Genomic DNA, 57,671 nt, shown 5'->3' on the forward strand with positions numbered 1-57,671 from the left:
AAACAGGTGCCTCGATTGGCCGATTCCAGGAGTCCTTTTTTGAGGGTGATGGCTCCCGTGAAGGCCCCGCGTTCGTGACCGAATAATTCACTTTCCAAAAGATTTTCTGTGAGGGTGCCGCAATCCACGGCGATGAACGGCCCGTCGCTTCGGAGACTGTTGGCATGCATGGCACGGGCAATGAGTTCTTTTCCTGTTCCTGTTTCACCATGGATGAGGACGGTGGATTCCGTCGGGGCGACCCGGGCGATGAGTTTGTACACGGCCACCATCGGCGGACTGTTGCCTTGTATCTGGTTGATGCCATTTCCTTTTGGCAGGAGTGGCTGAATCGATACCCGGGCCTCTTCCAGGGTGTGTTTATGGTCACAGGCCCGGCGGACGACGGAACGAATTTCTTCCAATGCGAACGGTTTGGAGAGGTAATCGAAGGCTCCGGCTTTGATGCCTTCCACAGCCGTGGACAACGACCCATAGGCGGTGAGGAGAATGACCTGGGTGAGGGGGCTGCGTTTTCGTGTTTCGGCCAGGAGGGCCAAACCGTCCATGTGTGGCATTTGAATATCCGATAACACCACATCCGGCGTTTGATCGAGGAAGGTGTGTAAGGCGGCTTGCCCACTCGTTGCGGTGTGCACCTGATAGCCTTCTTTTTCCATGATTTCCCGAAGCAGAGTCAGCGTGTCCGGTTCATCATCGACGATGAGAATGGTGACTTTATGCATGATCTGAGATTCTCCAGGCGGGTAACCGAATGAGAAAGCGGGTGCCCTGGCCCTTTTCGCTCTGCACGGTGATGTGGCCCTTATGTAATTGAATAATTTCGGTGGTAATGGCTAACCCCAATCCCGTTCCTGATCCCACACTTTTGGTGGTAAAGAAGGGGTCAAAGATTTTTTCGATGTGTTCCCGCGGAATCCCCGGTCCCGAATCGTGAATGTCGACGATTACCTCCGGTCCCGCGTGAGGGGTATCTTCGGCGTTTAGGGCTTGAATGGTCAAATGCCCGCCGTCCGGCATGGCATCGATGGCGTTATCGATGAGGTTGTTGATGGCCTCCTGAAGATGAAAGGCATCTCCCTGAATTGGCCACAGATCCGGCGAAAAGTGGGTGAGCCCTTGAATGCCGTGCTCTTGGAGAAGCGGGCGAAATAATAACAGTGATTGGTCGATCAGGGTCGGGAGGGAGACCTGTTCGACGGAGATGGTGGGTGTTCGGGTGAAGGTGAGTAAGTCCTGGATGCTGTGGGTGAGGCGATCGGTTTGTTTGAGCATGGTTCGCACTCGTTCCAGGACTTCCTGGGGAAGATGTGGATCTTCCTGGAGAAGTTGGAGGTGTCCGAAGATGGCTGTTAAAGGTGTGCCGATCTTGTGGGCAATGGTGGCAACCAGTTGACCCAGGACGGCTAACCGTTGTTGCCGGAGAATGTCACGTTGCGCAATGGAGAGGCGCTCGTTGACGGCGGCCAACTCTTCGTTCCGTTGCCGGAGTTCTGCTGTTGCATCCTCCACTCTGGTTTGTAGGACATCCCGTGCCTGGGCTAACGCCTGATTCAATGAGGCATTTTCCCTCATGACCTCTTGGATCTGTTGTGCCATTGAATTGAACTGGCGGGCTAAATCGCCTATTTCGTCTGTTTTTTCGATCGACACCAAAGTGGCCCATTTGCCCTTTTCGACTTCAGCCAGTCCGGTTTTGAGCCGCCCAAGGGGACGGATCACATGTCGATAGAGAAAGAAGTTTAACGCCACCACGATGCCGAATCCCATGATCAGACTGATGATGAGTGACCAATTGAGGAAAAATCGCGTGATGGTGGTGAGTTGCCCGGTCCAGTATTCGGCATAGATGACCCCGGTGGTTTTCCCCTGTATGGCAAGAGGCGTGGATAATTTGAGCCGATCATCGCCAGGTTGATTGTGAAAGCGGCCTTGGGGTTCTTCAAATTGGAAGGTGTGGGTGACCATCAACGGAATTTCGGATGAAGTGTCCTCGGTGTTCCCAACTTGCGTGAGCAGGATCGGCGGATCATCGGCCTTGGTGCCTTTCCCATAGACGCGGAGGAAGATGAGATCGGGATTCCGGCTCATCAAATCGTTTAAGTATTTCTCTCGCAATGTCGCATTGTGAAAATGCTTTTCTGATTGAAAGCGTGCGCCGATTTGGCGAAGGAGGACGAGAGACTTGGAGTGAATGACATCTTTGGCCAATTCCGCCACATAATATTGATGCAAGAGTTCTGTGACCAGAATGGCCCCGCCCACAATGAGGATGATGATGAGGGAGGCCTTGGCTTGGAGTTTCCAGGGATGGTGCCAGGAAATCATGTTTTGAATATTCGAGTTATCGTTTTTATACCGGAAAGAATCGTCTGAATTCCAATTGCCACATGGCTGATTGGATGTGGTGAAGACGTGTGTCCCATGGTTCTATCCAGCAACGTTCTTGTCATATATGGACTCCCCCTTGTTTGCAAGCAGGATTTCTTTCTGGATGAGAGAAGGGTCTGCGGTCATATATCCGGCTTCGTGATGGAACCTTGTTTGTTCCGAGCCTTGATGTTTGTCGCGCGGCAACTCCTCTGCATCCTGACGGCTTGATGGTTCAGCCGATGACAAATCTCAGGGTTTGCTCCCGCGAGGGGGGACCACTTTCGCCCATCAGTTGGTGTCTCCTGTTACGCACTCCTTGGAAGGGCTTCTCCATCTTCCTTACACGGCCTCGCATAGTTTGGCGACATCATACGGCTGGTTTTTGGATATGAGGGCGAACGCCATTCGCGCATTCTTGTTTGCTAAGGCCACAATCGCCTTATTCATCCCCCGTCGGGCCACCAAGCGTCGGAGCCAACAGCTGAGGCGATCGGATTTCTCCCCCACTTGGCGCACCACCGCCCGGGCCCCATGAATCAGCAACTGTCGGAGATACCGATCCCCTCGTTTACTGATCCCGCCGAGTCGGACCTTGCCCCCGGTGCCGGTGTGCTTGGGCACCAACCCCAAGGTGGCCGCGACATGGCGGCCATTCCGATAGGCCTGGCCCGCCAGTTTGGCCCAGAGGGCCGAGGCGCCTAAGGGCCCAATCCCCCGAGCCTGCTCGAGATGCTGACAGATCGGCTGCCGCGCATTCTCCCGTTTGATCTGGGCTGTCACCGCCTCAATCTTGGTGTCCCACTCCTTGAGCTCGGCCTGTTGGTCGGCCAAGAACTGCCGGACCAAGCCCGACCAGCGATCTTCGGTCAGGAGAAGAGCCAGCGTTTTCCGAACCGAGGCGACCCCCATGGGAATGGCCACGCCGTATTCCAGCAAGATGCCACGGGTCTGATTCACCAGGGCGGTGCGATTGTTCAGGTAGCGACTCCGGACCCGATAGAGGGCTTGCACGGTCTGCTGCGCTTCGCTGGCCATCCCGACAAACCGCATGCCCGGCTCTTGCACCGCCCGGCAAATCGCCCGGGCATCGGCCGCATCACTCTTATTGGTCTGCACCCACGGTTTGACATACTGCGGAGCGATCAGGCGCACCTCATGCCCCAACTTCGTCAGCTCCCGCGCCCAGTAATGCGCCCCGCCACACGCTTCCATGCCGATGAGCGTAGGCGGGCGAGTGGCCAACCACGGGAGTAGCTTCTTCCGCGAGAGCCGTTTCCGTTCCACGCTCGGCGTGGCTCCCTCTTCCACATAAAGCTCGAAGACCTGTTTGGCAATGTCGATCCCAATTGTTGTACGCTTCATGCTGACACCTCCTTTTCGTTGAACGCTGGGTACATGGTGATCCAGCTTGGCACACTCGATGCCGTCCTTAAAGGGGGGAGTCCATACCATTATCCTGAGTGAATCGAAGGATCTCGCTGAGGGGTGGGACAAATCGACTTGGGCACAGATTCTTTGCCTCCGGCTCGGAATGACCATGTAGCACGGGCTTATCGGATCACCTTACCAATGTTTCATGTCGGGTTGGTGCCTCTTAGATTACCACGCGATAGCGTTTGACACTCTTTCCCATCTTATTTCGGGCTCATTGTCTGTTGTATTGTAGAATCTGTGTGTTTGACGATTGGTGATGAACCTGGCCGATTACGGGTTTCTTGTTCGTTGGTAGTGTTGGCAGGATCGGACGAACGCCCGCAGGAGCTTTTGTGTGGTTTGGCTTCGTAGTTGTCGTTCGGGATGCCATTGCACGGTAAAAATATGGGGGTACCTGGGATGTTCCATCGCTTCAATCAGTCCGTCGCTGGCGATGGCGGCAGGAATGAAATCGGGGGCGAGGGTCCTGACGCCCTGATGATGTTCGGTGGCGACCACCTTTCGACCCTTTCCGAGGATTGTCGCCAATCGGGTGCCCTGAATGACCTTGATGGGATGCAGCCCGTTTTTCTTGCCTTCATGATCCACATGATAGCCCTGTTTAGGTGGATGAATATGTTGATGAAGGGTTCCTCCTTCCAGGACATTGATCAACTGCATCCCATAGCAGATTCCTAAAATGGGCAACCGCCGTGTTTTTCCAGCCTTGTAGAGCCAAGCTTCAAACTTTGACCGGTTTTTGAACGCCACTTTTGTGCGTTTTTTAGGGCGTTCTCCATACCAGCTTGGGTCAAGATCGTCGCCTCCGACAATGACCAACCCGTCAATGCCTTCCAGATAACGGTTGCGAAGGGTTTCCCTGTGATTAATCGGGAGCAACACCGGATGACCGCCCGCTTCGGTCACTGCGGCGGCATAGCGGTGGTCACATAATAAATCGTAGTTGGCGAAGTCCTTGCGGTTGGATACGGCTTCACAGGTGATGCCGATTAACGGGGCGGGAAAACGTTTACTCATCGATGGAGGCTCGCTTCCGGCCCAGCCACACCCGATCGGTACTGGGAAAGGGGACTCCTAATTCGGTGGCAAAATCCTGCAAGGTGTTGCCACTGAGCAAATGGCCTAATCCTGAGCGATAGCGTTTGGCAAACCGGCGTTGCCATGTTTGCGGGTGCTCACGAATGGCCAGGGCGACTGCATCATGAATGAGTCGAGTGCCGTTATATCTGCGTTTGAACAGCCGGAGAACCTCATAGATTTCTTCAGGAATATCCATGTCATCGATTTCTTCCCGGTGTTCCCAGAGGAATCGGTCCAAATATTCCGGAGCTGGTACCCATTCCCGTTTCCAGGGGAGGTTGGCTTTCATGCCTTTGGTCGCGGCTTCTGTTCTGGCAAGGAGGTAATCGGCATGGCTCATTCGATTGGCAGCCGCCTTCCCCCTGAGCCATCGCAAACACACGGCTTTCACCAGACATAAATTCGCCACGACAAATTCCGGAATATTGGAATCGAAGACCCGAATTTCCAAAGTGGGCGGTTTGGTTTTTCGTCCTTTGCTATAGACCAGCTCCCTGGTATCGACCGAAGTGAGATCCCCTCGTTTCGTGGGCGTGAAGTAGGTGGCATTTCCCCGAAGAAACCGGTTGGAGGCTTTCCCTGTGACTTTTTTGTCCCATATGGGAGAATTGGCCCCGGTGGCGATGAGCAGGGGGAGTTGATCATGGAGATGCCAACTGAGGGCTGTGGCTTCTTGTTTGGTGAGTTTGCGATTGGCAACAGAAATGTGCAAGTGGGTGCCCGCAAACCGGTTCGTCCAGCCTCCCACAAATAACGGCACACGATAGTCTTGTTCGTCTTCCCGACTGCGATACAGTCCGCGCAGGTATTTTCGCAAACCGGCCCTGAGTAAAAACAAGCTCTCTCTGACCGTGCTAAAGGGACGACTGTTATATTCGCTGCCGATGGAGGCATCCCGGGTAAAACGTTCTCCGGATTCGGAAAGACCGGGCCGGGGTTTGGACAGGCGTCTGCCGATTTTGTGATCGGTGACATTAATACTGTACGCTTCGATTTCGACGCCAATGACGATTCGTTGATGAAACGGGATGCGTATTATGCCTGCCATAGCAAGATAGGATGTCCTTATCTGTTGGGGTGGTCGGGGAACAGAATGGGTTTCGTGTCTGATGTCCTATCGGATTCGTGGATCCTTCCATTGGAGGAACCATCCGTTAGCGAAGAGCCATTCCTGCGAATTAAATAAGCTTGGGCCTGGTGACTGTACGGCAGATCACTGCGGGGTATCACGCTCAAAATTTCTCGAATAACTTTTAATGTGGAAATACGTTCACAAGAGATCAGAATCTCGGAAGGTCAATGGGATAGACTCCTGAGATCCAATTGTAGTCGTCTGGGTAGAAAGAGTCTAGAAGGGGCAAATTGTTCCTTGACTTTTTCTCATTTTTTCTGGTGTCCTCGGATTCAAATTTCAAAGCGTCTTCTGGGTTTCGTGTCCAAACAAAGTTATCCTCACTCAGGTCGGGAACACACATGCTCATTGGCAACTCTTTCACCCATTTGTCATCCCAGGCCTTTGAGGAAGGCTCTGTGCCCATATTGAGAATGGCATAGATAAGCGAGGTCCTTCGTGGATCATGGCCTGAGCCAATCCGACTGCATCCGGGACAGGCTTGTCGGGCGACTCGGGCCGACAAAGTTTTCCACCGGGTGTTCTCTCCATTCATGGTTTGCTATACCCGGAACAGCTTCTGAACCCTTGAGTGCTTTGTACCTATTAGGCGCCCATGACGGCCGCTTTACCTCTTTTGACAAAATTGTCAACTGTGTCTTTGGTATTGTCTATCCAGTCCTCGGCATGATCCAACGTATCGGAGGCAAGATCATGGAGGTCTTCTCTGGTTCGTTTCCCGGACTGTGGAGCCCACAACAGGCCTGCTGCGATTCCCAAGGTAATTCCGGACACAAAGGCCATGGTCCCGATTGCGCACCCTGAAGACATCAATTTCATTTCGACCTCCCTCTTTTAAACGTAGCCTGGTGAATGTTGGCCGTTCTGTACGGCTTACGGACTCTCACTCAATTTTTATATCAGAAGCAACTGATGTGCCAGTGATGGTTGTGTCTGTTCATGGTGAACCATAGTCTGATTGTGGGCGTTATGTGGATTTTACTGTTCGTTCATTTTTTCAAAATGGAGCAATTTGTCTTTGTGTGGGACGGGTTGTTTTTGCTAAAGGTTAGCGGTCCTGTTTTTCGGGGAAGAGGATGTGGTGGGATATGCCGTGTCCTACCCATGAGGTGAAATCTGTTGATTCGTTGGAGACCGTCATGTGTCTTGGTGGTCTGTGAGCCTTGGTCGATTGTTTCCGTGGCAGGAGGGTGTGGATGGCGGAGGACATGATGAGTGCGAAAATATCCCCTTTCATTCAGATTCACCATGCGACGGTGTATCGGGGAACTCAGCCTGTCCTCCATGATCTGTCCCTGGAAATTGGTCAGGGGAGTTCGACCGTCATCCTGGGTCCCAATGGGTCAGGGAAATCGACATTTATGAAGTTGCTTTCGAGGGAACTGTATCCGGTCGTCGGGCCGGATCGATTTGTCCGGCTGATGGGGAAGGAGCATTGGAACGTGTGGGAATTACGCTCCCAGATTGGGATAATTTCCTCGGATATGCAACAGGCCTATCCGGGCCACACCACAGGGTTGGAAATTATTCTTTCGGGGTTTTTCTCTAGTATGGCTGTGTATGACCACCAAACCATCAGTCTCCGACACCGTAACGAGAGCGCTGAGATGATGCGCAGGCTTGGGATTGCCCATCTTCGAGATCGCCCATTTGGGGAGATGTCTACCGGAGAACAACGGCGAGCTTTGTTGGGTCGGGCGTTGGTGCACGAACCTCAGATCCTTGTGTTAGATGAGCCAACCACCGGGCTGGATGTGCAGGCGTGTTTTCAATACCTTCAGATCATTCAAGATTTTATTCACCGTGGAGGTACGGTGATTTTAGTAACGCACCATGTCCATGAAATTCCTCCGGAGATTGATCGGGTTGTGTTGTTGAAACAGGGCCGGATCATGGAAGATGGTCTTAAGGGGGATGTGCTGAATGATCACCGGCTATCCGTCCTTTTTGAGACTCCTGTTCACCTTCTTCATAACCGGGGATGGCTCCAGATTGTCCAGGCCTCGCCCGACTAAGGTCGGGTTTTGAAGACCGTTTGAAGGGATGAGGATGACTTTCCCTTACAGGACGTGTTCTATTCCCTAGCAGGGTGTTAAAAAAGTCCGTAGCGGCGTTCTCGCCCCTTGGCCGTGCTCACGTACTTCTCTGTACGCTTCGCCCGTTCAAGCGGAAGCAGCCTTTTCTTCGATAAGCCTCAGGCCAATTCTGGACGGGTCTTTTTGAACATCCTGCTTCGCTCATGGGAGATCACAAAATTTTGGATTGCGAACGCTCTCAGCGAAATTTTGAATTTTTCAACAGCCTGCTAGAGTATCCTTGTTTATCCGGCATGGCCTAATTTTTTAATTTTTTTCTCATCATGTGTTAAGAAAAGAGAACGGATATGGTTGACGGGTTCCTGCTGTTTGCGGTCTTGGATGTGTGGCGGATGGTGTTGCCGTTAGGATTGACGCTTCTGTTGCTCGTGACGGAGTTGCTGTGTCGCTGGCAAGGCGATTCCTATCAAAGAGGGCTCCGGGAGGTTCTTACCTCCTTGGTCGTTCGATTGACGGTCGGTTTGCTGGTGATATCTTCAGTTGTCGGACTTCTTGTGCCGGCCATTCTTGGTTTCCCTCTGCCGGAATCTCATATTGCCGTGGGGCCGTGGAGCTATGAGGAAATGTTGGGTTTTGTGTTGGGCGGATTCTGCCTTTGGAAAAGCCTGCAGAAAAATGGTTCCGGAAAGCATTCGGGGATTGTCTGGCTGGGATGTGCGAGCGTCCTGTTCTTTGGAGCCGGTGTCCTCTGGTTAGCCCGATGGGATGCCATGGCGCATGAAGGACATGTGGCTGGGGGATGGTTTGTACTCGGATTGTCGACCGTGGATTGGACCCGAGTAGTTCCAAAAAGCCTCCATCTTCTTTTTGCCGGTTTGGCTGCTGGGGGATTGGTGGTGACGCTGCTGGGGCTGTTGGGATGGTCAGGCGGGCCGGTTGCCACTGACTCCACCTCTCCTTCACGCTTCCTCCCATCCGATGGACAGGTTCGGTACGGGATTGGTTGGATGTTAGCGGGGCTGGTCCCGCAAATGTTTATCGGTCCCTGGTTGTTTCTGGTCTTGGGTGAGGGGCCGAGAGGTGGCCTGATTGATGGCGCCGGCTTGGCCTCTGCATTCTTCATCGTGGGGGTGATGGCAGCCCTGGTGGCCATGGTGTTGTTAAATGCGTCATTTATGGTGCCGCATGTCAAAGGTCTTGTTTGGGGAGGGATTATTTGTACGGTGATCACCCTGGTACTGATGGGGATGGTCCGGTATGTCATGTTTTTGAGTACCTTAGAGGGGCAGGGGATTCCCATTGCGATTGGGAATGTGACCGTGTTTCATCTTCTGACCGTTCTGGTTTTGACCGGTCTTGTGGGCGCAATTCTCGTTCGTTGGTGTGTGAGACCTCTTTCTGTTTTTCATGCCAAGGCCGAATTGTGATAGAGACTAGACAAACGTGGGTGAGCGATTTAAGGTATGACCATGCATATTTCTGAGGTGTTGCGGACGCATCATCCTGCGATTAGTTTCGAGTTTTTCCCCCCAAAAACGGAACGGACGTTTCAAGAACTGTTTGAAGCGATTTCGGCCCTCATGCCGTTAAAGCCTGCGTATGTCAGTGTAACCTATGGGGCTGGCGGATCTACCAGGGAACGCACGCATGATTTAGTCGTGAAGCTGAAACGGGAAACCGATCTGACGATTGTGTCTCATTTAACCTGCGTGGGATCAGGCCGTCAGGAAATTCATCAGATTCTTTCGAAATACCAGGCCAGCGGTATCCATAACATTATGGCTTTGCGGGGAGATCCTCCCAAGGGATGCACGGCGGTGGAGATTCCTCAGGATGGCTTTCAGTTTGCGTCTGATCTGGTGTGGTTTATTAAGCAGCAGTTTCCTGAAATGGGCGTGGGAGTGGCGGGATTTCCCGAAGGACATCCCGGTACGCCCAACCGGTTACAGGAAATGGACAATCTGAAGCGAAAAGTTGATGCGGGTGCTGATTATATCTGTACCCAATTGTTTTTTGATAATCGGGACTTTTTTGATTTTTGTGAACGTTGCGAAGTTGTGGGCATTAAAGTACCGATCATCGCGGGCATTATGCCGATTGTTTCCAGGAAGGGCATGGCTCGCATGTCTGAGCTGGCGCTTGGGGCCCGTATTCCGGCAAAACTTTTGCGGGCGATGGATCGAGCGGAGAATGATGTTTATGCGGAAGGGGTGGGCATTCATTGGGCGACCGAACAGGTGGTGGATCTGATTGATCATAAAGTGAAGGGTATTCATTTTTATACCTTGAATAAATCGAAGGCAACCTTGAAAATTTATGAGTCTCTCGGTATTCAAAGTTCAGAAAGTCTTCAGCATCCGGTCGAATAAACCCTGCCTGATTTTTCCTGTCCGTTTCTCAGCACCCCTGTAATAGGCATTCCGTCTCTCGGTTCTCTCGACCTGTTCTCCGTGTTCCTTTCCGTGTGTTTTGTCGCCTGCGACCCATGCAAGTTTGTGGGCCAGGGGATTGGGGATTTTACCCTTTCCCCCTGTGGTGCATGTTGGGTAAGATGTGTCGGGTTCTAAAGGAGGATATTCATGACGAAGAATGCAGGGTTTCAGGTAACACTTGATTTGGATGGTCGCCAATGTATGGTGATTGGTGGTGATGAGGAAGCCGTGGAGAAGGTGCATCGGTTGTTGGATGCCGGAGCAAAAGTTACGGTGGTAAGTCCTACTCTTCATGTCGATTTGCGGAAATTGACTGCCTCAGGGAAAATTATTCATCGGGGACGAACCTTTCGATCCGGTGATGCTCAAGGGGTTGTGCTGATTATGAATGTGTTGAAGGACGATCTGGATTTGGCTAAGTCCCTGTTCGAGTTGGCGAAAACGGAACGCTGTCTGGTGTGGTCGATGGATTTGCCAGAATATTCGACGATCATTATGCCTGCGCTGGTCAAGCGCGGGAATCTTCGAATAGCGATTAGTACGAGCGGGACCGCTCCGGCTCTGGCGAAGGTGCTTCGTCAAAACCTTGAATTGCTGTTTGATGATGAATTTGACCAGTTCCTGGATTGGTTGGGCGCCCTGCGTGAAGAGCTAAAGAGTACGGAAGTGAGCGACCGTCGGCGTCGTGAGCGCCTGGCGGAAGCGGTCAATGGCTTTCAATTGACCGGGGAAATGGAGTATCCCAATAGTTGGAAGTTGTCCAGTGAGGAGCAGGTGGAACCCGTTGGAAAGGAAGGTGGGTAATGGTGCTGTTGGAATTTAGCATGTCGCCTCTTGGTAAAGGCGAGAGTGTCGGAAAATATGTGTCCCGGTCACTAGACCTGATTGATAAAAGCGGAGTGGATTATCGCCTCAATCCCATGGGAACTGTGTTGGAAGGCGAGTGGGATGACGTGTTTCGCGTCGTGAAAGATTGCTATACCAGAATGAAAAAGGATTGCCCTCGGATTTCTTGTGTGATTAAGGTTGATTATCGGCGTGGGAAGAAAGGCCGGTTGGCTGGCAAGGTGGCAAGTGTCGAGAAACATTTAAAGCGTAAGTTGAAAACCTAAAATGCTAAACCCTTTGCCTGAGTCAATGTGGTCGTGTGGGGAATGAATCCGTCAGCTAGGTGGTCATTCCAGGATTTTTTTTGCTGACGGTTTTGGTGCTGGTGACGGAGAAGAGTCAGGAATGTGGGGAAGGTAAATCCGGTTTGCCTTTCCTCCGATCCCGCATAAGACTTCATAGGGAATCGTTTTTAACCATCCGGCATGATCTTCGGCTGTTATTTCCCGCGTTCCCTGTTTTCCCAATAGCATGACCTCGTCTCCAACAGTTGGATGGGGGATGTCCGTGACATCCACCATCATCATATCCATGCAAATTTTTCCAATAATTGGGGCCGCTTCTCCCTTGAGTAGGACATGCCCGACGCCGGTGAGATGACGGGGAAATCCGTGGGTATAGCCCACCGGCAGGACGGCGATTTGAGATGGTCTCCGTGTGCGGAACAAAGCATTGTATCCCACAATTTCGCCCGGCTGAAGTGAGCGGAGATGGGCCACGTATGTGGTGGCTTGCATTACCGGTTCAAGCGTGAGGGACTGTGGCGAACTCTCCTGCCGCGGTGCGTATCCATATAACATTAATCCAGGTCTAACCATGCCCAAATGGGCAGTTGGATGAAAGAGGATTCCTGCGCTATTGGCCATATGAAGAATCGGTTTATGGATCCCCAGTTGCTTTGCCTGGTCGATAAATGCCAGAAATGATTGGATTTGCCTATTGGTTAATGTGGGGTCATGATTGTCGGCATCAGCAAAATGGCTCAGGAGGCCCTGTATTTCAATGAGAGGAGTTGAGAGTGATAGTCCGGTGAGTAGAGAGAGGGCTTGATCAGTTTCGAAGCCAAGTCGGTGTAATCCGGTGTCGACTTTGAGGTGAATGGGAAAGGGGGTGGCCCGAGGAGAAAGTAGCTCCAGAAGTTGTTGAACAATTTCGGCCCGTGAAATCACCGGTGTTAGCTGATGCCGAATAATCTCGGGTAGATGTTCCGGTAGCAGTGGTCCCATGACCAGGATGGGGCAGCGGATGTGGTGTTCTCGAAGGACTATGCCTTCCATGACCGATGCGACGCCAAATCCAAAGATGCCCAGGTGTTCCAGGGTTTGAGCTACAGGGATTGCCCCATGGCCATAGGCATCGGCTTTAATGACGGCCAGAACTTTTGTCGACGAAGTGATCGATTGCCGGATTTGTTGGAAATTTCTGGTTAGCGCATCAAGACGGATAGAAACGGTGATCGGAGGCGGAAGGTGTCGAAGGTCGGAAGGTGAAGGTGGCCTGGTCGGTATCACAAATATTCCTCAGATCGCGAGTATTTCCTCCTCCTTTTTCTTGGTGAGGTCATCGACGGCCTGTATGAATTTGTCTGTGAGTTTTTGGATCTCGGTTTCCAGGCGGCCCTTGGCATCTTCTGTCAGTGAGCTTTCTTTGTGAAGGTGTTTGAGTTCGTCATTGCCTTCACGACGAAATCCACGAATCTGTACTTTGGTCTCTTCCCCATATTTTTTACTGAGTTTGACTAAATCCTTCCGTCGTTCTTCGCTCAATGGGGGAATGGGGAGCCGAATGAGTTTTCCGTCATTGGAGGGAGTGAGTCCCAATTCCGAACTAATGATGGCACGTTCAATTTCCCGGATTTGGGAGGTATCCCAGGGTTGAATGGTGATCATACGGCTCTCAGGAATCGCGAGGTTGGCAACCTGCTTGAGGGGAGTGGGCGTCCCGTAATAATCAACGGTAATATGGTCGAGTAGTCCTAATGAAGCACGACCGGTTCGGAGAGACATGAATTCTCTCTTGAGGTGCTCGATGGCTCCCTCCATTCGCTGAGTAGTTTTAAGAATGGTTGGATCGTTCATGATCATTCCCCACGTTAAGTGACAAGCGCATTTTTGGAGACAATGGTGCCGATCGGTTCTCCCTCAAGGATTTTTCTGATGTTTCCTGAGGACGTCAGATTGAAGACAATGATAGGCAGATCATTATCCATGCACAGCGTGATGGCTGTAGCGTCCATGACTTTCAGGCTTTTATTGAGCACCGATAAAAATGGTAATTCCGTGAAGCGTTTTGCCGTGGGTGTCGTCATCGGGTCCGCGTCGTAGATTCCATCAACCTTCGTGCCTTTCATGATCACATCCGCACCAATTTCCATGGCCCGGAGCGCGGCGGCCGTGTCGGTGGTAAAGTATGGATTGCCGGTGCCAGCGGCGAAAATCACCACACGTTTTTTTTCCAAATGCCGAATAGCCCGACGACGAATGTAGCTTTCGGCTAACTGACGCATCTCAATTGCCGATAAGACCCTGGTGGGGACGTCTTTTTTCTCTAACGCATTTTGCAAAGCCAGAGCATTCAACATGGTCGCGAGCATGCCCATATAATCGGCCGAAGCTCGTTCCATGCCAGAGGCACTCGCAGCGAGGCCTCTGAAAATGTTGCCACCTCCAATCACAATGGCGATTTCCACCTTCATGGTCAGGACGTCGGCAATTTCGTCTGCGAGGTTATGTAAAACGGAAGGCTGAATGCCGTAGGTTTGTTCCCCAGCAAGCATTTCTCCACTGATCTTTAAGAGAACCCGGCGATATTTGAGCGACATTAGTCCTGGCCGAGTTGGTAGCGCGTAAAGCGACTGATCGTGAGGTTTTCCCCTAATTTTGCGATTTTCTGCGAAAGGAGATCTTGGATGCTGATGCTGGGATCCTTAATGAAGCCTTGTTCCAGGAGGCATTGTTCCTGAAAGTATTTTTCCAATTTCCCTTTGATGATTTTTTCCCAACTCGCTTCGGGTTTGCCCGATTCCTTTATCTGCGCGAGATAGATATTTTTTTCCCGTTCAATCAAGTCAGCCGGAACGTCTTCACGTTTAATATACAAAGGATGGGAGGCCGCGATTTGTAGAGCCACTTCTTTGACGAACGCTTGAAATTCTTCATTTCGTGCAACAAAGTCTGTTTCACAATTGACTTCGATCAGAACTCCGATTTTTGATCCTGAATGAATATAGGAGGAGATAATGCCCTCTTTGGTTTCTCGTCCTGCCTTTTTTTGCGCAGCAGCCAACCCTTTTTGGCGCAACAGATCGATGGCTTTTTCAACATTATTTTCTGTGTCTTGAAGGGCTTTTTGACAATCAAGGATTCCTGCCCCTGTTTTGCCTCGCAACTCCTTCACCAAGGCACTCAAGCTAGACATATGCATGCTCTCCTACTGAGTATTGTATTATAAATTTCGGTTCAAATTGATGAACCCGGGATCCTTAGACAGGCTGGGAATTCTGGTTTGCCGCAACTGATGGTTGACCTTGTTCAGGGTTGTCTGGAAGGAACCCCTCGCCATTTGCGACTGACTCCTGTCGCTTCCGGCGAATTTCAGTACCTTCGATGCAAGCGTCGGCAATTTGTCCCGTGAATAATTTGAGTGATCGAATAGCATCGTCATTCCCAGGAATAGGAAAGTCTACGCCTTCAGGGTCACAGTTGGTGTCCACGAGGGCAATAACCGGAATGCCAAGACGATTGGCTTCCTTGACCGTAATATGTTGGATACGGGTGTCTAAGATATAAATGCACCCAGGAATATCGTTCATGCCTTTGATGCCGCTCAAATATTTTTCAAGTTTGGCTTGCTCTTTTTTCATACGAACGATTTCTTTTTTCTTCAGTCGTTCATATGTGCCGTCGGTTTCTGCTGCTTCGAGTTTTTTTAGTTGATTGATGCTGCGACGGAGGGTCTGGAAATTCGTCAACATGCCACCCAGCCATCGCTGGTTGACAAAAAACATTCCACAACGATTGGCTTCTTCCTCCACAATGCCCATGGCTTGCCGCTTCGTCCCCACGAATAAGACGGATTCCCCTGCAGCCACCGTATCTCGGGTAAATTCGTAGGCTTTTTGGAAACATTGAAGAGAAATTTGGAGGTCAATAATATAAATGCCGTTTTTTTCCCCAAAGATATAGCGTTTCATCTTCGGGTTCCACCGATTTGTTTGATGCCCGAAGTGAACCCCAGCTTCTAATAACGATTTAATCGTGACCATAACGGACCTTCCCACCCCCTTTCAGAGATATACTGATTTAACACGAAACAGTGGATTTTTTAACGAAATTCAAAACAGTAATTTGGCTCAAATGGGACCGGCAGGAGACAATAAAGGCGGATTGTCTTATCAGGCAGGCTGTTCCAAGTGAAGAGACATTCATGCAATTTAATTGATGCTTAATAATTTTCCATTAAACCAAACGAGGTTAGCATAGGTGGAAATTCTAATTCAACCCTGATTATCTTTTAATAGGTATGCGACGGGAGCTTGGCCTTCGGCGGGCATCGTAGAATATAAGGAAGGACATGTAAAAAATCTTTTTGAATCAATGCAATTTTTGACTCCATGAGTCTTCATGGCTATAGTCAATCCGGTTTTCAAACATTTTTATGATGAAGGAGTGCGAAGGATGGTTGAAGTACCTCTGAAACTGTATGTGCAAGCGCTTCTGAAGGGAGCGAAGGAAGTTGCTCGCCCCATGGCCTGCATATCTCCTAGTGCGAAAAATCAGGCGTTACTGGCGATGGCCGAGAGTTTAGTCGATCATACTCAGGAAATTTTAGAGGCCAATGCAAAAGATTTGGCCGGCATTTCCAAGGCAACTGATCAACAAGCCCATCGTGAGGCATCAGAACGGATTCGAATTTCAGAAGACACGATTCACCTTATGCAGCAACGGCTGTTAGATTTACAGGCTCTTCCTGATCCAATCGGAGAAGTGAGTCATGCCTGGCTGACTACTGATGGCATGCAGGTTCATACGGTACGTTCCCCCCTGGGTATTGTGGCGGTGGTGTCGGATATGGGTCCTCTGGTGACAGTTGAGTCGTTTGGGATGTGCATGAAGACCAATAATGTCTGCGTTTTTCGTGGGGGAACCGAGTGGTTTCATACGAATGGTGCAATTGTTCACTATCTCCAGAAGGCTGCGGTTTCCAATGGGGTCCCCGAAGGGGGATTAACGTTTCTCGACCGGAGTTCCCCGGAGGCAGCCCTGGAAATGGTGCGATATCCTCAATACGTTCAAGCTGTGATTACCCGAGGGAGCGCTGGTTTGCGCAATGGAATCATGGAGCAGTCCAGAGTTCCGGTCATTGGCTTTGAGGGAGGTCTGTGTCATGTGTATGTTGATCAGGATGTTGATCTTCCCCTAGCACAAACGATTGCAGTCAATGCCAAACTTCAATCGCCATTCGAAGCGAATTCTATGGACACCCTTCTGGTGCATCAGGGCGTTTCTCGGCATTTATTGCCAGGATTAACACGAAGACTTCTTCAGGAATTTCGGGTGACCTTGCATGGCTGTCCTAAAACGGTTTCCATGTTGGGTGTTTTGGAAATGAGCGGGCATTTAGGGATTAAGGTGGCGGAGGAAACCGACTGGGGGAAAAAATATCAATCCTTGACCCTGAATATTAAAGTGGTGAAGGATAGTCAGGAGGCCATCGATCATATTGGGACCTATGCCCCAGGACATACGGATACGATTGTGACCCGGGATTATCAGCTGGCCATGCGCTTTGTCCGAGAGGTTGATTCGAGCGCCGTTATGGTAAATGCTTCGACCCGCCTTCATGGAGGACCTCAGTTCGGTCTTGGTCCGGATATCGGAAGTAATAGCACTCGAATGCAAGGGCGAGGTCCTCTTATTCTCTCGAAGCTCACGATTGAAAAATATATGGTATTGGGAACTGGGCAACTCCAACAGCCACACCCGGTACCTCAGGCCTACCAGGATGCGATGATGTTATCTGCCAAGTTTTAGTTGGCTTTTTGATGAAATATGCATGGCCCGGTACCGGTGTGTTGGCTATGCATATTCCCATGCCTTCGTTAGTCAAATCCCGTTGTTTGCCTTAATCGTTTTTCTCCGTTCCTCCGGTCTGCCATCGTTTCCGGTATTCAATTTTCTTTTGAGTGAATTTCTTGCTCGGGTTCATTATGGGATATGAAATAGAAGAAAATACTGAATATCATGCGGAGCTTTTCCCTTATTTGCAGTCTTGGGGATTGCGAGAATTTCGTGATGAGGCGTCATACTATGGCTGGCAACGGGAGACGCTTTCCAAAGAGGAATTGAACGATTTTCAACGATTGATCGAACATCGATACCGTGAAGAAAACGGAAAGGGCGACATTGAGTTTTATGATGGATTGGCACGTCGGGATCTTATGCCCATTTTGTATTCCCAGCGGTTGCAATATTTTTTGAGGATAGGAACCGCTGTGTGTCGCCGGATCGCACCGGCTCAACAGGTTTTGGACTATGGTTGTGGGGTTGGCATTCTAACTATATTTTTTGCCCTACAGCATCCTGACGTTGAATTTGTGGGAATCGATCGATCGCCTCGATCGATTGAAATGGCTTGTCTTGAGGCAGAAAAACGACAAATCAGAAATGTTCGCTTTGAGATCTCTCATGTGCCACCACAACAGATTTCCGGAACTTACGATCTCATTCTTTCGACGCATACGTTGTTTCAAGCGGAACGGGAGCCTGGGCTTCCAAGCCGAACCTGGGAAACGTTTCAACGTGCCAATGACCATCAACGACAGGAGCAGCTGGAAGTTCTGACGGGAGTACAGGGACGTTTGGATGCCTTGATGTTGGTATTAGGGTCGATTGGGAGAATGCTCCTTTTTGAAAAAACCTGGAATCTTGGTCGGCGTATTTTCTTTCAACGTGCGTTAGGTGCCAGAGGCTTGTTTCCCATATCTTCGCCGGTTTTCTGCCGGTATCGGTCAGTGGATGATGAGGTGACCGATGGACCCCTGTATGAGGTTGCCCGGATCACACAGGGTGTGGAGACTCTTGGATGGAATGAGGAACCATATCGGGCATCAGGTGAAACACTCTATCGGTGCATCGGGATTGCTGCCGAAAAGATGGGGCGGGTGTTGGCTACAGATCAAGTGAGTGCCAGTGTTTCGGGTGTTCACTCCAGTATGGGGTCCTGGATGTTTCGCTTCGGACTGTGGAAGGAAATCTTTGCTTGGGGTTTGTGTCAGTATTCCTCCGGTTTGACAGGCCTGGTTATTGGAGCTGGGGCGGATCGGGATCTATTACATCAATTGGTTGAAACTGTTACCTACATAACCGAGTCTGACTTTCAACAGTTGGTTCATGACTTTTGGGGCGGCATGATTCACGCTGGGGAGGATCAATCCGCGCCTTGTTACGAAAATCACCATTCCTCTGCACAAATCATCTACGAAGGACTTCCCTCCAAACACGTTCAACGGGAGTCGACTTTTCAAGATGGTGAGAGAGGGGAAATGCATATCGAGTTGGGGACCACAACCCATCTGACATATCTTTATTTCGCCAATGTTTTCGATCAACGTCAGCTTGTACTTATGGATGAAGGTCGAGCTGAGATTCTAACTGAACATTATCGAGAGTCCCTCCAGCATCGACACGGTCCACCTGCCTGAGTTCCTTCAATCCGAGTCTTCGGTTGGTTTTTTATGGAGTTTCAATAACCTGCAAGGTGCGCTGTTGCGTTTTGGCATAGCAGGCGACTGCTTCATATGTTTTCTGCTGAATGTCTGAGGGAAGGGTTGCCCAATCGGAAGTGAGGCCAACCGTAAGTATGCGGCCATTATCTCTTATTCCCTTAATTCTTCCTATCTGTAAATAATCAAGGAGGACGTCTCCATTGACTTCCCCTGAACAGGCTTGGGCTGTGAAAGTGGTGTTTGTGTTCCGATTCCCATACTCGATTGAGATGGTTACCGACCAGAAAAGAAGGCTTAAGAAGAAAATTATGGCTAATCGCATCTCACTATATCCCAACACTGTGAGGAGTCTGTCTGACAGATTCCTACAGGTAAATACCTCAGAGGGAGGAGGAGAGGAGTCACGAATTGACAGCGCGCCGGGCTCTGTCGAAGGAGATGGGATTGGAGGAGATCACTAGAGCAGAAAGCCTAAATCAAGGTTATTCAAGAATGGTTTTCTTAAGATGGTCTGGGAAATTTCCGACAAGAAGAGCGAGGCTGTGAAATGCATTCGCTAATGGTTTTATTGACTGCCTTAATCTGTTCTGTAGCCGAGAATATTGGGGGTGACCAAACACGATAGAGGGAGGGTCAACCCGCTTTAGGTGAAGAAGGAAGGTCTATGTATTACGGGGGAAGGATGTCTTAGCTAGATGAATGGTGAGACACTTTTGTTTTGGGTGTTGCTCGCAACCTGTCTGACGCATTGGTTGACGGTTGTTTTGCTTCTTCGTCGTGTACGTTCGACTGAAAATACCCTGGTATGGAATCTCTTAAGTGTGGCAGTTGGGCTCCTGGCTATTCAGAAGACTTATGGGATAACCATTCCCTCCCTTGAACTGAATCCTCCTCCAGTGAATTTTGTGAGTACATGGCTGGGTTTTGTTGTCGCCGGATTATTGTTAGCTGGAATCATGCGGTTGGGCCCATTTTTGCACCTTCTTAAACGCAATAAGGAGCTATTAGCCGTCATTGAGGAACGAAATGTCATTATTCTGCACTTTTATGAACGTATCGCCCGCGCCTTGCAAAAAATTCAAATGGCTATGGAGGTAGGGCGTCCCACCAACTGCATTATTGATCAAGTGGCCGAAATGTCAGAGATGCTCAAGGGGTTTTTGGAAAATCTCAAGGCCGGAGTTCTGTTGGGGAATAAATTCGAGGTGGCACTCAAGACACTGGTAGAAGATTTGAGTCAGGAAGCTTCATTCCCGATACTGGTCAATGTCGATCCCTCTTGTGAGGATCAACTGTCACGCGAGCAGGGTGCTCAGCTGCTACATATTGTACGAGAGGCCGTTCTAAATAGCATACAATATTCGCACGCGAAGAAGGGACAGGTGTCTGCGAAGATGACGGCTACAGACACGGTTGTGGAGGTGTCAGATAATGGGAAGGGTTTTGAAGTTGATCTTGTCCGGGCTCAAGGACATGGATTAGGAAATATGGTCAATCGGGCAAAGAAGATAGGGGCTCGTTTGAAAATCCACAGTCAACCGTCTAAAGGAACTTCGGTATTCATTGAAGTTCCATTAAATGAAGCGCCGGCTGAGAATCGTCATTCGGCATCAACCGTAGATTCCTCATCGAATGCGACCCAACGCGCTCCGGTCGGATAACTTTTGTGTCCTAATGTGTCCCAACGGGGAAGCGTCGGCTGTTTCCTGGGATCAAGGGAGAGGAAGGGAAATAAGAAACTTGGTGGCGGTGGAGGGATTTGAACCCCCGGCCCGCGGCTTATGAGTCCGCTGCTCTACCACCTGAGCTACACCGCCGTATTTCACCAAGAACGAAAAGATCTATACCATAGCTGAAGAACTTTGGACAATTCTTTTTCTGGGAATGATAAAAATTTTTGGCTGAATTTTTTAGTGGTGGTGTGCAGGATTCAGTGTAGCACCTCCTTTACTTATTCGTTTGAGGACCTGGTTATCGTGGGGATACCTCTAAAGTTGGTGATTTTTAACCTTGAAAGGTTGTTATGACTTTAACGGCTGCTCCAAACATCAAGCACTCCGTTCTGGTTGGGCGACAGGCCATTTTTGATCGTGAAAAAGGTGTTTTTGGCTATGAGCTCTTATATCGAGATGGTGAAGCCAATAGTGCACAAGTGATTGACGGGGATGAGGCTACCGCCAGGGTCATGGTGAATACGTTTTTAGAGATGGGAATTGACCAGATTGCTGGAACGGGTCAGGCGTTCATCAATCTGACAGCGAATTTCTTTTTAAGTCAAAATTATGAAGTCCTGCCAAAGAATAATGTGGTTCTCGAGGTATTGGAGTCCATTGAGCCAACGCCCCTCGTCCTCCAATCTCTTGTCAGGGCTAGGCAACTTGGGTATAAAATCGCGCTGGATGATTTTATCGTGCGGGATTCTCACCGAGCATTATTAGAAGTTACTGACTTTGTGAAAGTGGATATTTTGGCCTTAACGAGTGAACAGCTTCTGGAGCAAATTGATGTGTTGAAGCAATATCCCGTTCGATTGCTTGCAGAAAAAGTTGAAAATCAAGAGGTGTATACGTTCTGTTATGAACAGGGATTTGAATATTTTCAAGGATACTTCTTTTGTAAACCGCAGATCATGGAGGGAGTCAAGCTTTCCGGAAATCGTATGGCGATCGTGCTGTTATTGGCCAAATTGCAAGATCCCGATATTAAAATGGAAGATCTTGAGGCGTTGGTTGAAAATGATCTGTCGCTGAGTCTCAAGCTCCTTCGTTTTGTGAATTCTGCATCTGTGGGCCTTCCCCGAGTAGTCAATTCAATTGGACAAGCCGTTGGGATGGTAGGGACCGAACGTATGCGGCAATGGGCCTCCTTGCTTGTGCTGGCTAATACCGGCGGAAAGCCAAGCGAACTGATGCGCATTGCGCTGATCCGGGGACGAATGTGTCAAGGGTTGAGCCGGCTACAAGGGGAGTCCACAAGCCAAGGCTTTACCATTGGCCTATTTTCTGTATTGGATGCCTACTTTGATTGTGAAATGAAACAACTTCTTGCAGGTCTTCCTCTTGCGTCTGAAGTTCTGCTTGCTCTGACCGAACGGCAGGGATGCTTTGGAGAAATTTTAACCTGCGTGATGTCTTACGAACGAGGAGATTGGGATCAGATTGAGGATAGTCGATTTGAGCCCCACGTAATACGCCATGAGTATTTTCTCAGTACCGAATGGGCCAATGATGTTATGAAAGCGACTTTAGGGGCGGGGGACGGTACCTAGCGGGAAAGGATACGGGGAAAGGCTTGAAGGCCAGAATTATCCCCTTCGTTTATCGTCCTGTTCTCCTGCAAAATAATTCAAGACACCGACACCCTTTTCACTAAGCTCAATAGGTTTATCATCGGATTCGGGGGCCAGTTGATCATCAGGGAGTTGGGGGTAAATTTTAACACGTAAGCTTTCTTCCAATCCTTCATCTGAAAAATCCATATCATTGAGCAGAGCGTTTAATCGTTGGAAAGCTAAAATGGAACGGGCTTGGGAAAGCCATGTTCCGGAAAATTCCGTATCATTTACTTTGGTAATACTTGTCCAAAACTTGGATTCTTCAGGCTCTGACATACTTCCCTCGACAAATGCTCGCAATTGATCAAGCAACGCTTCCTCTGTTTTTCCCAAGCCATCGTATTCAACCATTGACTTTTCAAAGGGACGCTGGGACAAGAAGTCAAGGGCTTCTTTCCATAGGTTTATGGGTTGCAACGGCTCATCCGGCGCTGAGTGTTTGTCCTGATGCTTTTGTAATTCAGTCAGAAACTGTTGAAGGGCTTTGACCTTTCTGGCAACGAGACTCCCTAACGGAATTCCCCATATATGGGCAATTTCGTGATCCTGCAATGGGGAATTTCCTGAAACGATGAAATCATTTTGAGCAAATTTCAGGCGACGTCTGAATATCCCACGTCGTCGCAATAAAGACTGGTATTCCAGGACCAGTCGTTGTGCCTGATACTCCTTTGTGGACAGTTCCTGATTATCCCATCCACGATCTAATTTTCGGAGTTCCTGGCGAAGTAGGATCGAGGGTGCTTGGGTTTTAGCATCCTGCAAGCCATTCTGAGTCAATCCAAATTCTGATGTGAGTAACCGCTCTGCAATCTGAATGGTTTTATCAAGGATTTTTAATTCTTGAGTCAGGAATTCTATGTGCATTCCTGGGCGCTCACGTTTTTGCCGGTAGTAATCCCTGTACTGGTTCGCACGTGATGTGATATTTCGTTCGGCTTCCAGGGAGAGCGGGTTCCCTTTTGGCTGGTTGCCTGCCTGAAAGCGGGAATCGGGTTGATCGTTGACCATATAGGCGATGGATTCAGGACTCAGGTCCAGGTACTGCAACAAAAGAAGTTGCAGCATGGTGCGGCCTTGAGTTGAAAGTGTCTGAATGGCTGACTCGATATGTTCAAAACGTAGAGTTGTAGGCATAAGCATTAATGAACTCAAGTGCAAGAGTTCGGATTTTTCACCTTAAAAGTTTTATGGAGTGCCATTATCAAGAGATTCGAGACATGTGGCTGCGTATTCCCTTAGTTGCTGTACCGTTCCGTTGGCATAGAGTTCTCTGGGGATTTCAATTTTGACCAATTGCGATGGATCAACCCCCCGTTCTGCCGCCCAATCTTCGTCAATAAATAAGGTCACTGCGCCATCTTTGTCTCGGCGCACGAAAAGAACATCTTTTTCCCCTTCCATTCTGACTCTCCAAAAATGAAAATTAGGCTTTGGTTTTCTTGATAACACACCGCTTTGAGACCTGTCAAAATGGGGTCGTGGGCCTAACCAATAATTTCTAAAATCCAAGAAACTTTTAAATTGTTGGATGTCGCAGGTAAGAGGATAAGATAGGTGAAAAAACCAGGTTGCGTGTAGTAGAAATTCCCTAGCAAACGGTGTTTGTCATGAACCATCAAATGACCGAATGCTCCGTCCTCCTGTTTTTCTGTCTAGCAGTGATAATTTACGTCATCAGATTAGGGGACGTATATTGGGAAGCATTTACAGGTACCCTTCGGTAAGGGTACCTGTTTGAAAGAGTTATCCTGGGGTAGTGCCGAGTGGCTGTTCGAACATGCGGTTCGAGATTGATTGAGATAGGTTACCCGCCCACGGTTTCGACAACTTCTTTAAGACTTTTCATTATACAAGTGAAAATTGGGATGTCACGTTTGACGTAACGGCTGCCTTCGGTAGAGCGTAATTCCATGACGAGGTCCAGAAAGTCCTGGGGAGAGTCGGTTTCAAAGGCCACCACAAATTCCTGGTCATCCAAACCAAACGAATAGGTGGTATTGAGTTTGACCGAGGGGTACTTGTGCCCAATAGCAATATGTTCATCCATCATGCCTTGGCGGGCAGCTTTGGTGAGCAGATACCACTCTCTGGTTTTTTCAAATGGATACACAAAGATATATTTCGCACGGCCGGGAGAAATTTTCAATCTTCGACTTTCCTGGCCCTCATGCACATGATGGTCTACGTATATGGATCGTTTCGTCATGGAAAGATAGGAATACGGGGTAGTAAGGTATTGCCCCAATCCTGTAGCCAAGAGTTTTGAACTCATTTCTTGAAACATTTCCAGGTCATAGCTAATTCGCCACAACAGAAAGTCGCAATCGCCTCGAATGCCTGTTGTGGTGTAAGGCACGACAATGACTTTACCAGTATATTCTTCCGCTGCGCGGACAAATTCTTGTTTGCCCTGGTCCCGCACCTCTTTGGGAAGACGTCTCCATAAAGGGTCGACTTTATAGAAAGCAAAATTGACAAATTGTTGTTTGGCAGCCTCTTCGGCACCGGCCATATTCATACCTCCCCTGAAATGAAAACACGTGTTTTTTTAATCACTTAAAAAAATAGGTCTTAACATCGCTACCGCAATATTGTCAATGCGCACGTTGCGTGATGCCTGTTAAGATCCTTTTGGACACGGAGGAGTGCGGAGTAGGGCCTTAGTCCGAAGGGAGCAACATTTGTAGTTCATGGTTATTGATGCCAATCTTGTTATTTCAACTATTCCTCAAACCTGTGGGGACTATGGGTAGATCGATAAGATGTGCCGGTTTTTTGATGCTTTTTGAGGTGGGATTGGTCATTTTAGCTTCCTCTCCGGTGTGGGGCATTGTTTCAGATCCCTCGCAATCCCAAATTCTTGAAGCCGTTCATATTGGTCAAGAGGGAGCAAGTAGTCGAACTCCACCCAATATATTGTATCGGCATTTCGGTGGGTCTTCTTCTGATGTTCCTCAGGCCCAGGGATTTCTTATGACAAAATTAAATGGAATTGCGGTGTTGTCCTGTCATTTTGCTCTTCGAGGAGAAAATCCCGGCTCAGAGGATATTCAACGAGTCCTGGACGAAAAAGCCTTGCAAGTCGTGGTGGCAATTTTCGGGGATTCACCGACGTTTGCCAATAACAGCTATCTTTTGCTCAAACAAGAAAATCGGTTGATCAAGCCTGATCATATTCGGTTTGATGCCAGAGCTTCCCAGATCAGCCAAAGCCAAGAACTTCCCATATTTCGTGCAAAGATTGTGGCGTCCTTTAACTATGATGCTTTTGATGCCCTGGCTCATACCACTATCAAGGTTTTTCCTGGAGCGGGAGGCGAAGTGACCTTTGATCTAGATTTTGCTGACATTCCTTGAGGGTCATTGGATAAATAAACAACCGATTGATGCCATCTGACTGAATCCCTTGAACATGAAGCTTTTTCATGCCGAAATCATTGCCGTGGGCTCGGAATTGCTTCTGGGCGGGCGAATCGATAGTAATTCGGTATTTGTTGGACATCTTCTCGCGGAATGTGGGATTGAGGTTCGGAAAAAGATCTCTGTTGGTGATCAGAAAGGTGAGATTCAAGAAGCCCTTCGTGGGGCACTGAAGCGCGCTCATGTAATTGTCTTGACCGGTGGACTCGGTTCAACACTCGATGATTGTACCCGAGAGGCTGTAGCCGAAACCTTTCGATGTCCATTGATTAAACGCAAAAGAGCGTATGACAATCTCAAAGCGTGCTATCGACGATTTGGAAGACCGGTCACGCCAATATTGGCCAAACAGGCGTTTCTTCCTTCCGGAGCCACGATGTTGGCCAATACCGTGGGCACGGCATCAGGTTTTTTAATGCGCCAGGGGCAAACGGTCATTGTGGTGTTACCAGGTGTTCCTCGCGAAGCCAAAGTTATGATGATTGATCAGGTTCAACCGATACTCAGGAAGATTTTTAAGAGCAAAAGACACTATTGGTTGCATACCTTTCATACCTTTGGATTACCGGAAACCGATGTCCAAAAGGCATTGAGTGCTGTTTTGAGGGAAGATGGACCTATCCAATTTGGCCTCCTGGCCTCGCCCAGGGGAGTGACGGTGACGGTGAGTTGTTGGATGGTCAGCGACTCCCAATCTTTTGCGAAGGAAAGGTCCCCCTTCTTTCCGGAATGGGCTGACCTAGTCCGTCAGGTACGTGAATGTATAGGACCATGGCTCTTTGCGGAAGGTGAACGCACCATGGAGGAAATCGTCGGAGAAGCTCTGCGAGGTCTTTCCTGGACGGTTGCGGTCGCCGAATCCTGTACCGGAGGGTTAGTAGCTCATCGCCTAACCGGCGTACCTGGAAGTTCGCTGTATGTGGATAGGGGAGTCGTGTCCTACAGTAATGAAGCGAAACAAGAACTTGTGGGGGTTCCTGCATCGACCCTTCGGCGGTATGGGGCGGTGAGCTCGCAGGTAGCCTTGGCTATGGCCAAAGGAATACGAAGGCGAAGCCGAGTCAATGTAGGGGTGGGGGTCACAGGAATTGCCGGTCCTGATGGAGGTAGCCTAGACAAACCAGTGGGTCTGGTATATGGCGCGATTGATGGTCCGCAAGGTCCGCGGTGGTATCGTTGGCAGTTTCATGGGGACCGCGCGGAAATTACACTGAAGACATCTCAGGCTGTTTTGGATTTAATTCGTCGATATGCTAATGAAGCTTCATTCTAACCGGAATAGTCTGAGAGTTTTTCTTGCGGTGGAACTCTCCTTGGACCTGTGCCGGAAAGTGAGTGAGTTTCAACAACAGCTTCAGAACTTCTTGCCCCATGTCAATTGGGTTCGCCCTGAATCGATTCATCTCACCCTGAAATTTCTTGGTAATGTTGACGCTAGCATGGTGGACCAGGTTTTGACCGCTCTTGAGCCCATCGGAAAAAGTCAGCCGCCTTTCACATTAGAGATTCAGGGCCTGGGGGTTTTTCCACACGTTCGACGTCCACGGATATTGTGGATTGGATGCACGGGAGACATTCCTGCCTTGCTTAATCTTGTTTCCGGGGTCGAGGGCGCGTTGGACCCGTTAGACTTTCCCTCCGAGGAGAAGCCCTATGTTCCTCATTTGACCCTGGCCAGGATTAAACATGACAATTCTCAGGTGGGTAAGGTACTGACTCATTCGGGCTTGTTGGAACAACCTCAGAATCTTGGGATATTACCTGTTGCCCGGATCACTCTTTTTCGCAGTAATGTGACCACGATCGGTGTGGAATATATTCCTCTGTGGGCGGTGCCATTAAATGAGGCAGTATCAAATTTCTCAAGTTAAGATAGCCATTTACCTGTTAGAGAGGGTGGGGTAAGATAGCCGCCACTTTGCACGACCAGGGATATTGAACAAAAGGACACCTAATGGCAGAACGCGTAACTCCTCAAAAAGAAACACAAAAAGACGGAAAAAAACGAGCATTGGATTTAGCTCTGACCCAAATTGAAAAGCAATTTGGCAAAGGGGCGATCATGAAGCTAGGGACGGACAACGTTCCTCATGATATTCCTGTTATTTCTACAGGGTCTCTTGGGCTTGATATGGCGCTGGGAATCGGTGGGTTGCCACGAGGTCGCGTCATTGAGGTGTTCGGGCCGGAATCGTCCGGGAAAACCACGCTGTGCTTGCATGCGATTGCCGAAGCTCAGAAGGCCGGAGGGGCGGCCGCCTTTGTTGATGCTGAGCATGCGTTGGATATTTCCTATGCCAGAAAGCTGGGTGTGCAGACGGATGATCTGCTGGTGGCCCAGCCGGATACGGGTGAGCAGGCTTTGGAAATCACCGAAACGTTGGTTCGAAGCGGAGCGTTAGATATCATTGTCGTGGATTCAGTTGCAGCCCTGGTTCCTCGTGCCGAAATTGAAGGGGAGATGGGCGATTCCCATATGGGGCTTCAGGCGAGATTGATGTCACAGGCCTTGAGAAAATTAACCGGGGCCATTTCAAAATCTCAAGCGTCGGTAGTGTTTATCAATCAGATTCGTATGAAAATTGGGGTGATGTTTGGTAGCCCTGAGACCACGACCGGCGGCAACGCGTTGAAGTTTTATTCTTCAGTGCGGTTGGATATTCGCCGGATTGAATCGATTAAAGATGGTCAGGATGTGATGGGGAGTCGGGTACGAGTGAAAGTGGTTAAAAATAAAATGGCCCCACCCTTCAAGCAAGCCGAATTTGATGTCATGTTTGCGGAAGGTATCTCTAAAGTTGGGGAATTAGTGGATTTAGGCGTTGAGCGTCGAATCGTGGATAAAGCCGGAGCCTGGTATTCGTATAAGGAGGAACGGTTGGGGCAGGGCCGGGAGGCGGTCAAAACATTTTTGAAAAGTAATCCGGATATTGCCAAGGATATCGACACGCAATTACGAAACAGCTATGGCCTCTCCGTGGAGGCTCAACAAAAAGAGGAATCATCTCCCCCTGCCAGTTCTAGTGGAAAAAAATCAACAGGGGATCGTGACTGATCTGGCCGAGTGGCACATTCATCTTGACCGAAACCCAATGATATGATTGCAACATCACTTGAACTTCGACAGGCGTTTGTCAGCTATTTTTCGACCCGTGGGCACACCGTGGTTCCCAGCGGGCCGCTGATTCCACAAGCAGATCCTACTCTCTTGTTTACTAATGCGGGCATGAATCAATTTAAAGGCGTGTTCTTGGGCGAGGAATCTCGACCGTATAGCCGGGCCGTCTCCATTCAAAAATGTATGCGGGCCGGGGGTAAGCACAATGATTTGGAAAATGTGGGATTTACCCGCCGCCATCACACCTTTTTTGAAATGCTGGGCAATTTTTCCTTTGGAGATTATTTTAAAGAAGAGGCGATTGCGTTTGGGTGGGAGTTTCTCACTCAGATTGCCGGATTGCCGGCGGACCGAATGTGGGTGACGGTGTTTCGTGATGATCAGGAGGCCTATGACCTTTGGCACACACGAATGGGCATCTCAGAGAGTCGTCTTGTTCGTCTGGGTGAAAAGGATAATTTTTGGCAAATGGGGGAGACGGGTCCCTGTGGTCCTTGTAGCGAAATCCTCATTGATCAGGGAGAGGCATTCGGTTGTGGTCGACCGACATGCGCCGTTGGGTGTGACTGCGACCGATATCTCGAAATTTGGAATTTGGTGTTTATGCAATTTGATCGGGATCTGGCTGGTACTCTTCATCCTCTCCCGAAGCCCAGCATTGATACGGGGATGGGGTTGGAGCGGTTAGCTGCTGTGACTCAAGGAGTATCCTCAAATTATGATAGCGACGTGTTTCTTCCTATTTTGGAAAGAATAGGGAAAGCCACTAGCCAGGAGTATGGTGCTTCCTTGTCGGCTGATCGGTCGATGCGAGTCATTGCGGACCATCTGCGGGCGATGACATTTTTAATCACTGATGGCGTGTTGCCGTCGAATGAGGGGCGTGGCTATGTTTTGCGACGGATCATGCGTCGAGCCTCCCGGCATGGTCGATTATTGGGCATGGAGCGGGAATTTTTATATGACCTTGTGCCTTCCGTGGTTGATCGCATGGATTCGGTCTATCCGGACCTTCGTTCAATGAAAGATACGGTTTGCGAGATTGTCCAGGGTGAGGAAGCGCGCTTTATTGGAACGTTAGAACAGGCATTGCCTCTTCTTAATCAAATCCTGACGGAGGCGAAGCAAAAGGGGAGCCAAATCTTAGATGGGGAAGCGGTCTTTAAGTTGTATGATACGTACGGGTTCCCGCTTGATTTGGTGGAAGATGCTGCCCGGGAAGAAGGGCTAGCCATCGACCATGACGGTTATCAACAGGCACTAGAGGCGCAACGTGATCGAGCCAGGAAAACTGCGAGGTTTAGCCAGGGGGACTCTCGAAGCGCATTGGTGAGTGCTCTTGAACAGTTTCCTTTAACGCAATTTGTGGGTTATGCCCAACAGGAAGGCAGGGGGAGGCTCCTTGCTCTGGTGCAGGATGAGCATGTCATCAAGGAGGCTAAGCAAGGTGAGACGGTGGAGTGTATCTTGGATGCGACTCCATTTTATCCTGAAGGGGGTGGACAGGTCGGGGATCAAGGCGCGTTGGTGGGTCCGTCGGCAAGAATCGCCGTTGAGGATACCACTAAGCTGGCGAAGGGGTGGTATCTCCATAAGGGCCGTGTCATCGAAGGATCTGTCCATGTTGGCGATGTTCTCATCGCGACGGTACAGGGTCAATTGAGGCAGAATGCGGCGAGAAACCATACGGCGACTCATCTTCTTCATGCTGCCTTGCGGGAAATTTTAGGTCCCCATGTGAAGCAACATGGGTCTTTGGTAGCCCCAAATCGATTGCGGTTTGATTTTTCGCATTTTAAAGGATTGACTCCCAGAAATATTGAAGAAATCGAAGGACTGGTGAACGAACAAATCCGTCAAAACCTGCCTGTTATGGTTGAAGAAATGGGAATTCAGGATGCTCTGAGTCGTGGAGCGCTGGCTTTCTTTGGTGATAAGTATGGTGAGCGGGTTCGGGTCGTAGAAATGGGGTCTTTTAGTCAGGAATTATGCGGGGGAACGCATTGCGTTCGAACCGGAGATGTCGGCCTGTTTCGCATCCTGTCCGAAGGAGGAATTGCGGCAGGCGTCCGGCGCATAGAGGCACTCACAGGGGAAGGAGCGGTGCTTCAGACTCAGCATCAGGAAGCCGAATGGAGAGAATTGGGCGCTGTGTTGAAAGCCGGTCCAAATGAGGTCGTTGAAAAAGCCAAGAAACTCTTTGGAACTCTTCGTGAAACTGAGCGGGAACTAGAGCGCACGAAACAAAAATTGCTTGATCAGCAAGGTGCTGGTCAGGAAACCTTAATTCGGAATATCGGTGGGATGCCGATCCTTATCCAGCGGATTGATGGCCTGACTATTCAGGAATTGCGAATCTTTTCCGATAAGCTCCGCCACAAAGTGCCTTCTGGTCTTTTGGTTCTGGGATCGGTTAAAGAGGGAAAGGTTTCGTTGTTGGTCATTGTGGGCAAAGACCAGACTCACAAAATTCCTGCGGGGAAAGTGGCTCAACATGTGGCTCAACTCGTTGGAGGTTCTGGTGGCGGCCGACCGGATATGGCTCAGGCGGGTGGAAATCAACCCGAACAGTTGGATGCGGCGTTGCAGAGCGTCTATGACTATGTTGCCTCACAGATAGGTGCCTTGACGGAGGAGTAAACTCCTTCAGCAAAATGGTGTGCTTGAAATGTCCCCCCCTCATGAACCGACCGGAGCAGTAGGAAAGAGGGCGTCGTGACGTGATCCTTGTTCGCCGGAGAATAATAAGCCTCTTATCGGGTGTAGTTCTGGTCATGGTTGGTTTTATGTGGCTGAATCAACCCGTTGGTGGACCAGCTCAGCCAGTTCTCGTCGAAATCCCACCGGGTACTCCATTTACACAGGTTTCCGACATTCTCGATCAACATCACCTTATTAAATCAGGATGGTTTTTCACTTTTTTGGGGCGAGTGCAACGGGTTGATCGAAATATTATTCCTGGCGAATATGAACTGGATGCGGGAATGCAACCAACTGAATTACTGAATAAGCTTGTGAAAGGTAAAGTGTATCAATATGCCATCACTATTCCCGAAGGGTTTACCGTGGCACAAATTGCGGACATCCTTGATTACAAACGTCTTGCTTTGAAGCAGGATATTTTTCGATTAAGTCGTGACCCGGTATTTATTCAAAGTCTGAATGTTCATGCGCCAACCCTGGAGGGCTATCTCTTTCCTGATACCTATCATTTTTCTCGCTTTACTCCACCAGAGACGATCATTCGAACATTTGTGAACCGGTTTCATGATGTTCTGACTCCAGAACTCAAAGCTCGGACAACGGCCATGGGGATGACCCTTCAGGAGGTGTTGACACTAGCCTCCGTGGTGGAAAAGGAAACGGGGCTGGCAGCCGAACGACCATTGGTTTCCGGGGTATTTCATAATCGCCTCCGGCTAGGTATTCCTTTACAGAGCGATCCCACCGTTATCTACGCTCTCGAATCATTTGATGGAAATATTCGGAAGACCGATTTGTCGGTCGATAGTCCCTACAACACCTACAGGGTACGCGGCCTTCCTCCTGGACCCATTGCCAATCCGGGTTTGGCGGCCATTCATGCGGCGCTCTATCCGACTCAGACTGATTTTGTGTATTTTGTGTCAAGGAACGATGGGAGTCATCAATTTTCTGTCACGTTAGCGGACCATAATAAAGCGGTGGATATCTATCAACGACGATTGATCGGTAAGCGTGCATCGTAAGTGGGGGATTGTGTCATTTTATGGGTATTCATGAAACATTGAGCCGACTAGGATTAACGCTTCCAGAAGCCCCTTGTCCTGTCGGGTCATATGTCCCGGCTCGTCAGGCAGGAGATTTAATCTTTGTGAGTGGTGTGCTGCCTTTCCGTGACGGGAAAATTGAACAACCTGGAAAACTAGGGCGGGAATTGACGGTCAAGGAAGGGGCTGCCGCCGCTCAATTAGCCATGCTAAATGGCTTGGCCATTCTCCAGGAGATGATGGGAGATTTTTCGTGTCTCAATCAGGTGGTTCGTCTCACGGGGCATGTGGCGTCTGTTGAAGGTTTTGTAGATCAGCCTACGGTGATTAATGGGGCTTCGGATTTGTTAGTCAAACTGTTTGGAGATACCGGGCGTCATGCCAGATTGGCCCTTGGGGCTTTCGAATTACCTCTTCATGCTCCAATTGAACTTGAATTGATCGTTCAAGTGTTTCCCCCAAAAGCCGGTCCTTAAAACGTATTCATCTTTTAACAAGTTCAAAGCCCGCCTATGCTTTTCGTCAGGAATCACCCCTCCTGATCCTGTAGCAACCTCATTTGAAATTTCACCCTTTGCTTTGGCTCGCTTTTTGAAATTGTTTAGTTAGGTTTTCCTCCTTTGCGGTTGTCCTATCTGAAAATTCATTTTGAAATGGTAGAAAAAATTTAAATGTGGTGTGAGACTTTTTCCCTTACCCATTTGGTCTCTGATGGGCCTGGCGAACGAAGAATTTTCATAAAAATCTTATGATATAAGTGTGAATGTTGATCTTTCTCCCTGAGCGGTTCTACAAAATTGACGCCTGAAAAGATCGCTTGATATAGTCTTTTGGGCAACCGCTCTGACTTGGTTCCATCCCCTGTGTTGGTAGCCACGAAGTTGGGTTGGCTTCTCTTCCCGGTTCGATTTGAATGAAGAAGTCCATTGTTCATACCTAATTTATTTTTAGAATCTCTAAGCAAGGTCTGGTACTTATGAAACGAGTTCGAAGTCTCATGAGCGTCGCTTTAGGTTTTCTTCTTTTTTCATCCATAGCCCATGCTGAAATGTTCCCTTCCGATGGTCCTCCCGGCACAACAGTGACGATTAGTGGGGAAGGATTTGGAGAATTCCGAAATACTCAGGCTAACCGAGTAGAATTTCAGGGTGTCTCGGCGCTCATTCAATCCTGGGAACCTGATTTTATTCTGGTCAAGGTTCCTTTGCAGGCTCGTTCCGGCCCGGTGATGGTTATAAACGGTTCAGCGAAACGGGAAGCCGGAATTTTTTCCGTCACCGATGTTCGTATTTCCAGCTTGAATCCTTCACAAGCCGAAGCGGGTTCCTTGCTCACGATTGTTGGTGAACACTTCGGCAACACTGCCGGATCTCGTGATCCCAATACCATGTTCGGGGTCAATCAAGTGATAATCAATGGGATTCGCGCAGAGGTTCGACGGTGGCGTCCTACCAAAATTGAAGTTCTCATTCCGGCCAATGCTAAGACTGGAGATGTAGAAGTGCGTTTGGCCTCAAGCGACCCATTACCGGATGGTTCGTGCTGTGCTCCTGTCGAGTATGCGGTCAGTAATGCCGTCCATTTGACGGTGATTCCTCCTATTGCCTTTGATCCTACTGAGGGTCCGATCGGGAGTAAGGTCGTATTGTCCGGTCAGGGATTTGGGGAAAGCCGCCCTGAAGATGGACGAATATTTTTTGGGGGAAAGCCTGCGATCATTGCGCAATGGTCTGATCGAACCATCGTGGCTCATGTGCCGTTAAATGCTCAATCAGGTTTCCTGATGCTTCAACGGGAAGGAAAGGAGCGAGAGATTGGAACTTTTACCGTATTGGAGAGTCAGGTATCAGGGATGAATCCTGCTCAAGGACCAATTGGGACGCTTGTGACGATAAAGGGAAAAAATTTTGGATTATATTCAGAAGCCGGCAGCACTGCCTATGCCTTTGATTTCCTTTCCGGGGGCAATGGGGTGGAAATTGGGGGAGTGCCTGCTGTCATTCACCGATGGCTTGATGACCAAATCGATGTCTGGGTGCCCTACAGCGCGAAAAGTGGACCGGTGATTGTAAAGCGCGGAGGAGCCATCCCTAAAACTGATGGCACCTGTTGCGAACAACAAGAGATTGTGACGCTAAAAGCCGGAACTTTTACCGTTGTTCAGCCGGAAATTCATTCCTACTCTCCGAAAGAGGCCGGTTTGGATGAGGTCGTGACTATTACGGGCAAAGGATTCGGTGAATTCCTTAAAATTTCAGAAGCGACTCGCTTATCGCTCAACCAGTATGCTCATGACTGGAAAATCTACGAGCTAGGGCAAGATGTGTCTCGTAGTGAGGTATTGGTGAATGGAGTTGCCACGCACATCGAGACTTGGACCGATACCGAGATCACGATCCGTGTCCCTCGCCGTCCGTCCTATGGTTTTGGAAATCCAAAAGGTTTTGAGGCTGATCTGAGCAAAGGAGAACTGATTCTTAAACGGGGGTCATGGGATATGCTGGATTCCGGAGAATGTTGTACACCTAAAAAGTATATTTCGATCGTTGCGGGGCCATTTACGATTTTGCAAAGAGGCCTTCCTAACAAGGGTTATTGGAATGAAAAAAATGGCGAACGCAGTAATGACTAATGGCATAATTTGGATTTGGAACAATGATTTTATGAAAACTTGCCATGCGTGGAATCAAAAGGTGAAAAGCCTGTGTGCGTTGGGAGTTTTTGCAAGTTTAGGCTTTTTTGTAAATCTTCAGCCAGCCTTTCCTCAATCGCCTCCCTCTGCTCTTTCCCTGCAATCAAGTCCTACCAAGGTGACGTATCTTGGTGTGCATTTCCTGACCGCTAGTAAGGGATGGGTTGTTGGAGCAGGTGGGACCGTACTCCATACCGATGATGGCGGAGCCTCATGGAAGTCGAACCCACGCCGGACTAACGCCTTATTGACTGCGGTGACCTTTGCGGATGCGATGCACGGATGGATTCTTGGACAAAACGGAACAGTGTTGCATACTGTCGACGGTGGAAAACAGTGGATTCCACAAGATAGTGGGACAAATGGAACTCTTTACGCGGCTGATTTTCTCACAACCGATCATGGGTGGGTGGTTGGTTCCCGTGGGGTAATTCTGCACACGGAAGACGGGGGAGAGAGCTGGGCCGATCAAGTCAGTGGTACGACGGCAGATCTCTTCGGCGTCCATTTTCTGAATGAAAAACGGGGGTGGGCCGTGGGTGCTCTTGGTGTCATATTGGCCACTACTGATGGGGGAAAGAGTTGGGGGCTCCAATCCACCAATAATCCCGCAACATTCTTTGATATTGTGTTTACGGATAATGTGTCGGGATGGGCTGTTGGGACGCAGGGAGCCATCTTCCAAACGTTGAATGGTGGGGAGGTATGGGTGGATCACACTCGACCCTGTGGAAGTCCATGCATTAAGCCCGCTGATTTGGTCAATATACAGTTTTTGAATTCACTGGTTGGTCGAATTGTTGGTGAGCGTGGGACAATCTTGGAGACTCAAGACGCTGGATTTACCTGGCAGGAAATTGAGCCACTAAACTCTGAAACCCTATATGCTCAATCATTTCCTGATCTTTCTCATGGTTTTGCCGTGGGAGACCATGGGACAATAATTCATTTTGAAACCGCGTCACCACGACCCTAATTGTGGACTTGTCCGGCGCGGGCATCAAAGATAATTGAGTCTGGCCTGGAGAATGGCCAATGAAGCCAGGCTGGCAGTTTCTGCTCGCAAAATTCCCTTACCTAAGGTGGCAAAAACTACATTTAGAGATTGAGCCGCTTGTCGTTCTTCTTTCGTCCAACCGCCTTCCGGGCCGATGAACAGGGTGATTCCGCCTTGAATTTCCGGTGGTAAGAGTATTTTTGATAGCGAAATGTCCTCCCACCGCTCAGCTAACATGATTAGTATCCCTCCATTTTCCCGCTGTAAAAATTCCTGAAATGTCTGAATGGGAAGTATCGTCGGCACGTTCCATCGCTCACTTTGTTGCGCTGCTTCCAAAGCAATGCGTTCCCATCTTTCCTGGAACTTGGGTGCGTGTACTGGAGACACTCGAGGAATGATCCTCTCTGTCACGAGTGGCGCAAGCGCATGGACTCCGAGTTCCGTTGCTTTTTGGATAACCCAGGCCATTTTCTCTCCTTTTAAAAGAGCTTGTGCCAAGGTAATGGGGGGAGTGGAAGAGGGTGAGGATTCTTGAATGCTTAGAACATTGGCGTAAATAGCCTGTTTGGTTATCTGATGGATTGTTGTCTGGTACCGTCGACCTCGATCATCATTGAGAATCAGCCGGTCTCCTGGTCTCGTTCGTAAACTTTTTGACAGATGGGTGAATAAAGGGTTGCCAATTATGACCCTTTCATCCTCAACCTGGGTTGAATGGATGAAATAAACTGGCATATGTTCTAGACGTAATGGGGAGAAAAGATGAGAGGAAGGTTAATCGAACATATTCTTGACTTTATCGAACAGGCCTTCTCCTTGTGTGTCCGTAGAAATTCCGCACTCCTCCGCATACGCGGTAAGGAGTTCGTGTTGCTTTGGAGTCAGTTTAGTAGGAATTTCTATTTTAGTCCGAATCAGTTGATCACCACGAGATTGGGATTTAAGCCCAGGGGCCCCCAATCCTTTGAGGCGGAGAATTTGATCATGTTGGGTTCCTCCGGGGATCTTCACCATGGTGGTTCCATTTAATGTTGGGACTTCAACTTTTCCTCCAAGAGTCGCTGTGACGAAATCCAAGCGTAAGTCATAAAGGATCTCTTGGCCTTTTCGTTGAAAGTGTGGATGGGGCCGAACACTAAGTGCCACATACAAGTCACCGGGGGGTCCGCCATTCATCCCATGCTCCCCTTCGTGGGAAAGGCGAAGTCTCATGCCGGTTTCGACCCCAGCTGGAATGGTCACCGCCAAGAGCTGTTCCTTGTGAACGCGTCTTTGCCCTCTACAGGTTTTGCATGGGTCCGCAATGACTTGTCCTGATCCTTGGCATTGCCCACAGGTTCGATTGATGGTGAAAAACCCCTGTTGCAGACGAATTTGTCCAGCTCCACGGCATGCAGAACAGGGTTTGACGGCCTGATCGGATTTCGCACCGGTTCCATGGCAGGTTTCACAGACTTCCCAACGAGGAATTTTGAGTTTGGCTTCCTTGCCATTGATGGCCTCTTCAAAGGAGATTTCTAGATTATATTGAAGATCATTGCCTTGTTCGGCTCGATTTTGTCCTCTACCACCACCAAAGAAATCTTCAAAAATATCGCCAAACACATCTCCGAAGCCGCCTCCACCAAACCCGAACCCGTCAGCTCCACCTCCTTGCCCGGCGGCTGCATGTCCGAACATGTCGTATTTTTTTCGGCGATCTGGATCGCTGAGCACTTCATAAGCCTCTCCGGCTTCTTTGAACTTTTCTTCCGCTGTTTTTTTGTGATTGGGGTCGGCATGCAAATCTGGGTGATGTTGCCTGGCCAGCTTTCTAAAGCCTTTTTTGATTTCTTCTTCCGAGGCATTGCGGTCCACCCCGAGAATTTCGTAATAATCTCGTTTTCCGGTCTGTGCCATCAGTGTTGTCCAAAGGATGGAAAAATTTGGCCGTAATGTTTAAGCATGCACATCAGTCTGCTTGAAGAATTTTTAATTCTTGCCTTTATCAACTTCTTCAAATTCGGCATCCACAACTTTTTCCTCATTGCCGGGACTTTCGCCACCGGATGGTCCAGGGCCGTCCTCCGGTCCGGTCCCACCTGAGGAGGCGTCAGTAGAGGCTTTCTTGTACATTTCTTCAGCTAATTTATGCGAAGCTGTGGTGAGGTTTTGCATGGCGGTTTTTATCGCTTCCAGGTCGGTCTCCTCCATGGCTTTACGGAGTGCATCCACTGCCCCGGTGATATTAGACTTTTCCGATTCCTCAATCTTGTCTCCATGTTCGCTTAAATTCTTTTCGGTACTATAAATAAGAGTATCGGCCTGGTTCTTGACTTCAACCAATTCTCGCTTCTTTTTGTCCTCTTCGGTATGACTTTGAGCTTCCTTAACGAGACGCTCAACTTCTTCCTTACTTAATCCACTCGAAGCCGTGATCTTGATTGATTGTTCTTTCTGTGTCGCCATATCTTTGGCTGAGACATGCACAATTCCATTTGCGTCAATGTCAAAGGTGACTTCAACTTGGGGAACGCCTCTTGGAGCCATAGGAAGCCCCACTAAATCAAACTGTCCCAATAGCTTATTGTCATTGGCCATCTCCCGCTCACCTTGGAAGACTCTGATGGTCACGGCAGTTTGGTTGTCGGCTGCGGTGGAAAAAATTTGGCTTTTTTTGGTGGGTATCGTGGTATTGCGTTCGATGAGTTTCGTGAAGATTCCGCCTAGTGTTTCAATGCCGAGCGAAAGTGGTGTGACATCTAACAACAGGACATCTTTGACGTCGCCTTTCAGTACTCCACCTTGAATTGCTGCACCGATTGCGACCACTTCATCAGGATTCACTCCACGATGAGGTTCTTTCCCAAAAAATTGCTTGACTCGTTCAATGACTTTTGGCATCCGAGTCATCCCACCCACCAGGACGATTTCATTGATGTCGCTGGTGGTCATATCAGCATCGGCAAGGGCTTTTTTGCAAGGTTCCATAGTTCGCTCAATTAAATCATTCACCAGTTGCTCGTATTTTGATCTGGTGAGCTTAAGCACCAAGTGTTTTGGTCCACTGGCATCGGCGGTAATGAAGGGCAGATTTATTTCGGTTTCTTGGGAGGAGGAAAGCTCGATCTTTGCCCGTTCGGCCGCTTCTTTCAGTCGTTGAAGGGCCATTCGATCATTCCGTAAATCGATTCCCTGGTCTTTTTTGAATTCTTCAACCAGCCAATCCATCACACGAAGATCAAAGTCGTCTCCGCCCAAAAAGGTGTCACCATTAGTGGACTTGACTTCGAAGACCCCTTCTCCAATTTCTAGAATTGAAACGTCAAAGGTTCCGCCACCCAGGTCGTAGACGGCAATACGTTCATCTTTTTTCTTATCGAGCCCATAGGCGAGTGACGCTGCCGTCGGTTCATTAATGATGCGCAAGACATTTAAGCCTGCAATCTTTCCTGCATCCTTGGTGGCTTGCCGTTGGCTATCATCAAAATAGGCGGGAACCGTTATGACAGCATCTGTCACCTTTTCCCCTAAATAATCTTCAGCCGTTTGCTTCATTTTTTGAAGGATCATGGCTGAAACTTCTGCTGGACTATAGCTTTTTCCTCGAATGGTGACGTGGGCATCGCCATTAGAACCTTCCGCTGTTTTATAGGAAAGCCGGTTTGCTGCATTTTTGACTTCAGGAGAGGAATGCTTTCTCCCCATAAGGCGCTTTACCGAATAAATAGTGTTTTCTGGGTTGGTAATGGCTTGCCGTTTGGCAATCTGTCCGACTAATCGTTCGTCTTTGTCCGTCAAGGCCACGACCGATGGTGTGGTCCGTGCGCCTTCCGAATTGGCGATGACAGTCGGATCTCCCCCACTCATCACAGCAACGCAAGAATTTGTTGTTCCTAGGTCAATCCCAATAATTTTGCTCATACCTGTATTCCTCCCTCTTCACCAGATTCTTCCGTAGAACATGGTTGTGTCAGTTCTGATTTTTCTTTCGCTACGCTTACCATAGCCGGGCGTAAGATGCGATCGTGCAATAAATATCCTTTTTGAAATTCTTCAATGACAGTATTTGGATCCACGCCTTCGGATTCCACCTGGGTCACTGCTTGGTGAATAGCAGGATCAAATGAATTTCCCGTGGTACATAGTTGTCGAACGCCAACTTTACCCACGGTCTCCAGGAATTGTTTGTGGGTAAGCTCTACCCCTTCCAGTAATGGCCCGCTGGTTCCTGTATCTTTCGCGCACTGAATAGCTCGCTCAAGATTGTCTATAATAGGAAGCAAATTTTTCAGTAATGATTCATTGCCAAATCGAATCGAATCGCTTTGATCCCGTTGCGCCCGACGTTTGTAGTTTTCAAACTCTGCAGCCAGACGCAAAAATTTATCTTGGGAGATTTGGAGTTCTTCTTCTGGCGTTTCGCCACTTTCCGAAGTATTTCCTGTTGTGTCCTCCGTTGGATCTTCTTGAGGACCGACTTCTTCTGCAGTCACTTCTTCAGTTGTTTCATCTGTGGAAGACATGGATTTACCTTTTCCCGTTTGTTGCGTCATGAATGACCAATATGAAGAGAGAGACATTTCAAACTGCTTATCGAAGTTAGATAGTCACTTCCTCTGGCAAGTCAACCCATCCTCTTAAATTTCTTATGATTTTTGGTATAAAGAAAACAATAGAAAATAGGGAGAAAAGTTATCCACAGGAAGGAGTCATGCGATCATAGAGGAGCTTTAAACCCTCTAATGTAAGGTTTGGTCTAACTTCCTGAATAGTCTGAGAAATTGGAACAATCGTCTGAGCCAGTCCACCTGTTGCAATGACAAGCGGGGAATCTCCAATTTCATGTTGTATTCTCCTCACGATTTCATCAACCAAACCAGCATATCCATACATAATTCCTGCCTGCATACTGGAGGTTGTGTCTTTGCCAATTACGGAGGCCGGGATAGCCAGATCAACTTTGGGAAGCTTTGCTGTTTTAGTGTGAAGGGTATCTGCTGCGCTTTTTAAGCCAGGGGCAATGGTTCCGCCTAGGTACTCGCCAAGTTGGGTGACGATACAGAATGTGGTGGCGGTCCCAAAGTCCACAATGATCAGATATCGTCGATAGCGGGCAAAGGCCGCAGCCGCATTGACGAGACGGTCTGTCCCAATTTCATCGGGATTACTGTATTGAAGGATGAGCCCATGAGGACATGCGCTCGTGACCATAAGGGGTTGTTGTCCAAGTAAGGATTGGGCCAACATGTCAAAAATATGCGTGAGTGGGGGGACCACACTCGTAACTATACAGCCTGAAATGGCTTCCGGCAGGATTTTATGAAATTGAAGGAGGGAGCGAAGAACTATGCTGTATTCATCAGGGGTCTTGGAATGGTCGGTGGATAAGCGCCAGTTTGAGATCAGCGTGCTGCCCTGAAAAATGCCACACACAATTTGTGAGTTACCAATGTCGATGGCTAAAAGCATAAAAAATTGCCATTTCTCTTGAGCCATCCTTCAGAGATGGGTCATTGTTGGGCGGTTGTGCGTAGATGAAGGATTTCCCCTGAATGAATATCTCGCATCCTAGACGATTGTTCGTTTGGATCGGAAGGGGAGGGGATGACTCGGAGTTGGCCATGTTCTCCTATGGAATGGGCCAGTCCCTGTAGTTGGCTTCCATCAGGGAACTGAACCTGAATCGTGTGTCCAATGGTAATACACCAATGGTTGTATTCTTCAAGTAAAGATTGGGGACCATTGGACCTCAGGTTTTCCCAATTTTCTTCCAAGGATGTGATCACTTTGGTGATCAGCGCTTCTCTATCCAGAGGGCAATGGCAGTGGATATGAAGGGAAGTCGCACTGGTTTGGAGTTCTGAGGGGAATTCGGATTGAGAGAGGTTAACGTTAATCCCGAATCCGATCACGACGCATGTCTGGTGTCCTGCATTCCGAAAGGAATCACATAACACGCCACCAAGTTTACGTCCTCCTATTAATAAGTCATTGGGCCACTTAAGATCGATACGAATTCCTGTCTGTTGTTCAAGTGCCTGGGCAATGGCCACACCGGCCATGTGGGGAATCCATCCTAAATATTGAATAGTTGTTTCAGGAACCAAAAGGAGAGATCCGTAAATATTGGACTTACCTGGGGAAAACCATAACCGGTCTAATCGACCTCGCCCCGAGGTTTGTCTGTCGGCCAGAACGACGGTTCCAGACAGTGCCTGGTCCCTGGCCCTTTCAATGGCAAATGCATTGGTTGAAGCTAACTCGTCAAAAATATAAAGGGCCTCGCCAATTTTTTTTAAAGGAAGAAGTTGGGCTAGTTTTTGGGCGGATAACACAGATGCGACAGTGGGTTAGAGTAAAAGTCAGGCTCGGTATTTTCGTTTTTGAGGAACGGTTTTGGTTCGAAGCGGAGTCATGTCCAAGGAGAGGTCCATGGACGGGGCGGAATGTGTGAGGGCCCCAATCGAGATAAAGTTCGGTCCGGCTTCTGCCATTTCTCGAATATTGTCCAGGGTCATGCCTCCTGATACTTCCACCAAGGCCTGTTTTTGAATGATGTCTATGGCCTGCCTGACATGATCGGGGGTCATGTTATCCAATAAAAGGACATCGGCTTTTCCCTTCAAGGCCTGTCGGACCTGAGCAATCGTTTCGACTTCCACACAAATTCGAAGGCCATGCGGGGCATGTTGCCTGGCCCATAGACAAGTCTGGGTGATGTTCATACCTTGGGATGCCATGACCATCAAGTGATTATCCTTAATGAGCATACCATCATAAAGGGAGAAGCGATGATTTTTCCCTCCGCCTAGGCGGACGGCCCATTTTTCTAGGGCTCGAAGTCCCGGGGTGGTTTTCCTTGTGTCCACTATTGCGACCGGATAATCGCGAACAGCCTCACAAAATTGAAAGGTGAGCGTGCTGATCCCCGAAAGCCGTTGGAGAAAGTTCAGGGCGATACGTTCGCCTTGAAGGAGCGACTGTGCCTTCCCTTTGAGGGTGAGGACAGGGGTTGATGGGGGCACCCTTGTTCCATCGTCAAAATGCGTGGTGAATGCGATAGTTGAATCGATTGCTTGAAACACCTCCTTGGCAACGGCCACGCCTGCCACGACCATGTGGCTTTTTGCGACAATGTCGGCTTGAGCTAACAAGGTTGGTGGAATGAGAAGGGTCGAGGTCAGGTCTCCGTAGGCAAGGTCTTCCTCCAGAGCAGCACTGATTACGCGCCGCATTGAGGAAAGGGGAGGAGGCGAGGCAAGAGAAGGTGCGCTCATCAGGTCTTCATTGAAGCCAGTTGTTGTTCGGTCATATTCAGAATTCCCAGCTCATCGACCAGTTTGGTACGACGGTCTTCTGAATCCTGGATTACGGAAGGCTCTGCCTTTTCCCTGAATTCAGAAGAGGATAACCGATTGCCAAGGCGTTGCACTTCCTTCTCTTTTTCTCCAATTTGTTTCTGGATTTTTTTGACAACTTCATGGAGGTCAATCTCTCTGGGAACGGGAATACCAATGGTACTAAAATAACCTGAAGGCAATTGTAATGTGCGGAGAGAAGGAATTCCCTGGTCTGTGATGACCGATGAGCGGAGAATTGACTCAATATAAGGCGCAAGAAAGGTCAGCGTGGCCGTATGATTGGCCTGGGTACTCGCCCCGTAGATCAAAGGTGTTTGAGTGGAGGAAATATTCAGGAAGTTTTGTCCGGTTCTCGCCGTGTTGACAAACGCTTGGAGAAACAAGAAAGCCTGTTCGGCTTCAGCATTGGCCCATTCCGGTTTTTCGGTGGGAAAGGGTTGCGTCATGATTGATATCCCTTCGTGCGGGAGGGATTGCCAGATTTCTTCGGTAATAAATGGCATCACGGGGTGTAACAGTCGTTGGATGATTTTAAATGTTTCCAAGAGCGTCTGGCGGGTGGCGGGTGCATCAGGATGATTTCCCTGCTGGAGGCAGGGTTTGGCGAGTTCTATGAACCAATCACAGTATTCATGCCATATGAATTGATAGAGTGCGGAGGCGGCTTGGTCAAAGCGATAGTTTTCAAATGCTTTGGTTACTTCATGGATCGTATGGTTCAGTCGGCTGAGAATCCACCGATCCGGAAAAGGCCGGAGTCCTGTGGAGAGTGATACACGTGGTCCCTCAGCGTAGAGATGAATAAATCGCGCCGCATTCCAAATTTTTGTGACAAAATTTCGATATCCTTCGATGCGTTCTTCGGCAAGCTTAATGTCTCGTCCCGGTGAGGCCATTGAGGCCAGGGTAAACCTCAGCGCATCCGTTCCGTATTGGCGCATTTTGGTCAGGGGATCAATGACATTTCCTTTTGACTTGCTCATCTTCTGGCCCTCAGCGTCCCGAACCAAGGCATGGATGTACACATCGCGGAATGGGACTTTTCCTGTAAATTTCAGGCCCATCATGATCATTCTGGCAACCCAAAAAAACAGGATGTCCAATCCCGTGACGAGGGTCGCTGTTGGATAAAAGGTTTTCAGGTCTTCCGTGTTTTCTGGCCATCCGAGGGTAGAAAATGGCCAGAGAGCTGAGGAAAACCAGGTATCTAATACGTCAGGATCTTGAAAAAGGTTGGTCCCTCCACATGTTGGACATGATTGAGGTGGGGTTCTTGATACGATGGGTTGAGCATCTGAAGCTATAAAGCAACTCCTTGTGGGCTGGGCGGAAGGAATAACCTCCTGGTCAGGTGCTTCCCCAGCTTGGCTGGTTTTTGGCAAATGGTCTGTGTTGCAATTTCGACAATACCAGGCGGGGATTTGATGTCCCCACCAGATTTGGCGAGAAATACACCAATCTTTAATCTGGCGCATCCAGCCCAGGTAATTATTTTTCCATTCATCGGGAATAATACGAATGTCACCCGCTTCAACTGCTTGGATAGCTGGAGTCGCCAAGGGTTGTATCTTGACGAACCATTGTGGGGAAAGATACGGCTCAACAACGGTTTTGCATCGGTAGCATTTGCCAATGGCCATGGCGTGATCTTCGACCCTTGAGAGAAATTCCTGTTTTTCGAGGGCTTCTATCACAATGGCCCGGGCTTCCTGCACGGACTTGGAGTGGAGCTCCGCTTGAAGCGGGGGATTGGCTTGGGCTTCCTGGAGCCCCATGGGACTCATACGAGCTTGGAAGTCAAGTATAACCAGGCGTGGAAGCCCGTGACGTTCGCCTGCTTCAAAGTCATTAAAGTCATGCGCAGGGGTTATTTTTACGGCCCCAGTTCCAAATTCCCGGTCAACTAATATCGGATCAGCCACAATCGGAATGGTTCGTGTCGTCAAAGGGACCCGAATTTTCGTTCCAATGTACTTCTGGTAGCGAGGATCTTCAGGGTGGACGGCCACTGCGGTATCTCCCAGAATGGTCTCTGGTCTGGTGGTGGCCACTATGAGAAATTGCGTGGAATCGTCAGCTAGGGAATACCGAATGTGATAGAGCTTTCCCTTTGTTGGTTCATGCTCAACTTCAATGTCGGAAAGGGCCGTCAGGCAGCGAGGACACCAATTAATTAAGCGTTCCCCACGGTAAATGAGGCCTTCCTCGTACAGGCGAACAAACACTTCTCGAACCGCCAGGGAAAGGCCTTCATCCATGGTAAACCGAAGGCGAGTCCAATCGCAGGAGGCCCCCAACTGTTTGAGTTGTTCGATAATGGTATCTCCGGATTGATGTCTCCACTTCCAAACCCGGTCGATGAAGGCTGGGCGCCCAAGGTGTTCTCGTGTTTGACCTTCCTGCGCGAGTTGCCGTTCAACCACATTTTGGGTCGCAATCCCTGCATGGTCTGTTCCGGGAATCCATAAGGTGTTTAATCCCTGCATGCGTCGCCAACGAACGATAATGTCCTGGATAGACGTATTGAGTGCATGTCCTATATGGAGGGAACCCGTCACGTTTGGCGGGGGAATGACCAGACTAAAGGAAAGGGCGGGGTTGGTTGGGTCAGGCTGGAAGAGTTGGTGTTCAATCCAGTATGACCCCCATCGGTTCTCGACTTCACCGGGATTGTACGTTTTTTCTAATTGTGAAAATGCCATAATGGTATCTTGAATGGGCGAAAAAAGTCCGATGTTATCACGGGCTCTATGGCCCTGCAAATACAACCTCTTGTTCCCCTCATGATGCCTATGGTAAAAGTGGGGCACAGGAGTCTTAACAATCTCAATTAACTCAGGAGTATTGCTCATGCCACGTGGTCGGCAAAAAGATCGTGATTTGCGAAGAAAACATCGAAAAAATCAACAACGGGTAAAAGGTTTGGAAGTTGCACGGCGCGAAAAAGGCAAAAAGAAATAATAGGTTAATTTCTTGTGGTGGTCGTTGAATTTTTAATAGAAGATTGCCTCACTTCCTAATTTCCTTCCTTGCGTTTGTTCTGATTGAACAACTTCATGAAACCTTTGGTTTGAGGCAAAGGTCGGTCCACCGATCTTTTAGTCTTGATCCTCTGGTAACTCATCTTACTCCTAATGAGTTCATCTCCCATAAAAGTCATTTTTTTTGATGCGGTAGGGACCTTATTTGATGTGAAGGGATCAGTAGGGGAGGTGTATTTAACCTATGCCAAAAAATACGGCGTTCCAGACACCGAACAGACCCAACAGGCATTGAATGTAGCTTTTAAGCAAACGATGAGAGAGATGCCTCTTCCGGTTTTTTCGGTGGAGCGGCCGGAAAAACTTAAACAATGTGAGCGGTTATGGTGGTTTGATGTCGTACATGCCGTTTTTTATCGGGTGGGTATGTTCGAGGGATTCGATGATTTTTTCGAAGAGGTATTTGAGGCGTTTGGGCAGTCTACCCATTGGCAACTATTCCCTGATACATATGAAGTCTTGGGTCATCTAAAGCGTCAGGGATTTGAACTTGGAATCATTTCCAATTTTGATAGCAGGTTTTTTCAGGTTTCCCGTGGGCTTGGCCTCGATACGTTTTTTGATTCTGTGACCATTTCCAGCCTGGTCGGAGCTGCAAAGCCGGCCCAAAGGATTTTTTGTCATGCACTTGATGAACACATGTTAGTCCCTCAAGAAGCTCTTCATGTGGGTGATCATCCTATTGAGGATTTCGATGGGGCTCGACAGGCTGGTCTTCATGCTGTCTTGATTGATCGTTCTTCGAATGCCGCCTCTCATCCACACACACTTTCAAGTTTGACCGAACTCTCTTCATATGATCTTTTGAATTCCTAAAGTACATCCCCTCCATTCAAATTTTCCTTACAACACTTTACTATTGTGAATCCCATGACAGACCTCCTATGAGGTTGTTCGGTCCTTTTATGATGTCGTGGCTATTAGGTCCTGCCTGATTAATGTTTGCCCGATGATAGGGTTTGTCGTATGGCACCTGGTGCTGCCACATGCGGAAAATGATCTTCAGCCATTTCGCCCTTAACACTCGCAGTGTGTGGTTGTGCTGCTGCGACCGGGCGCGACATTGTTGAAAATGAAGTTTCGCCCATTCACCGCGTCTCAGCGACTGAAAGGCCAATTACCAAATCGCTTGCCGGAGGTGCTTGTTGCCTGCGACACAGAGCCTGCCGTGACATCATTTCCCACTCTACCCCGTTAATTGCACATGGCTCGATTGGGCTCGTTTCTGGCTCCACGAGGTTCAAAGAGACCCAGGGCCTCCCCCAGTTCGGCCCACAAGCGAGGGATCATGGTGCAGCTGAGCCCTCCCGACAGCGTCTGCATTCACTCAGCCGCTGGGAGGTTCTTGAAAAACGTGGAATCTCCGTCTGATAGTCCCTCATGAAACGGGAGGCCACTAACACCTGCGCGATCAGCATATTCACCAAGCGAGCTTTGGTCCGGGGGACATGCTCGGGCACGGAGACTTGGGGGGCTTTGAATTGGGCCCACCATTCGATCGTCCTAGCCGGTTCAATCCTTTGCTCGCGTGCAAACCGCGTTCATTGCCTCGGATCAAGCGTGATCAGCCTGGTCGGGGTTGGATAGTTTTTTAGAAAATCCAACGCCAGTTGTGGGATAAAGGCGTCAAAGAGCTCAGAAGCAATGGCATAGCCGAGAAGAAACCGGACCGATGAAGGGGGGCAAGAGCTTCCCAGCGCGGGTGGCCCCCGGAGCCAAGCTGAGGAGGCGAGGGGGGCGTATTCCGCTCATTGCTCACAGAGCCCGACGTCTGGATCAACACCCCGGATCCCCCCTCCCATATGCAGGAAAACGGCAATCGGGACAAACCTCTGCCGGCGAAGCCATCGGACCGGAATCGGCCTCGAGTGCGGACGCTCGTTTGCGTCAAACAGGTCTTCGGTCACCACGCGCCCGCGATGGGCGGCATACTCATTCCAACGAGTGAGGGGGCCGAGCTCGAGGCAGAATCGGGCGTAAGAATCTTGGCGATAACGTCCAACGGGTGCCGTTTCCCACGGCTACCAGTCGGCTGCAGGGGGCCTTCTACAGGGAGCGGGGAATGGTCGTGAACGGACTCCAGGGAACCACACCCTCTCACGCACATGATGTTCAGGGCCTTCCGCCCATCGCTCAAACAGGCCCGGGAAGGGAGGTCCCGAAACTGTGAGTTTTTAGGGGTGCCCTTAGATAGGATGAGGTAAACAAAGGTTAAAAGCATATCAAGCTTGCTAGCCGGTGATAAGGAGAGAATTTTCGGTTTTCATGAAAGACCAATATATTATGTTTTGGCTTTTGTCCCAGATCATAACCTATAAACCATAGCAACAATGCTTTGAGTTTTTCTGCTGTTATATTCAAACGTTAACAGTGCCAAAATTACTGAATACTTGACCATTTTGGCCATTCAGGTTACGGTTTAAAATCAAATTGGACCCATCAAGGCTGGTGCGGCCTTTTATTTCATGATGACCTCTTTCCTGGTGCGGAATCCTTAAGTTCATACTCCTTCGTTAATAACACGAAACCCGTGGAATTTTTTGCCATCAGCGGATTGTTAAATGGATTAGCCGCTAGCGGGTTGGCATCCTTTGTCTACTTTCGCGCTCCCTATGATCCCAGGCATTGGACCTTTGGGTTGTTTGGAATCGCCACTGCCTTATGGAGTTTTGGGTATTTTGCTTGGCAAGTATCAGATTCAGAGTTTTATGCGCTTCTCAATCTCCGCATTTTAATGGCAGGAGCCATTTTTATTCCCATCACCTTCCTGCATCATGTTCTGTATTTACTTGGGAAAGAAATTGCTTTTAGTGGCACCATTAAATGGAATTATCTTCTGGGTGGGGTTTTTCTTCTTACCGATTTCACGCCTTTTTTTATTGAAGGTGTCCGTCAAATTTCTGTATTTCCGTTTTGGGGTGTGCCTGGCTTGATCTTTCATTTTTGTTTGATTTGGTGGGTTGGTCTTGTAATCTTTGCTCATTTTCTTCTCACTCAAGCCTATGTGAGGGAAAAGGGATTGCGTCGTAGGCAGTTTTTGTATCTTCTCATCGGCTCTGGCATTGGATACATTGGTGGGGCGACAAATTATCCCCTCTGGTATGGGATTGAAATTCTGCCCTACGGGACGATTGGTTTTGCGGTATATATTTCAATCGTAGCCTATACCCTGTTGCGGTTTCACTGGTTGGAATTTTCGGTGTATGTTGAAAAAGGATTGTCCTATTTTGCTATTTTATTATTTGTGTCCCAGCCTGTTTACCCCATGCTGCTCCTTGCTCAGAAATCCCTCCTGGGTGCCATTAATGTCAGATTTTCAGTCGTGCAACTTGTGCTTCATCTCATGACAGTTGTGGGTGTTTATCAGATGAAAGTAGGCACGAAAGGCGCCGTCGCGAGAACTATTCTCAAAGGCAGGGAATTGAGGACTCAGGCTCTCTCCAGATTTTCGTCGAAAGTCGCAAACATTCAAAATATTGACGATTTGGGGCAGGCCATTCTAGAAACCGTTGGAAGGAGTGCTGGAGCATCGAAAGCCGCTCTCTTTGTTTTGCAGGTCGAAGAAAATCGGTATAGAGCTGTTTCAAGCTTCGGATTTTCCCATGATCATCCTGTTATCCAGAATGGATGGGCAATCTCCGATAATCTGCCACAATTATTACTATTTACGCAGTCAAGGGTCTCCATTAAGGAGTTAAAGGGAATAGACTCCAATGAAGGAGAGATGCGTATCGCTCAAATATTAGAACAAGCCGGCTTGGAGGTGTTTTATCCAATTTTTGGGAATAACCAATTATTGGGAGTTTTGGCGCTTGGCCCCACCTCCAGTGAAGCTATTCGGATGATGGGTGGAAAAACATTTTGGAATATGATTATTCAGGAATCCGCCCTAGCTTTAGAAAATGCCATTTTGCGAGAAGAAATTCACCGATCTCAAAATTTGCTTTGCCAGGTGGATCGTCTACGGTCTCTTGAAGCCATGGCAAATGGATTAACTCAAGAACTTCATAATCCATTAGTCTCGATTAAAGCCTTTGTTCAAGTGGCTGAATTGCGACGGCATGACGGAGAATTTATGGATAGGCTTCATCGTATAGTTGGAGAAGATCTTGCGAAGATAGATGCATTAACAAAAGAAATCAGAGAATATGTCAAGCCGTTATCGGGTTCCTTAAATGCAAAAACCCATGTTCACGATATTATTGATTCCTGTCTGATGTTTGTGGCAAGCAATCCTTCTTACCAAAAGACGATGATTGAGAAGATCTTTAGTTCCGATGTCCCGATGGTCTCTATAGATCGACAAGGGCTTATGCAGGCCATTTTCAATGGACTGTTATTTCTTTTAAAGGATCCCTCAAAATTGTCTGGAACTTTGCGAATTGAAACAGAAGCTGATCGATTTGTTAGGGGACAGAATTGGCTTCAAGTTTCGGTGTGGTGGAAAGCTGAAAAAGCGGTAATGGATTCGGAGCTGGTTTCAATCGAGGAATGGGGCTTTGATGATTCCTTTATTGATGAGCCTGATCCTTCCGCCACCCAAGGATTAATCCTCGCTCATCAAATTATTCAACGCCATTCTGGACGGTTTCAGGTGTGGACCAATAAGCGTGGCATTCTCGGATTTCAAATCCAACTGCCCCTTAGTCTCCCCTCTAACAATGTGTATCCCTTGACTTCCCTTCGTAATCCCGCCATTCCTCTCAAGCCAGTGAAGGTGTCCCCGGAGTCTGGGCCTCTTTTTTCGTAGAAAAATTGGTAGAATAGGAACAGTTGAGAGCTGACTTTCGTTGAGTCAGATCGTTGAAATAGCGTCATTCTTTGTTTATGAATAGTTTTTTGCAAAATGAGCATGCCGCATTTGACCAGGTACCACTGGTTGTCTATCGGTGTATTCAACAGGGGATTGACCGAAGGTTTGAATTTGTGACCCCGTATGTCTATTCGTTGCTTAACCTAACTTCTGAGCAACTCATCCAAGATTCTAAAGCGTTTTTTTGTCGAATACATCCGGAAGATCGGAACATGTTTTTGAGAGGTTGGGAGAATCACACCAATTTGCCCGCGACAATTCGGTTAGAGTATCGGATGCTCGGTGAAGGGAATCGGGTGATTTGGGTTCAAGAAAATAGTGTGATATCCCAGGGGAGTATTGAAAATGAAATAGTCTGCCACGGTGCGTTAATTGAAATGCCTCATCACCAGCAGATTAAAGAGGAACTGCAGCGGTGGGACCGGGAGCTTCAATCCTTGACCGACAATCTTCCCGATATTGTCGGACGATTTGATCGAAAAAATCGTGTGATGTATTTAAATCGTTGGTGGGATAGCGTGGAACCATTTCCCCCAGAAAAGTATTTGGGAAAGCAACTCATCGAGTTGGGGATCTCTCAAAAGGTAGCAGATATTTTTGAGGAAAAAATTCAATCGGTTTGTGCAAATGGCAGATCAGATTCTCTGGAGATTTCCCATCCCACTAAGCAGGGATTGAGAAATTTTGAAATTCGATTTTGCCCCGAGCCTAAAATTAACGGACATATTTCAACCGTATTGTTGATCTGTCGTGATGTGACAGATGTTCGCATGGCGGAATTGGCTTTTAGAGAAAGTGATGAAAAATTTCGCCAATTGGCTGAAGCTGTGGATAGTGTGTTTTGGATCTGGGATGTAGACCTACAACAAATAGTCTATGTGAGTCCCGCTTATAAACGCCATTGGGGGGGAGACCCCCAAAAAATCATGAGTAATCCGTTTGATTGGCTGACCATCGTCTTTCCAGAAGATCAGTCCAAAGTTGAAAATCTGTTCTTGAAAAGAATTGATGTGAAATGCCTGGATATTGAATATCGAATTGTTACTCGTCACGATGAGCTCCGATGGGTCCATAACCGAACCTTTCCAGTGAAGGATTCATCAGGCAGGATTCACCGGGTCATTGGGCTTGCTCAGGATGTGACAGAAAGAAAGAAATGGGAAGAGGAAAGATTGAGGGGGGCCAAACTCGAATCGCTTGGGCTCTTGGCTGGTGGACTTGCTCATGATTTCAATAATTTGCTGACGGCAATTTTAGGGCAGCTGTCGCTTGCGAAATTTTCATTGGACTCAACCAATCCTTTATTTAATCGGATTTCTGAGGCCGAACATGCCTCTTTAAGAGCGCAAGATATTTCACGGCAACTTCTAACCTTTTCTAAGGGAGGGGCTCCGGTAAAAAAGACGGTCCTTTTGCAAGAAATCATAAAAGAGAATGTCCAGTTGGTGTTGTCAGGATCCAATGTTCGTCCAATTTTTAATATTGCTGATGATTTGTGGCCAGTTACTATCGATGCAGGCCAAATTTGCCAAGTGATTCATAATCTTGTGATAAATGCCCGACAGGCGATGGAAGAGGGTGGGGAATGTATTATTCAAGCTCATAATGTTAAGGGAGATATGGTCGAACGATCGGGATTTGGACAAACGGCTTTACACGATGACGAATGGATTGAAATCCGATTTATGGACAAAGGGGTTGGGATTTCTAAGGAAAATCTAGAGAAAATATTTGATCCCTATTTTACGACAAAGTCAACAGGGTCAGGGCTCGGTCTTGCAACCTCCTACTCCATCGTTAGGAATCATGGAGGAGTGTTGGCTGTAAATTCAACGCTCGGGCAAGGTAGTACTTTTTCTTTATTTCTCCCAGCTATACCCATCCCAAAAATGGCTTACGAAGTGCCTGAGAGGCGGGTGAAAATGGGCCAAGGCAAAATTCTGATTATGGATGATGAAATTCAAATCCGGAAAGTTCTTGGTGAGATGGTGGAAACGTGTGGATACAGTTACCAGACAGCCAAGGACGGGGAAGAAGCCTTGAGGGATTTTTGTGAGGCGTGGAAAGTTGGTTCTCCATTTTCAGCCGTCATTCTTGATTTAACCGTGCCCGGAGGATTAGGAGGAAAAGAAGTCCTCAGTCGGCTGTTAACTATAGACCCCCAAGTCAAAGCTATTGTGGTGAGTGGTTATTCAAATGACCCTGTACTTGCCAATTATCAAGAATATGGTTTCAAGGGTAGAGTGGCAAAGCCATTTAATCTTGTGGATCTGAGTGTTGTGCTGCATTCCGTATTAGAGTAAACGACCTCATGCGCCTTGGCCTAGGGTAGGTCCTCGGTCTCTGCATCATTGTTCCTCAAAAAAGGGGAATCCTCATTTGTGAAGGATTCCCGCTTTTTTGTGGCCACTGATTTTAGTGATGCTCTGCCTACAGTTTACGAAATGAGGTTGTGGACCTGGTCTGCTGACTAATTCTTCATGATAACCAAGAATAAGTTGACTCCTTCGGGTTCCTGTTCAATGCGAATTTGATTCTCTGTAAACCCGCATTCCTGCGCAAGCCTACGAAGGTGCGTTTTGCTTCGATGAAATAAATCCCATTTAAAAAGTTCCATATAGCCTCGACTGGGATTGTCAGTCGTGAAATTTCCAATGACCATTTTCCCATTTGGTTTCAGAAGAGTGAAGAACCTTTTTAAGGTACGCTTAAAGATATTGTCATTGAAATAGTCAAATAAACCAGCCGACCAAATAAGGTGGTATGTTTTGTTTGGTGAAAAACGAAACACATTCTTGTGGGTAAAGTGAATGTGAGCAAGGAAGTCACGACAAAGGTCCTTGGCATAATTAATGGCATTCGCGTCTTGATCAACGCAATCGATCTCAAGTTTTGAGGTCCCTAGAACCTTGAGGGCTTCATACATATCCCGTCCAGGGCCAGAGGCTAGGTTGAGAATATGGCTGGTTGAAGAGGTTTCCATTTTGGTCCTCCATAATTGATCAAGGAAAAAAGATAACCGATTTCTGACTGCTTTGGGTGCTTTTTGGGAATGAAAAAACTGGTCCCACTTTGTTAAAGAAGGGTTGGAAGATGTGTAGTAATTGTATATTTTTTCAATGATTTGATAATCTCCTGCATATCCTAACGGTTTATGGTACGCCCACCCTTGAATGGTTTCGGGGGAAAGGGCTTCTCCGAAGGCAGATCGAATGGATCTTATTTGATCAGCGGAAAATACCTTGTGGATGTTTTCTCCTGAAAATTGTCCAAGAAGCGAATTTAGAATGGGATAGTCTGTTGGATCAGGTCCTCCTTTTTTTGAGAACCCGGAAATGAGTTCAATCGTGCTTTGGGAAAGTTTTTGAATTTCGGTGGCACTCCTTGGGAAAAACTGGGAAAGTGGGATAGTGTGTGGAAACATAGGAAACCTCCTTTTGGTGTTTGAACAAAACAGATGGTTGAAAATTCCCTGGAACGTCAAAGACGGTAGGGTGGGGGATGCACAGCGTGACAATGGGAAAAGATTGTGAACCGAAAAATATCTTAATGATCCCCTGATGATGAGGGGACTGGGAAAGGGTAGTTCCTGGTCCGGAATTCGTCCGCATAGTAGGACAAAGACCCGGGATTCTGAAGGTTGACCGCTAATAAAGATTTGGATATTTCATCGGACTTCGTCTATTCTGCCAAACCTTATAAAATGAAGGGATATGTGGAGGGAGAGCATATGAAAATGGATGGAATGATCCAAATTAGTGGACGGGACATTACCCGATCTTAATGACGCCTGTCTAGAAAAAATTCTGTGAGTTTTGAGTTTTCCGTAAAAGTTAAAGTAACGGATTATACTTTTTGGTCTGCTGGCTAAAATTGAATTTTTGGTTTAAATTTTGATTCATTCGTAGTATGAGAAAATCGGCATGATTGAGGGAAGGGCTTCCGCTATGGTCGCTAAAATACAAATTGTAAAAAATAATTTTTGTCGATGGCAAAGATGAAAAAAATAACAGGTAAAAAAAAATCTAATCCCAGTGTCAGGGTTGTTTATGTCATTCCCAAAACTAAAAAAGCACAGTTTCAGAAACGTCTTCTGGCGTGGTATGGGGAATTCGGTCGGGATCTTCCATGGAGGAGAACATCCGATCCATATAAAATTCTGGTTTCTGAGGTAATGTTGCAACAGACGCAAGTGGACAGGGTTATTCCTAAATTCCACGAGTTCCTTGGTAAATATCCCACTCTGCAGGATCTGGCGGAAGCTCAGCCAGAGGATGTTCGAAAGACGTGGTATCCCCTAGGGTACAATATTCGACCATATCGTCTTCAAGGCATTGCCTGTGAGACGATTGAGCGTTATGGGGGTGCTATTCCCCATAAACCTGAGGAACTCCTTTCCCTAAAAGGCATTGGTCGCTATACCGCAGGAGCAATCAGATCTTTTGCCTTTAATAAAGATGCGCCCATTTTAGACACCAATGTGATGCGGGTATTGCATAGGATATTTATTGGGAAAGGGGAGGCTAAGAAGCAAAAGGCGGAGTTATGGTTACTCTCTGAAAAACTCATTCCCCGAGGCAAAGGATATGATTTTAACCAGGCGTTAATGGACTTTGGGGCCATGGTGTGTACGGCCAGGAAGCCGATTTGTTTATTATGTCCCATGCGGAATATTTGCCTTACCGTCTCTTTAGATGAAAAGTAATGAGCCTCAGGAATTGCCACCTATTGTTGTGGCGGCCGCAATTATCTGGCAGAAAGATAGGGTTCTCCTGTCAAGGAGAAAACCGGAATCCTATCTAGGGGGGCTTTGGGAATTTCCTGGGGGAAAAAAAGAATTTGGAGAGACTTTGGAGGATTGCCTGCGCAGAGAGGTGAAGGAGGAGTTAGGGGTAGAGATTAGTGAGCCTGTTTGGTTCCATTCTCTTCAATATCAGTATCCGGAAAAAATGGTGGAGCTGTATTTTTATACCTGTTCAATCATTCTGGGGATTCCTCAAGCGTTAGAATCCGCTGAAATTACTTGGGTTCGCAAGCATGAATTGATTTCCTATGAGTTTCCTCCTGCAGATATTCCAGTCATAAACAAAATTATGCAAATTTGAAATTCAGACGAATCAGTATATTTCCATTCATAACCAGGTTTTATGAGGACATGAAGATTGTCCTTAATATCTAACTTGCTCAAGCTATTCAGCCAGGATGGATGAAATTGTTAGGGAATGATCTCTTGTCTCCCCCCATGGCTGCTCCTCACCCTGAAGCTTCCATTTTTGCCGTTGCGAAATACGAAGGATGAATCCATAAGGGAAATGAGCGGTGAACGCTCTATCGCTCTATATTGTAAGCTTCCCCGTCAAGCGGACAGTTCATATGTAGAGTTTTCGGGCGTTAATTTCTGATAATGATACGGAGCAGCTCCCTGTAAAGCCTTGTGGGGCCGGTGTTCATTGTAGATGGTCCGCCAACCGGCTGTGATCTCCCGCACTTCTTCCACACTCCGAAACAGATAGAGATTGAGCAACTCTTTTCGATAGGTGCGATTGAATCGCTCGATAAAAGCATTCTACCTGGGGCAACCTGGTTGAATGTGATAGATCAACACCCGATTAGCCTTTCCCCATTCCTGGAGTGGCTGAGCGATGAATTCTGGGCCGTTATCCACGCGAATCATGTGGGGCCACTCGCGTTCTGCCTTCAAGCGGTCAAGGACCCGAATGACTCGCTCAGCTCGTAGCGAGGTATCAATCTCAATGGCTAACGCTTCCCGATTGAAGTCATCAATGATATTCAAGGTGCGAAATCGGGCACCATGGTATAACGCATCACTCATAAAGTCGGCGGACCACACTTCGTTTGCACCCTCGGGTACAATGACTGGCAGGGAGGGCCATGTCGGAAGGCGGCGTTTGGTTTGCCGGGGGTGGTTCAGCCCTAACTGGCGATAAACTCGGTCAATCCGTTTATGGTTCCAACGCTGGCCCAACCTTCGTCACCGAGCAATGTATTTCTAGGCACCCCATCGCGGATGGGCTTCAACCAATTCAGTGAGCGCCT

General features: G+C 48.4%; 48 protein-coding genes, 1 tRNA gene and 1 pseudogene (2 of these 50 running past the window's edge). 24 read left to right on the forward strand and 26 right to left on the reverse strand.

Features of this window, described 5'->3' with window-relative positions; translation table 11 throughout:
- The 6 genes from PJI16_19040 to PJI16_19065 all read right to left on the reverse strand — a co-directional run.
- On the reverse strand, positions 1 to 725 hold the 5' portion of the coding sequence (locus PJI16_19040) for a sigma-54 dependent transcriptional regulator (protein MDT3779661.1). It extends 634 nt beyond the left edge of the window; only the first 725 of its 1,359 coding nucleotides appear in the window; its start codon is at positions 723 to 725; its stop codon lies off the left edge, out of view.
- The gene (locus tag PJI16_19045; protein ID MDT3779662.1) at positions 718 to 2,328 is read right to left on the reverse strand and encodes an ATP-binding protein; all 1,611 of its coding nucleotides are present in this window, start codon (positions 2,326 to 2,328) and stop codon (positions 718 to 720) included. The genes PJI16_19040 and PJI16_19045 overlap by 8 nt, the downstream gene beginning before the upstream one ends.
- Positions 2,329 to 2,712: 384 nt before the next feature.
- On the reverse strand, positions 2,713 to 3,735 hold the full coding sequence (locus PJI16_19050; protein MDT3779663.1) for an IS110 family transposase: 1,023 nt from the start codon (positions 3,733 to 3,735) through the stop codon (positions 2,713 to 2,715).
- A 342-nt stretch (positions 3,736 to 4,077) separates the two neighbouring features.
- A complete protein-coding gene (locus PJI16_19055) occupies positions 4,078 to 4,824 on the reverse strand; it encodes a gamma-glutamyl-gamma-aminobutyrate hydrolase family protein (GenBank protein ID MDT3779664.1) in 747 nt (248 codons plus the stop codon).
- Positions 4,817 to 5,935: a glutamate-cysteine ligase family protein gene (locus PJI16_19060; protein MDT3779665.1), complete on the reverse strand. Its 1,119-nt coding sequence runs from the start codon at positions 5,933 to 5,935 to the stop codon at positions 4,817 to 4,819. Before PJI16_19060 ends, PJI16_19055 begins: the two co-directional genes overlap by 8 nt.
- A gap of 669 nt (positions 5,936 to 6,604) precedes the next feature.
- Positions 6,605 to 6,838 carry a YtxH domain-containing protein gene (locus tag PJI16_19065; GenBank protein ID MDT3779666.1) on the reverse strand — a complete coding sequence of 78 codons (234 nt, stop codon included), beginning with the start codon at positions 6,836 to 6,838 and terminating at the stop codon, positions 6,605 to 6,607.
- A gap of 377 nt (positions 6,839 to 7,215) precedes the next feature.
- Here PJI16_19065 and PJI16_19070 point away from each other — a divergent pair, with 377 nt between their 5' ends.
- From PJI16_19070 to PJI16_19090, 5 genes are all read left to right on the forward strand, one after another.
- Entirely contained in the window at positions 7,216 to 8,034 is an 819-nt protein-coding gene (locus tag PJI16_19070) for an ATP-binding cassette domain-containing protein (protein MDT3779667.1), read from the forward strand.
- A 368-nt stretch (positions 8,035 to 8,402) separates the two neighbouring features.
- Positions 8,403 to 9,482 carry a hypothetical protein gene (locus PJI16_19075; GenBank protein ID MDT3779668.1) on the forward strand — a complete coding sequence of 360 codons (1,080 nt, stop codon included), beginning with the start codon at positions 8,403 to 8,405 and terminating at the stop codon, positions 9,480 to 9,482.
- 42 nt (positions 9,483 to 9,524) lie between these two features.
- The gene (gene metF, locus PJI16_19080; protein MDT3779669.1) at positions 9,525 to 10,424 is read left to right on the forward strand and encodes a methylenetetrahydrofolate reductase [NAD(P)H]; all 900 of its coding nucleotides are present in this window, start codon (positions 9,525 to 9,527) and stop codon (positions 10,422 to 10,424) included.
- A 210-nt stretch (positions 10,425 to 10,634) separates the two neighbouring features.
- A complete protein-coding gene (locus tag PJI16_19085; protein ID MDT3779670.1) occupies positions 10,635 to 11,291 on the forward strand; it encodes a bifunctional precorrin-2 dehydrogenase/sirohydrochlorin ferrochelatase in 657 nt (218 codons plus the stop codon).
- Entirely contained in the window at positions 11,291 to 11,599 is a 309-nt protein-coding gene (locus PJI16_19090; protein MDT3779671.1) for an MTH1187 family thiamine-binding protein, read from the forward strand. The genes PJI16_19085 and PJI16_19090 overlap by 1 nt, the downstream gene beginning before the upstream one ends.
- Before the next feature lie 63 nt (positions 11,600 to 11,662).
- Here PJI16_19090 and alr read toward each other — a convergent pair whose 3' ends face one another.
- The 5 genes from alr to rpsB all read right to left on the reverse strand — a co-directional run bounded on the left by alr (position 11,663) and on the right by rpsB (position 15,639).
- Positions 11,663 to 12,886, reverse strand: coding sequence for an alanine racemase (gene alr, locus PJI16_19095; GenBank protein MDT3779672.1), 1,224 nt, complete (start codon positions 12,884 to 12,886; stop codon positions 11,663 to 11,665).
- A gap of 9 nt (positions 12,887 to 12,895) precedes the next feature.
- Positions 12,896 to 13,453 carry a ribosome recycling factor gene (gene frr / locus PJI16_19100; GenBank protein ID MDT3779673.1) on the reverse strand — a complete coding sequence of 186 codons (558 nt, stop codon included), beginning with the start codon at positions 13,451 to 13,453 and terminating at the stop codon, positions 12,896 to 12,898.
- 14 nt (positions 13,454 to 13,467) lie between these two features.
- Positions 13,468 to 14,196 carry a UMP kinase gene (gene pyrH, locus PJI16_19105; GenBank protein ID MDT3779674.1) on the reverse strand — a complete coding sequence of 243 codons (729 nt, stop codon included), beginning with the start codon at positions 14,194 to 14,196 and terminating at the stop codon, positions 13,468 to 13,470.
- A complete protein-coding gene (gene tsf, locus PJI16_19110) occupies positions 14,196 to 14,792 on the reverse strand; it encodes a translation elongation factor Ts (protein ID MDT3779675.1) in 597 nt (198 codons plus the stop codon). The genes pyrH and tsf overlap by 1 nt, the downstream gene beginning before the upstream one ends.
- A gap of 64 nt (positions 14,793 to 14,856) precedes the next feature.
- Complete coding sequence (gene rpsB / locus PJI16_19115; protein ID MDT3779676.1) at positions 14,857 to 15,639, reverse strand: 30S ribosomal protein S2; 783 nt, start codon at positions 15,637 to 15,639, stop codon at positions 14,857 to 14,859.
- A gap of 412 nt (positions 15,640 to 16,051) precedes the next feature.
- Between rpsB and PJI16_19120 the strand changes: the two genes are divergently transcribed.
- Together PJI16_19120 and PJI16_19125 are read left to right on the forward strand one after the other, a co-directional pair.
- Positions 16,052 to 17,407, forward strand: a complete 1,356-nt coding sequence (locus PJI16_19120) for a glutamate-5-semialdehyde dehydrogenase (GenBank protein ID MDT3779677.1) — start codon at positions 16,052 to 16,054, stop codon at positions 17,405 to 17,407.
- Positions 17,408 to 17,568: 161 nt separating this feature from the next.
- Positions 17,569 to 19,077, forward strand: coding sequence for a methyltransferase domain-containing protein (locus PJI16_19125; protein ID MDT3779678.1), 1,509 nt, complete (start codon positions 17,569 to 17,571; stop codon positions 19,075 to 19,077).
- 31 nt (positions 19,078 to 19,108) lie between these two features.
- Here PJI16_19125 and PJI16_19130 read toward each other — a convergent pair whose 3' ends face one another.
- On the reverse strand, positions 19,109 to 19,423 hold the full coding sequence (locus tag PJI16_19130) for a hypothetical protein (GenBank protein ID MDT3779679.1): 315 nt from the start codon (positions 19,421 to 19,423) through the stop codon (positions 19,109 to 19,111).
- 373 nt (positions 19,424 to 19,796) lie between these two features.
- Between PJI16_19130 and PJI16_19135 the strand changes: the two genes are divergently transcribed.
- The gene (locus PJI16_19135) at positions 19,797 to 20,762 is read left to right on the forward strand and encodes an ATP-binding protein (protein MDT3779680.1); all 966 of its coding nucleotides are present in this window, start codon (positions 19,797 to 19,799) and stop codon (positions 20,760 to 20,762) included.
- 80 nt (positions 20,763 to 20,842) lie between these two features.
- Here the strand turns inward: PJI16_19135 and PJI16_19140 are convergent.
- Positions 20,843 to 20,918, reverse strand: a tRNA-Met gene (locus PJI16_19140).
- 206 nt (positions 20,919 to 21,124) lie between these two features.
- Between PJI16_19140 and PJI16_19145 the strand changes: the two genes are divergently transcribed.
- Positions 21,125 to 22,369 (forward strand): HDOD domain-containing protein, encoded by a 1,245-nt coding sequence (locus PJI16_19145; protein MDT3779681.1) that lies wholly within the window; start codon positions 21,125 to 21,127, stop codon positions 22,367 to 22,369.
- A gap of 36 nt (positions 22,370 to 22,405) precedes the next feature.
- Here PJI16_19145 and PJI16_19150 read toward each other — a convergent pair whose 3' ends face one another.
- The 3 genes from PJI16_19150 to PJI16_19160 all read right to left on the reverse strand — a co-directional run bounded on the left by PJI16_19150 (position 22,406) and on the right by PJI16_19160 (position 24,950).
- Positions 22,406 to 23,572: a hypothetical protein gene (locus PJI16_19150; GenBank protein ID MDT3779682.1), complete on the reverse strand. Its 1,167-nt coding sequence runs from the start codon at positions 23,570 to 23,572 to the stop codon at positions 22,406 to 22,408.
- Between the two features lie 51 nt (positions 23,573 to 23,623).
- Entirely contained in the window at positions 23,624 to 23,839 is a 216-nt protein-coding gene (locus tag PJI16_19155) for a hypothetical protein (protein MDT3779683.1), read from the reverse strand.
- Positions 23,840 to 24,242: 403 nt separating this feature from the next.
- On the reverse strand, positions 24,243 to 24,950 hold the full coding sequence (locus PJI16_19160) for a chlorite dismutase family protein (protein ID MDT3779684.1): 708 nt from the start codon (positions 24,948 to 24,950) through the stop codon (positions 24,243 to 24,245).
- A 263-nt stretch (positions 24,951 to 25,213) separates the two neighbouring features.
- On the opposite strand from PJI16_19160, the gene PJI16_19165 reads away from it, so the two are divergent.
- The 9 genes from PJI16_19165 to PJI16_19205 all read left to right on the forward strand — a co-directional run bounded on the left by PJI16_19165 (position 25,214) and on the right by PJI16_19205 (position 36,393).
- The gene (locus PJI16_19165) at positions 25,214 to 25,795 is read left to right on the forward strand and encodes a hypothetical protein (protein MDT3779685.1); all 582 of its coding nucleotides are present in this window, start codon (positions 25,214 to 25,216) and stop codon (positions 25,793 to 25,795) included.
- 55 nt (positions 25,796 to 25,850) lie between these two features.
- The gene (locus PJI16_19170) at positions 25,851 to 27,131 is read left to right on the forward strand and encodes a CinA family nicotinamide mononucleotide deamidase-related protein (GenBank protein MDT3779686.1); all 1,281 of its coding nucleotides are present in this window, start codon (positions 25,851 to 25,853) and stop codon (positions 27,129 to 27,131) included.
- Positions 27,115 to 27,729 carry an RNA 2',3'-cyclic phosphodiesterase gene (gene thpR, locus PJI16_19175; GenBank protein ID MDT3779687.1) on the forward strand — a complete coding sequence of 205 codons (615 nt, stop codon included), beginning with the start codon at positions 27,115 to 27,117 and terminating at the stop codon, positions 27,727 to 27,729. The genes PJI16_19170 and thpR overlap by 17 nt, the downstream gene beginning before the upstream one ends.
- Before the next feature lie 83 nt (positions 27,730 to 27,812).
- Positions 27,813 to 28,913: a recombinase RecA gene (gene recA, locus PJI16_19180; GenBank protein ID MDT3779688.1), complete on the forward strand. Its 1,101-nt coding sequence runs from the start codon at positions 27,813 to 27,815 to the stop codon at positions 28,911 to 28,913.
- Positions 28,914 to 28,955: 42 nt separating this feature from the next.
- Complete coding sequence (alaS, locus tag PJI16_19185; protein ID MDT3779689.1) at positions 28,956 to 31,616, forward strand: alanine--tRNA ligase; 2,661 nt, start codon at positions 28,956 to 28,958, stop codon at positions 31,614 to 31,616.
- An 80-nt stretch (positions 31,617 to 31,696) separates the two neighbouring features.
- A complete protein-coding gene (mltG, locus tag PJI16_19190) occupies positions 31,697 to 32,704 on the forward strand; it encodes an endolytic transglycosylase MltG (protein ID MDT3779690.1) in 1,008 nt (335 codons plus the stop codon).
- 20 nt (positions 32,705 to 32,724) lie between these two features.
- Positions 32,725 to 33,201, forward strand: a complete 477-nt coding sequence (locus PJI16_19195) for a RidA family protein (protein MDT3779691.1) — start codon at positions 32,725 to 32,727, stop codon at positions 33,199 to 33,201.
- A 500-nt stretch (positions 33,202 to 33,701) separates the two neighbouring features.
- Positions 33,702 to 35,357, forward strand: coding sequence for an IPT/TIG domain-containing protein (locus PJI16_19200; GenBank protein ID MDT3779692.1), 1,656 nt, complete (start codon positions 33,702 to 33,704; stop codon positions 35,355 to 35,357).
- A 61-nt stretch (positions 35,358 to 35,418) separates the two neighbouring features.
- Complete coding sequence (locus tag PJI16_19205) at positions 35,419 to 36,393, forward strand: YCF48-related protein (protein ID MDT3779693.1); 975 nt, start codon at positions 35,419 to 35,421, stop codon at positions 36,391 to 36,393.
- A 24-nt stretch (positions 36,394 to 36,417) separates the two neighbouring features.
- Here PJI16_19205 and PJI16_19210 read toward each other — a convergent pair whose 3' ends face one another.
- From PJI16_19210 to PJI16_19245, 8 genes are all read right to left on the reverse strand, one after another.
- Entirely contained in the window at positions 36,418 to 37,152 is a 735-nt protein-coding gene (locus PJI16_19210; protein ID MDT3779694.1) for an RsmE family RNA methyltransferase, read from the reverse strand.
- 39 nt (positions 37,153 to 37,191) lie between these two features.
- Positions 37,192 to 38,316 (reverse strand): molecular chaperone DnaJ, encoded by a 1,125-nt coding sequence (gene dnaJ / locus PJI16_19215; GenBank protein ID MDT3779695.1) that lies wholly within the window; start codon positions 38,314 to 38,316, stop codon positions 37,192 to 37,194.
- 72 nt (positions 38,317 to 38,388) lie between these two features.
- Entirely contained in the window at positions 38,389 to 40,320 is a 1,932-nt protein-coding gene (dnaK, locus tag PJI16_19220; GenBank protein MDT3779696.1) for a molecular chaperone DnaK, read from the reverse strand.
- Positions 40,317 to 40,979, reverse strand: a complete 663-nt coding sequence (grpE, locus tag PJI16_19225; GenBank protein MDT3779697.1) for a nucleotide exchange factor GrpE — start codon at positions 40,977 to 40,979, stop codon at positions 40,317 to 40,319. Before grpE ends, dnaK begins: the two co-directional genes overlap by 4 nt.
- 112 nt (positions 40,980 to 41,091) lie before the next feature.
- Positions 41,092 to 41,868, reverse strand: a complete 777-nt coding sequence (locus PJI16_19230) for a type III pantothenate kinase (protein ID MDT3779698.1) — start codon at positions 41,866 to 41,868, stop codon at positions 41,092 to 41,094.
- 41 nt (positions 41,869 to 41,909) lie between these two features.
- On the reverse strand, positions 41,910 to 42,734 hold the full coding sequence (locus PJI16_19235; GenBank protein ID MDT3779699.1) for a biotin--[acetyl-CoA-carboxylase] ligase: 825 nt from the start codon (positions 42,732 to 42,734) through the stop codon (positions 41,910 to 41,912).
- A 27-nt stretch (positions 42,735 to 42,761) separates the two neighbouring features.
- Entirely contained in the window at positions 42,762 to 43,676 is a 915-nt protein-coding gene (gene nadC / locus PJI16_19240; GenBank protein MDT3779700.1) for a carboxylating nicotinate-nucleotide diphosphorylase, read from the reverse strand.
- Positions 43,676 to 46,462, reverse strand: a complete 2,787-nt coding sequence (locus PJI16_19245; protein ID MDT3779701.1) for a valine--tRNA ligase — start codon at positions 46,460 to 46,462, stop codon at positions 43,676 to 43,678. The genes nadC and PJI16_19245 overlap by 1 nt, the downstream gene beginning before the upstream one ends.
- Positions 46,463 to 46,894: 432 nt before the next feature.
- Here PJI16_19245 and PJI16_19250 point away from each other — a divergent pair, with 432 nt between their 5' ends.
- From PJI16_19250 to PJI16_19265, 4 genes are all read left to right on the forward strand, one after another.
- Positions 46,895 to 47,617 carry an HAD-IA family hydrolase gene (locus PJI16_19250; protein MDT3779702.1) on the forward strand — a complete coding sequence of 241 codons (723 nt, stop codon included), beginning with the start codon at positions 46,895 to 46,897 and terminating at the stop codon, positions 47,615 to 47,617.
- Positions 47,618 to 48,473: 856 nt separating this feature from the next.
- Positions 48,474 to 48,749, forward strand: a complete 276-nt coding sequence (locus PJI16_19255) for a hypothetical protein (GenBank protein MDT3779703.1) — start codon at positions 48,474 to 48,476, stop codon at positions 48,747 to 48,749.
- Positions 48,750 to 49,331: 582 nt separating this feature from the next.
- Positions 49,332 to 51,551, forward strand: a complete 2,220-nt coding sequence (locus PJI16_19260) for a histidine kinase N-terminal 7TM domain-containing protein (protein MDT3779704.1) — start codon at positions 49,332 to 49,334, stop codon at positions 51,549 to 51,551.
- Positions 51,552 to 51,640: 89 nt separating this feature from the next.
- The gene (locus PJI16_19265; protein ID MDT3779705.1) at positions 51,641 to 53,917 is read left to right on the forward strand and encodes a PAS domain-containing protein; all 2,277 of its coding nucleotides are present in this window, start codon (positions 51,641 to 51,643) and stop codon (positions 53,915 to 53,917) included.
- Between the two features lie 167 nt (positions 53,918 to 54,084).
- Here PJI16_19265 and PJI16_19270 read toward each other — a convergent pair whose 3' ends face one another.
- A complete protein-coding gene (locus PJI16_19270; GenBank protein ID MDT3779706.1) occupies positions 54,085 to 55,038 on the reverse strand; it encodes a class I SAM-dependent methyltransferase in 954 nt (317 codons plus the stop codon).
- A gap of 573 nt (positions 55,039 to 55,611) precedes the next feature.
- On the opposite strand from PJI16_19270, the gene PJI16_19275 reads away from it, so the two are divergent.
- Both PJI16_19275 and mutT read left to right on the forward strand, forming a co-directional pair.
- Positions 55,612 to 56,319 (forward strand): A/G-specific adenine glycosylase, encoded by a 708-nt coding sequence (locus tag PJI16_19275; GenBank protein MDT3779707.1) that lies wholly within the window; start codon positions 55,612 to 55,614, stop codon positions 56,317 to 56,319.
- Positions 56,309 to 56,719, forward strand: a complete 411-nt coding sequence (mutT, locus tag PJI16_19280) for an 8-oxo-dGTP diphosphatase MutT (protein MDT3779708.1) — start codon at positions 56,309 to 56,311, stop codon at positions 56,717 to 56,719. The genes PJI16_19275 and mutT overlap by 11 nt, the downstream gene beginning before the upstream one ends.
- Before the next feature lie 251 nt (positions 56,720 to 56,970).
- Here the strand turns inward: mutT and PJI16_19285 are convergent.
- A pseudogene (locus tag PJI16_19285) lies at positions 56,971 to 57,671 on the reverse strand (IS3 family transposase); it runs 414 nt beyond the window's last position.

This window comes from Nitrospira sp. MA-1, assembly GCA_032139905.1.
Lineage (GTDB): Bacteria > Nitrospirota > Nitrospiria > Nitrospirales > UBA8639 > Nitrospira_E.

What these genes read in the sequence shown, in the direction of transcription:
- PJI16_19075 (MDT3779668.1), top strand. Translation starts at nt 8,403, where the DNA reads ATGGTTGACGGGTTCCTGCTGTTTGCGGTCTTGGATGTGTGGCGGATG.
- mutT (MDT3779708.1), top strand. Translation starts at nt 56,309, where the DNA reads ATGAAAAGTAATGAGCCTCAGGAATTGCCACCTATTGTTGTGGCGGCC.
- tsf (MDT3779675.1), bottom strand. Translation starts at nt 14,792, where the DNA reads ATGTCTAGCTTGAGTGCCTTGGTGAAGGAGTTGCGAGGCAAAACAGGG.
- PJI16_19145 (MDT3779681.1), top strand. Translation starts at nt 21,125, where the DNA reads ATGACTTTAACGGCTGCTCCAAACATCAAGCACTCCGTTCTGGTTGGG.
- thpR (MDT3779687.1), top strand. Translation starts at nt 27,115, where the DNA reads ATGAAGCTTCATTCTAACCGGAATAGTCTGAGAGTTTTTCTTGCGGTG.
- PJI16_19150 (MDT3779682.1), bottom strand. Translation starts at nt 23,572, where the DNA reads ATGCCTACAACTCTACGTTTTGAACATATCGAGTCAGCCATTCAGACA.
- recA (MDT3779688.1), top strand. Translation starts at nt 27,813, where the DNA reads ATGGCAGAACGCGTAACTCCTCAAAAAGAAACACAAAAAGACGGAAAA.
- metF (MDT3779669.1), top strand. Translation starts at nt 9,525, where the DNA reads ATGCATATTTCTGAGGTGTTGCGGACGCATCATCCTGCGATTAGTTTC.
- PJI16_19270 (MDT3779706.1), bottom strand. Translation starts at nt 55,038, where the DNA reads ATGTTTCCACACACTATCCCACTTTCCCAGTTTTTCCCAAGGAGTGCC.
- PJI16_19170 (MDT3779686.1), top strand. Translation starts at nt 25,851, where the DNA reads ATGAAGCTTTTTCATGCCGAAATCATTGCCGTGGGCTCGGAATTGCTT.
- nadC (MDT3779700.1), bottom strand. Translation starts at nt 43,676, where the DNA reads ATGAGCGCACCTTCTCTTGCCTCGCCTCCTCCCCTTTCCTCAATGCGG.
- dnaK (MDT3779696.1), bottom strand. Translation starts at nt 40,320, where the DNA reads ATGAGCAAAATTATTGGGATTGACCTAGGAACAACAAATTCTTGCGTT.
- PJI16_19055 (MDT3779664.1), bottom strand. Translation starts at nt 4,824, where the DNA reads ATGAGTAAACGTTTTCCCGCCCCGTTAATCGGCATCACCTGTGAAGCC.
- PJI16_19120 (MDT3779677.1), top strand. Translation starts at nt 16,052, where the DNA reads ATGGTTGAAGTACCTCTGAAACTGTATGTGCAAGCGCTTCTGAAGGGA.
- PJI16_19060 (MDT3779665.1), bottom strand. Translation starts at nt 5,935, where the DNA reads ATGGCAGGCATAATACGCATCCCGTTTCATCAACGAATCGTCATTGGC.
- PJI16_19045 (MDT3779662.1), bottom strand. Translation starts at nt 2,328, where the DNA reads ATGATTTCCTGGCACCATCCCTGGAAACTCCAAGCCAAGGCCTCCCTC.
- PJI16_19195 (MDT3779691.1), top strand. Translation starts at nt 32,725, where the DNA reads ATGGGTATTCATGAAACATTGAGCCGACTAGGATTAACGCTTCCAGAA.
- PJI16_19200 (MDT3779692.1), top strand. Translation starts at nt 33,702, where the DNA reads ATGAAACGAGTTCGAAGTCTCATGAGCGTCGCTTTAGGTTTTCTTCTT.
- pyrH (MDT3779674.1), bottom strand. Translation starts at nt 14,196, where the DNA reads ATGTCGCTCAAATATCGCCGGGTTCTCTTAAAGATCAGTGGAGAAATG.
- PJI16_19160 (MDT3779684.1), bottom strand. Translation starts at nt 24,950, where the DNA reads ATGGCCGGTGCCGAAGAGGCTGCCAAACAACAATTTGTCAATTTTGCT.
- frr (MDT3779673.1), bottom strand. Translation starts at nt 13,453, where the DNA reads ATGAACGATCCAACCATTCTTAAAACTACTCAGCGAATGGAGGGAGCC.
- PJI16_19065 (MDT3779666.1), bottom strand. Translation starts at nt 6,838, where the DNA reads ATGAAATTGATGTCTTCAGGGTGCGCAATCGGGACCATGGCCTTTGTG.
- PJI16_19250 (MDT3779702.1), top strand. Translation starts at nt 46,895, where the DNA reads ATGAGTTCATCTCCCATAAAAGTCATTTTTTTTGATGCGGTAGGGACC.
- PJI16_19090 (MDT3779671.1), top strand. Translation starts at nt 11,291, where the DNA reads ATGGTGCTGTTGGAATTTAGCATGTCGCCTCTTGGTAAAGGCGAGAGT.
- grpE (MDT3779697.1), bottom strand. Translation starts at nt 40,979, where the DNA reads ATGTCTCTCTCTTCATATTGGTCATTCATGACGCAACAAACGGGAAAA.
- PJI16_19155 (MDT3779683.1), bottom strand. Translation starts at nt 23,839, where the DNA reads ATGGAAGGGGAAAAAGATGTTCTTTTCGTGCGCCGAGACAAAGATGGC.
- PJI16_19070 (MDT3779667.1), top strand. Translation starts at nt 7,216, where the DNA reads ATGGCGGAGGACATGATGAGTGCGAAAATATCCCCTTTCATTCAGATT.
- PJI16_19275 (MDT3779707.1), top strand. Translation starts at nt 55,612, where the DNA reads ATGAAAAAAATAACAGGTAAAAAAAAATCTAATCCCAGTGTCAGGGTT.
- dnaJ (MDT3779695.1), bottom strand. Translation starts at nt 38,316, where the DNA reads ATGGCACAGACCGGAAAACGAGATTATTACGAAATTCTCGGGGTGGAC.
- PJI16_19050 (MDT3779663.1), bottom strand. Translation starts at nt 3,735, where the DNA reads ATGAAGCGTACAACAATTGGGATCGACATTGCCAAACAGGTCTTCGAG.
- PJI16_19230 (MDT3779698.1), bottom strand. Translation starts at nt 41,868, where the DNA reads ATGCTTTTAGCCATCGACATTGGTAACTCACAAATTGTGTGTGGCATT.
- rpsB (MDT3779676.1), bottom strand. Translation starts at nt 15,639, where the DNA reads ATGGTCACGATTAAATCGTTATTAGAAGCTGGGGTTCACTTCGGGCAT.
- PJI16_19135 (MDT3779680.1), top strand. Translation starts at nt 19,797, where the DNA reads ATGAATGGTGAGACACTTTTGTTTTGGGTGTTGCTCGCAACCTGTCTG.
- PJI16_19085 (MDT3779670.1), top strand. Translation starts at nt 10,635, where the DNA reads ATGACGAAGAATGCAGGGTTTCAGGTAACACTTGATTTGGATGGTCGC.
- PJI16_19210 (MDT3779694.1), bottom strand. Translation starts at nt 37,152, where the DNA reads ATGCCAGTTTATTTCATCCATTCAACCCAGGTTGAGGATGAAAGGGTC.
- PJI16_19130 (MDT3779679.1), bottom strand. Translation starts at nt 19,423, where the DNA reads ATGCGATTAGCCATAATTTTCTTCTTAAGCCTTCTTTTCTGGTCGGTA.
- PJI16_19245 (MDT3779701.1), bottom strand. Translation starts at nt 46,462, where the DNA reads ATGGCATTTTCACAATTAGAAAAAACGTACAATCCCGGTGAAGTCGAG.
- alaS (MDT3779689.1), top strand. Translation starts at nt 28,956, where the DNA reads ATGATTGCAACATCACTTGAACTTCGACAGGCGTTTGTCAGCTATTTT.
- PJI16_19255 (MDT3779703.1), top strand. Translation starts at nt 48,474, where the DNA reads ATGAAGGGGGGCAAGAGCTTCCCAGCGCGGGTGGCCCCCGGAGCCAAG.